The sequence below is a fragment of the Pedobacter terrae genome (genome assembly GCF_900100705.1).
Taxonomy (GTDB): Bacteria; Bacteroidota; Bacteroidia; order Sphingobacteriales; family Sphingobacteriaceae; genus Pedobacter; species Pedobacter terrae.
Window position 1 is genome coordinate 113,961 of the sequence record NZ_FNCH01000011.1, and the last position, 57,671, is coordinate 171,631.

At 39.3% G+C, this 57,671-nt stretch carries 48 protein-coding genes and 1 pseudogene (2 of these 49 cut by a window edge); 24 read left to right on the forward strand and 25 right to left on the reverse strand.

Annotated features, from left to right (window positions below; genetic code table 11):
• Nucleotides 1-669, reverse strand: the 5' portion of a protein-coding gene (locus tag BLR60_RS14925; protein ID WP_090501198.1) for an asparagine synthetase B. 513 nt of this gene lie to the left of the window's left edge; only the first 669 of its 1,182 coding nucleotides appear in the window; it begins with the start codon at nt 667-669; the stop codon falls past the left edge of the window.
• Nucleotides 670-904: 235 nt separating this feature from the next.
• Here BLR60_RS14925 and BLR60_RS14930 point away from each other — a divergent pair, with 235 nt between their 5' ends.
• Together BLR60_RS14930 and BLR60_RS14935 are read left to right on the forward strand one after the other, a co-directional pair.
• Nucleotides 905-1,366: a peptidylprolyl isomerase gene (locus tag BLR60_RS14930; protein ID WP_090501202.1), complete on the forward strand. Its 462-nt coding sequence runs from the start codon at nt 905-907 to the stop codon at nt 1,364-1,366.
• Nucleotides 1,367-1,517: 151 nt separating this feature from the next.
• Entirely contained in the window at nt 1,518-2,057 is a 540-nt protein-coding gene (locus tag BLR60_RS14935; RefSeq protein ID WP_090501205.1) for a DUF5606 family protein, read from the forward strand.
• A 53-nt stretch (nt 2,058-2,110) separates the two neighbouring features.
• Here the strand turns inward: BLR60_RS14935 and BLR60_RS25335 are convergent, their stop codons facing one another.
• Both BLR60_RS25335 and rlmH read right to left on the reverse strand, forming a co-directional pair.
• On the reverse strand, nt 2,111-2,236 hold the full coding sequence (locus tag BLR60_RS25335; protein WP_262502298.1) for a hypothetical protein: 126 nt from the start codon (nt 2,234-2,236) through the stop codon (nt 2,111-2,113).
• 85 nt (nt 2,237-2,321) lie between these two features.
• Nucleotides 2,322-2,795, reverse strand: a complete 474-nt coding sequence (rlmH, locus tag BLR60_RS14940; protein ID WP_090501206.1) for a 23S rRNA (pseudouridine(1915)-N(3))-methyltransferase RlmH — start codon at nt 2,793-2,795, stop codon at nt 2,322-2,324.
• A 108-nt stretch (nt 2,796-2,903) separates the two neighbouring features.
• Here rlmH and BLR60_RS14945 point away from each other — a divergent pair, with 108 nt between their 5' ends.
• From BLR60_RS14945 to BLR60_RS14955, 3 genes are all read left to right on the forward strand, one after another.
• Nucleotides 2,904-4,721, forward strand: coding sequence for a MutS-related protein (locus BLR60_RS14945; RefSeq protein ID WP_090501208.1), 1,818 nt, complete (start codon nt 2,904-2,906; stop codon nt 4,719-4,721).
• A gap of 78 nt (nt 4,722-4,799) precedes the next feature.
• The gene (locus BLR60_RS14950; RefSeq protein ID WP_090501211.1) at nt 4,800-6,137 is read left to right on the forward strand and encodes a GH1 family beta-glucosidase; all 1,338 of its coding nucleotides are present in this window, start codon (nt 4,800-4,802) and stop codon (nt 6,135-6,137) included.
• A gap of 54 nt (nt 6,138-6,191) precedes the next feature.
• Nucleotides 6,192-6,629, forward strand: a complete 438-nt coding sequence (locus BLR60_RS14955) for a putative signal transducing protein (RefSeq protein WP_090501213.1) — start codon at nt 6,192-6,194, stop codon at nt 6,627-6,629.
• Nucleotides 6,630-6,888: 259 nt separating this feature from the next.
• Here BLR60_RS14955 and BLR60_RS14960 read toward each other — a convergent pair whose 3' ends face one another.
• The 3 genes from BLR60_RS14960 to BLR60_RS14970 form a co-directional block, all read right to left on the reverse strand.
• A complete protein-coding gene (locus tag BLR60_RS14960) occupies nt 6,889-9,168 on the reverse strand; it encodes an aconitate hydratase (RefSeq protein ID WP_090501215.1) in 2,280 nt (759 codons plus the stop codon).
• 190 nt (nt 9,169-9,358) lie between these two features.
• Complete coding sequence (locus tag BLR60_RS14965) at nt 9,359-12,124, reverse strand: bifunctional aconitate hydratase 2/2-methylisocitrate dehydratase (protein ID WP_090501217.1); 2,766 nt, start codon at nt 12,122-12,124, stop codon at nt 9,359-9,361.
• Nucleotides 12,125-12,496: 372 nt separating this feature from the next.
• Nucleotides 12,497-13,165 (reverse strand): polysaccharide deacetylase family protein, encoded by a 669-nt coding sequence (locus BLR60_RS14970; RefSeq protein ID WP_090501219.1) that lies wholly within the window; start codon nt 13,163-13,165, stop codon nt 12,497-12,499.
• A 19-nt stretch (nt 13,166-13,184) separates the two neighbouring features.
• On the opposite strand from BLR60_RS14970, the gene BLR60_RS14975 reads away from it, so the two are divergent.
• The 4 genes from BLR60_RS14975 to BLR60_RS14990 all read left to right on the forward strand — a co-directional run bounded on the left by BLR60_RS14975 (nt 13,185) and on the right by BLR60_RS14990 (nt 18,305).
• Nucleotides 13,185-14,585 carry a TolC family protein gene (locus BLR60_RS14975; RefSeq protein WP_244155670.1) on the forward strand — a complete coding sequence of 467 codons (1,401 nt, stop codon included), beginning with the start codon at nt 13,185-13,187 and terminating at the stop codon, nt 14,583-14,585.
• Nucleotides 14,586-14,691: 106 nt separating this feature from the next.
• On the forward strand, nt 14,692-16,029 hold the full coding sequence (locus BLR60_RS14980; protein WP_090501221.1) for an efflux RND transporter periplasmic adaptor subunit: 1,338 nt from the start codon (nt 14,692-14,694) through the stop codon (nt 16,027-16,029).
• Between the two features lie 216 nt (nt 16,030-16,245).
• Nucleotides 16,246-17,244: an NAD(P)H-dependent glycerol-3-phosphate dehydrogenase gene (locus BLR60_RS14985; RefSeq protein ID WP_244155671.1), complete on the forward strand. Its 999-nt coding sequence runs from the start codon at nt 16,246-16,248 to the stop codon at nt 17,242-17,244.
• A gap of 719 nt (nt 17,245-17,963) precedes the next feature.
• On the forward strand, nt 17,964-18,305 hold the full coding sequence (locus BLR60_RS14990) for a hypothetical protein (RefSeq protein ID WP_090501223.1): 342 nt from the start codon (nt 17,964-17,966) through the stop codon (nt 18,303-18,305).
• Between the two features lie 171 nt (nt 18,306-18,476).
• On the opposite strand, the gene rimO is transcribed toward BLR60_RS14990, so the two are convergent.
• The 6 genes and pseudogenes from rimO to rpmB form a co-directional block, all read right to left on the reverse strand.
• Nucleotides 18,477-19,805 (reverse strand): 30S ribosomal protein S12 methylthiotransferase RimO, encoded by a 1,329-nt coding sequence (rimO, locus tag BLR60_RS14995; protein WP_090501225.1) that lies wholly within the window; start codon nt 19,803-19,805, stop codon nt 18,477-18,479.
• A gap of 65 nt (nt 19,806-19,870) precedes the next feature.
• A pseudogene (locus tag BLR60_RS25455) lies at nt 19,871-20,245 on the reverse strand (GxxExxY protein).
• Between the two features lie 59 nt (nt 20,246-20,304).
• Nucleotides 20,305-21,267: a signal recognition particle-docking protein FtsY gene (gene ftsY, locus BLR60_RS15010; RefSeq protein ID WP_090501231.1), complete on the reverse strand. Its 963-nt coding sequence runs from the start codon at nt 21,265-21,267 to the stop codon at nt 20,305-20,307.
• A 357-nt stretch (nt 21,268-21,624) separates the two neighbouring features.
• Nucleotides 21,625-21,780: a DUF4295 domain-containing protein gene (locus BLR60_RS15015; RefSeq protein WP_010599808.1), complete on the reverse strand. Its 156-nt coding sequence runs from the start codon at nt 21,778-21,780 to the stop codon at nt 21,625-21,627.
• 85 nt (nt 21,781-21,865) lie between these two features.
• On the reverse strand, nt 21,866-22,048 hold the full coding sequence (gene rpmG, locus BLR60_RS15020) for a 50S ribosomal protein L33 (RefSeq protein ID WP_010599807.1): 183 nt from the start codon (nt 22,046-22,048) through the stop codon (nt 21,866-21,868).
• 44 nt (nt 22,049-22,092) lie between these two features.
• On the reverse strand, nt 22,093-22,326 hold the full coding sequence (gene rpmB / locus BLR60_RS15025; protein ID WP_025145121.1) for a 50S ribosomal protein L28: 234 nt from the start codon (nt 22,324-22,326) through the stop codon (nt 22,093-22,095).
• Nucleotides 22,327-22,619: 293 nt separating this feature from the next.
• Between rpmB and acs the strand changes: the two genes are divergently transcribed.
• The gene (acs, locus tag BLR60_RS15030; RefSeq protein WP_090501232.1) at nt 22,620-24,515 is read left to right on the forward strand and encodes an acetate--CoA ligase; all 1,896 of its coding nucleotides are present in this window, start codon (nt 22,620-22,622) and stop codon (nt 24,513-24,515) included.
• Between the two features lie 70 nt (nt 24,516-24,585).
• On the opposite strand, the gene BLR60_RS15035 is transcribed toward acs, so the two are convergent.
• Both BLR60_RS15035 and BLR60_RS15040 read right to left on the reverse strand, forming a co-directional pair.
• Nucleotides 24,586-25,953 (reverse strand): RagB/SusD family nutrient uptake outer membrane protein, encoded by a 1,368-nt coding sequence (locus BLR60_RS15035; RefSeq protein WP_090501234.1) that lies wholly within the window; start codon nt 25,951-25,953, stop codon nt 24,586-24,588.
• Nucleotides 25,954-25,965: 12 nt separating this feature from the next.
• Nucleotides 25,966-28,974 (reverse strand): SusC/RagA family TonB-linked outer membrane protein, encoded by a 3,009-nt coding sequence (locus BLR60_RS15040; RefSeq protein WP_090501236.1) that lies wholly within the window; start codon nt 28,972-28,974, stop codon nt 25,966-25,968.
• A 199-nt stretch (nt 28,975-29,173) separates the two neighbouring features.
• Between BLR60_RS15040 and BLR60_RS15045 the strand changes: the two genes are divergently transcribed.
• Both BLR60_RS15045 and BLR60_RS15050 read left to right on the forward strand, forming a co-directional pair.
• Complete coding sequence (locus BLR60_RS15045; RefSeq protein WP_090501239.1) at nt 29,174-29,359, forward strand: CsbD family protein; 186 nt, start codon at nt 29,174-29,176, stop codon at nt 29,357-29,359.
• Between the two features lie 65 nt (nt 29,360-29,424).
• Nucleotides 29,425-30,474, forward strand: coding sequence for a glycoside hydrolase family 130 protein (locus BLR60_RS15050; protein WP_090501241.1), 1,050 nt, complete (start codon nt 29,425-29,427; stop codon nt 30,472-30,474).
• Nucleotides 30,475-30,494: 20 nt separating this feature from the next.
• Here the strand turns inward: BLR60_RS15050 and BLR60_RS15055 are convergent, their stop codons facing one another.
• Complete coding sequence (locus tag BLR60_RS15055; RefSeq protein WP_090501242.1) at nt 30,495-30,677, reverse strand: hypothetical protein; 183 nt, start codon at nt 30,675-30,677, stop codon at nt 30,495-30,497.
• 616 nt (nt 30,678-31,293) lie between these two features.
• Here BLR60_RS15055 and BLR60_RS15060 point away from each other — a divergent pair.
• From BLR60_RS15060 to BLR60_RS15070, 3 genes are read left to right on the forward strand one after another with little or no spacing between them, the layout of a single operon-like run.
• Nucleotides 31,294-32,274, forward strand: a complete 981-nt coding sequence (locus BLR60_RS15060; RefSeq protein WP_090501244.1) for an NmrA family NAD(P)-binding protein — start codon at nt 31,294-31,296, stop codon at nt 32,272-32,274.
• 41 nt (nt 32,275-32,315) lie between these two features.
• Nucleotides 32,316-32,723, forward strand: coding sequence for a DUF2147 domain-containing protein (locus BLR60_RS15065; RefSeq protein ID WP_167354747.1), 408 nt, complete (start codon nt 32,316-32,318; stop codon nt 32,721-32,723).
• A gap of 31 nt (nt 32,724-32,754) precedes the next feature.
• Nucleotides 32,755-33,675 (forward strand): helix-turn-helix domain-containing protein, encoded by a 921-nt coding sequence (locus BLR60_RS15070; protein WP_090501353.1) that lies wholly within the window; start codon nt 32,755-32,757, stop codon nt 33,673-33,675.
• Between the two features lie 431 nt (nt 33,676-34,106).
• On the opposite strand, the gene BLR60_RS15075 is transcribed toward BLR60_RS15070, so the two are convergent.
• From BLR60_RS15075 to BLR60_RS15090, 4 genes are all read right to left on the reverse strand, one after another.
• Entirely contained in the window at nt 34,107-35,018 is a 912-nt protein-coding gene (locus BLR60_RS15075; RefSeq protein WP_090501248.1) for a helix-turn-helix domain-containing protein, read from the reverse strand.
• A gap of 69 nt (nt 35,019-35,087) precedes the next feature.
• Nucleotides 35,088-35,543: an ester cyclase gene (locus BLR60_RS15080; RefSeq protein ID WP_167354748.1), complete on the reverse strand. Its 456-nt coding sequence runs from the start codon at nt 35,541-35,543 to the stop codon at nt 35,088-35,090.
• Between the two features lie 7 nt (nt 35,544-35,550).
• A complete protein-coding gene (locus BLR60_RS15085) occupies nt 35,551-36,315 on the reverse strand; it encodes an SDR family NAD(P)-dependent oxidoreductase (protein ID WP_090501251.1) in 765 nt (254 codons plus the stop codon).
• Between the two features lie 547 nt (nt 36,316-36,862).
• Nucleotides 36,863-38,296 carry a DNA/RNA non-specific endonuclease gene (locus BLR60_RS15090; protein WP_090501253.1) on the reverse strand — a complete coding sequence of 478 codons (1,434 nt, stop codon included), beginning with the start codon at nt 38,294-38,296 and terminating at the stop codon, nt 36,863-36,865.
• 210 nt (nt 38,297-38,506) lie between these two features.
• Here BLR60_RS15090 and BLR60_RS15095 point away from each other — a divergent pair, with 210 nt between their 5' ends.
• Both BLR60_RS15095 and BLR60_RS15100 read left to right on the forward strand, forming a co-directional pair.
• On the forward strand, nt 38,507-40,510 hold the full coding sequence (locus BLR60_RS15095; RefSeq protein WP_090501254.1) for a tetratricopeptide repeat-containing sensor histidine kinase: 2,004 nt from the start codon (nt 38,507-38,509) through the stop codon (nt 40,508-40,510).
• A 660-nt stretch (nt 40,511-41,170) separates the two neighbouring features.
• On the forward strand, nt 41,171-41,824 hold the full coding sequence (locus BLR60_RS15100; RefSeq protein ID WP_090501256.1) for a CPBP family intramembrane glutamic endopeptidase: 654 nt from the start codon (nt 41,171-41,173) through the stop codon (nt 41,822-41,824).
• Between the two features lie 62 nt (nt 41,825-41,886).
• On the opposite strand, the gene gwsS is transcribed toward BLR60_RS15100, so the two are convergent.
• The 3 genes from gwsS to BLR60_RS15120 all read right to left on the reverse strand — a co-directional run bounded on the left by gwsS (nt 41,887) and on the right by BLR60_RS15120 (nt 44,363).
• Entirely contained in the window at nt 41,887-42,966 is a 1,080-nt protein-coding gene (gene gwsS / locus BLR60_RS15105) for a grasp-with-spasm system SPASM domain peptide maturase (protein WP_090501258.1), read from the reverse strand.
• A gap of 188 nt (nt 42,967-43,154) precedes the next feature.
• On the reverse strand, nt 43,155-44,060 hold the full coding sequence (gene gwsG / locus BLR60_RS15115) for a grasp-with-spasm system ATP-grasp peptide maturase (RefSeq protein WP_090501261.1): 906 nt from the start codon (nt 44,058-44,060) through the stop codon (nt 43,155-43,157).
• A 75-nt stretch (nt 44,061-44,135) separates the two neighbouring features.
• Nucleotides 44,136-44,363 carry a hypothetical protein gene (locus BLR60_RS15120; RefSeq protein ID WP_090501263.1) on the reverse strand — a complete coding sequence of 76 codons (228 nt, stop codon included), beginning with the start codon at nt 44,361-44,363 and terminating at the stop codon, nt 44,136-44,138.
• 187 nt (nt 44,364-44,550) lie between these two features.
• Here BLR60_RS15120 and BLR60_RS15125 point away from each other — a divergent pair, with 187 nt between their 5' ends.
• On the forward strand, nt 44,551-44,946 hold the full coding sequence (locus BLR60_RS15125; RefSeq protein ID WP_090501264.1) for a helix-turn-helix domain-containing protein: 396 nt from the start codon (nt 44,551-44,553) through the stop codon (nt 44,944-44,946).
• A gap of 719 nt (nt 44,947-45,665) precedes the next feature.
• Here BLR60_RS15125 and BLR60_RS15130 read toward each other — a convergent pair.
• Nucleotides 45,666-46,757: a cadherin repeat domain-containing protein gene (locus BLR60_RS15130; protein ID WP_090501265.1), complete on the reverse strand. Its 1,092-nt coding sequence runs from the start codon at nt 46,755-46,757 to the stop codon at nt 45,666-45,668.
• 134 nt (nt 46,758-46,891) lie between these two features.
• Between BLR60_RS15130 and BLR60_RS15135 the strand changes: the two genes are divergently transcribed.
• A complete protein-coding gene (locus BLR60_RS15135) occupies nt 46,892-49,291 on the forward strand; it encodes a TonB-dependent receptor domain-containing protein (protein WP_244155672.1) in 2,400 nt (799 codons plus the stop codon).
• A 344-nt stretch (nt 49,292-49,635) separates the two neighbouring features.
• On the opposite strand, the gene BLR60_RS15140 is transcribed toward BLR60_RS15135, so the two are convergent.
• On the reverse strand, nt 49,636-49,899 hold the full coding sequence (locus BLR60_RS15140) for a RebB family R body protein (RefSeq protein ID WP_090501270.1): 264 nt from the start codon (nt 49,897-49,899) through the stop codon (nt 49,636-49,638).
• Between the two features lie 464 nt (nt 49,900-50,363).
• On the opposite strand from BLR60_RS15140, the gene BLR60_RS15145 reads away from it, so the two are divergent.
• Complete coding sequence (locus BLR60_RS15145; RefSeq protein ID WP_143009091.1) at nt 50,364-50,564, forward strand: hypothetical protein; 201 nt, start codon at nt 50,364-50,366, stop codon at nt 50,562-50,564.
• A 30-nt stretch (nt 50,565-50,594) separates the two neighbouring features.
• On the opposite strand, the gene BLR60_RS15150 is transcribed toward BLR60_RS15145, so the two are convergent.
• On the reverse strand, nt 50,595-51,797 hold the full coding sequence (locus BLR60_RS15150; RefSeq protein ID WP_090501272.1) for a glycoside hydrolase family 76 protein: 1,203 nt from the start codon (nt 51,795-51,797) through the stop codon (nt 50,595-50,597).
• Nucleotides 51,798-52,318: 521 nt separating this feature from the next.
• Between BLR60_RS15150 and BLR60_RS24685 the strand changes: the two genes are divergently transcribed.
• From BLR60_RS24685 to BLR60_RS15165, 4 genes are all read left to right on the forward strand, one after another.
• Nucleotides 52,319-52,477, forward strand: coding sequence for a DUF3606 domain-containing protein (locus BLR60_RS24685; RefSeq protein WP_143009092.1), 159 nt, complete (start codon nt 52,319-52,321; stop codon nt 52,475-52,477).
• A gap of 15 nt (nt 52,478-52,492) precedes the next feature.
• Entirely contained in the window at nt 52,493-55,396 is a 2,904-nt protein-coding gene (gene ligD, locus BLR60_RS15155; protein WP_244155673.1) for a DNA ligase D, read from the forward strand.
• A 47-nt stretch (nt 55,397-55,443) separates the two neighbouring features.
• Nucleotides 55,444-56,067: a hypothetical protein gene (locus tag BLR60_RS15160; protein WP_090501274.1), complete on the forward strand. Its 624-nt coding sequence runs from the start codon at nt 55,444-55,446 to the stop codon at nt 56,065-56,067.
• 1,238 nt (nt 56,068-57,305) lie between these two features.
• Nucleotides 57,306-57,671: the 5' portion of a hypothetical protein gene (locus BLR60_RS15165; protein ID WP_090501275.1), read on the forward strand. 228 nt of this gene lie beyond the right edge of the window; only the first 366 of its 594 coding nucleotides appear in the window; its start codon is at nt 57,306-57,308; its stop codon lies beyond the right edge, outside the window.

Genomic DNA, 57,671 nt, shown 5'->3' on the forward strand with positions numbered 1-57,671 from the left:
AAACATCTGGGCGCAAATATCTACACCATCGGCAGCAAGGGCAATGTCGAAACTATCGGTGCCAGAACACATGGCGAACAGGAAACCTCCACCGGCACAATATTCCTTAATGTGTTTGGCTACGGCTAATTTCATTTCCGAAACCTTTTTATAACCCATTCTTTTGGCGAGTGCTTCCTGGTTTTTAACATCTTCCTGGTACCAGGTAGCGTACCTGAAATTAGCCCAAAAACGGCCGTACTGGCCGGTAAAATCTTCATGGTGCAGGTGCAGCCAATCGTATTTATTCAATTTATCCTGAAGGATATCGTCATCATAAATCACATCGTATGGAATTTCTGCATAGGTTAAAACAAGCGTAACGGCATCATCCCATGGCAGTTTGCTTTTTGGAGAATAAACGGCAATTTTCGGCGTTTTCTCCAGTTTAACCATTTCCATATTCACAGCAGGATCACTGATTTCGTTTAATAGGCTGCTTACCTTTCCATCGGCCATTACTTCATAAGATACGCCGCGGATTTTAAGTTCATCTTCAACTGTTTTATTATATTTAATTAAAAAGCTTCCACCACGATAGTTTAAGAGCCAGTCAACCTCCAATTGTTTACTTATCGTCCAATAGGCAATACCATATGCTTTAAGGTGATTTTTTTGATCTTCATCCATGTAAATTAATAAGGAAGAAGCCCTAAGCCCAAGAGAGCAAAGCAGGCAGATGAGCAGGATATAATATTTCTTTATCAAATCGGTATGCTTAAAACACTAAAATACCGCATTTAAACTGGATAGAAAAATTTAATGATGTTATAAGTTATACAATTTTGTTATTTTTGCCCTCTACTAAAAAAAATATGAAAAATTTTTAGTCGAACAAGATTTAAAAATTAGTACCGATATAGATATGAGTAAAGCAATAATAAAAACAGAAAAAGGCGATATGACCGTAGAATTCTACGAAAATGATGCGCCGAAAGCCGTTGCAAACTTTAAAAAATTAGCTAAAGAAGGCTTTTATGATGGGGTAACTTTTCACCGTGTAATTCCTAACTTTATGGTTCAGGGCGGATGTCCGAATTCAAAAGATCCGGCTAAGGCACATTTAGCAGGTACCGGTGGTCCAGGTTATAAAATTGATTGCGAACTGGACGGGGAAAATCAATATCACGATCGTGGTGTTTTATCTATGGCTCATGCTGGCCGTAACACTGGTGGTTCACAGTTTTTTATCTGCCATAGCAGAGCAAATACTGCTCATTTGGATCGCAACCATACTTGCTTTGGTAAAGTTGTTGAAAATGTAGACCTTGTTGATGATATCCGTCAGGGCGATAAGATTGTAAATATTGAAGTTTTAGAAGATTAAAAATAGATGCGAGATTTGAGACATTAGATTTGAGACTTGATTGCTCTGATTGATGTCCTATTCTCATTTAATAATTGAACAAAGAGTTTTAGTTATTTGATTTGAGTGATTTCTCATATCTCATATCTCGAATCTCATATCTCAAAAAAATATGAATTTAAGAGGAATTGTTGCCGTATCTGGCAGGCCAGGTTTATTTAAATTGGTTGGACAAAATAAAGTAGGTTACATTTTAGAAAGCTTAGATGAGCAAAAAACTAAAATTGTAGCCAACATCACCAATACAAAATTAGCTTCGTTAGAAGATATTACAGTGTATGGTGAAGATGAAGAAATTAAATTAGCTGATATTTTTGCTAAAATTGCAGCTAAAGGAAGCACGCCGGATCTTAAAGGCGATTTACGCCCGTTCTTTCTTGAGGTTGCTCCAGGCCACGATCAGGAAAAAGTTTATGCTTCGGATATGAAAAAAATCATTACCTGGTATAACTTATTAAAAGATCTGCCTTTGTTTACAGAAGAAACTCCTGAAACACCAGGAACAGCTGCAGAAGTTAAATTAGCGGAAGAAAAAGCAGCTGATAAAAAAGTAAAAGCTTCAGGCGCTAAGGCATCTGCCAGTGCAAAAGCAACTACCAAAACTTCGGCTCCGGCCAAAAAAGCAAATATGACCAGTAAAAAAGGCGTTTAAGCTTAGTAGTCAAAGTATAAAAACACCAGGCAATTTGTCTGGTGTTTTTTCGTTTAGCCGAAGTACCAGATCAGGCCGCCAATAATCAATGAAATGATAATACTCACCCATAAGTATTTGTTGCTGCCACGCTGGTTGCTCTTGTATCTGTATTCCCGTTTATATTTATCTAGTATCATGGTTCTTTTATTTAAATGATGATTTTTATTTCCCTTTTCCATATCTAATCCACATAATCCATCTTATCTTGAGTATTTTCCATCTTTAAGCGTGATGATAAGGCTCCCCCTTCAAAATACTAAAACCGCGGTAAAGCTGCTCCACAAAAAACAACCTGATCATCTGGTGAGAAAAAGTCATATCCGAAAGGGAAATTAAGCCATTTGCCCGTTTGTAAATACTTTCATCAAATCCATAAGGGCCGCCAATAATAAAGATTAAATGTTGAACACTGCCAATCATCTGTTTGTTTAAATAATTGGAAAACTCAACAGATGAATATTTTTTACCCTTCTCATCCAGCAAAATCACCATATCGCCATTGTTAATCTGTTTGTGCAACAGTTCAGCTTCTTTTGCTTTTTGTTGTGCTTCACTCAGGTTTTTAACATTTTTTACATCAGGTATGGCCAAAAAACTAAAATTAATATAATGTTTCAGGCGGTTGATGTATTTATCAATTCCCTCAATTAAATACTTATCTTCGGTTTTGCCAATGGCAATCAGGGTAATCTTCATTTAATATTTGCCTATCTTTAGGATTTCGAGATTCAAACTTAGAGAAATTGTAACAAAAAAGACAATCTATCGATCTCATACCTTCGAAAATATATACAGAATAAAATCATGCAGCAACAACAACAAGAAATAATAGCCGGTTACCAGGATAAAATAAATGAGGTTACTTCAGATATAGATCAAACAAAAAAACTGATCGATCAGCTTTCTTTCTTGCGCATAGGTTTGTTTCTGGGCGAAATTTTATTTTTCGTTTTGCTGTTGCGTTCGGCAGATGACAGCCTGAGGATATTGATTCAGATTTGTTTATTGCTGCCCGTAATCGCTTTCGCTGTTGTTGTGCGCAGACAAAGCCGGCTTGATCGCGAAATCGATTATAAAAAACAGCTTTTATGGGTTTATCAGAACGAATGGAATATTTTATATGGCAAGGCTAATGGATACGACGATGGTAAAGCTTTCGAATCCGAACAGCATCCTTACACTTCCGATCTTGATATTTTTGGTGCCGCATCGCTATTTGTCCTCACTAACCGTTGTAGTACCCAAAACGGAAACAGGCTGCTGGCCAAAAGTTTCGCAGAAAAATCAACCCGGGAGAGGATATTACACCGCCAGGAAGCGATAAAAGAACTTACGGATAAAATAGCAGAAACCTATAGTTTTAGGGCTAATCTTCATGGTTACGATCCTGAAAAAATAGAACAGATCAAAATACAGTTAAAAAGTCAATTAGGAGAACAGTTGAGTTTTGTTAAAGGATCTTTTATGCGTTTTTATGTAAAATTGGTACCCTATGTTTCTATTTCCCTAGTATTGGCCGCATTGTTGGTTAGTAGTGTTTTCTGGAAAATATTGATCCTTTTGGTACTGATCCATATCGGGTGGAATATATTACTGGGCGCAAAAATCAATAAGGTGTTTTACAGCTTTGGCGGGAGCTCGAACCTGTTAAATGGTTATGCAAGTGCTATTTTATGGACGGAAAATCAAAATTGGAAAAGCAGTTATACCCTAAGTTTACTCGATTCGAAAATTCCGGTGAGTAAGGAAATTAAAGGTTTAACAAAGATTATCGAAAATTTTGATGCCAGACTAAATATTATCGTAGGTGGCATACTAAATGCCCTTTTACTTTGGGATTTAAAATGCTGCATCAATTTAGATAACTGGTACAAATCATCATCAAAACATGTAATAGTTGCGCTTGATCATCTGGGCGATTTTGAAGAACTGATTTCGCTGGCTACAACAGCTTATAACCAGCCACATTGGGTGTTTCCGGTAATTACCGACCAATTTGAACTATCTACTACGCAGATTGGCCATCCGCTTATTCGTGAACAAGTAAGGATTAATAATGATTTTCGGGTGGAGGCAAAACCAACTGTTGATATTATAACAGGCTCCAATATGGCAGGTAAAAGTACATTTCTGCGCACTTTGGGTATTAATATGGTATTGGCTTATGCAGGTGCGCCGGTTTGTGCAGGGACTATGCAATTATCTGTTTTTTCGATCAATACTTACATGCGGATTAAAGATTCACTGAATGAAAGTACTTCTACCTTTAAGGCAGAGCTCAACCGGTTAAAGATGATCCTGGATAATGTAGTAAAAGATAAAGATACTTTTGTACTGATTGATGAAATGCTTCGGGGTACCAACAGCCGCGATAAATATTTAGGATCAAAGGTTTTTATCCAAAAGCTGATTGCCGAAAAAACACCTGCCCTTTTTGCTACCCACGATCTGCTATTGGCAGATCTGATTGCTGATTATCCCGAAACGGTCCGCAATTTCCATTTCGATATCCAGATTACCAATGGAGAAATGAGATTTGATTATCTGCTGAAACATGGTCCTTGCAAAACTTTCAATGCAGCTATATTGCTTCAGGAAATCGGCTTAAAGCTGGAGGATTGATCAGTGATTCCGAATCATTTTGATTGTTAATGATTTGTTAATATTAAACTCGCAACTTATGGCAAATAATCGATAACAATGATTAAGGCAAGCAATTTCGGTCAGGATTTTTTGTGGGGTGTAGCTACTGCTGCAGCGCAGATAGAAGGAACTGCAACTCAGTACGGTAAGGGCCCCTCTATCTGGGATACTTTTACAGCGAAAAACGGTAAAATAAAGAAGAATCATAAATTAGATCCTGCCTGCGATTTCTATCATCGTTATGCTGAAGATGTTGCACTGGTTAAACACTTAGGGTTTAAGGTATTTAGGTTTTCTATCGCCTGGTCGAGGATTTTGCCCGGCGGAAGGGGAGAAGTAAACCAGGAAGGCATCCGTTTTTACCATAATCTTATTGATGAGTGTTTAATAAATGGGATTATACCTTATGTTACGCTTTATCACTGGGATTTACCACAGGCATTGGAAGATGAGGGCGGCTGGACGAGCTTTAGCATTAATGCGGCCTTTAATGCCTTTGTTAGCATCTGTGCATTAGCGTATGGCGATAAAGTAAAAAACTGGATCGTACTAAATGAGCCTTTTGGTTATACTTCTTTAGGTTATATGCTTGGAATACATGCCCCCGGGAAAACAGGTTTGAGCAATTTTTTTCCGGCGGTTTTGCATACGGCTTTGGCACAGGCAGAGGGTGGTAAAATTTTACGTGCCGAGGTAGCCAATGCGAATATCGGAACTACTTATTCTTGCTCTGAAATAATTCCTTATACCGACAGCGATAATGATGTGTTGGCTGCAAAGCGGATAGATTGTTTAATGAACCGTCTATTTGTAGAGCCCACGTTAGGCATGGGCTTTCCTACGGCAGACTGGGACGTGTTAGAAAAGTTCCAGATTGAATATGGTACCTGGCGATTGCAGGAAAGGATGAAATTCGACTTTGATTTTATCGGCCTTCAAAACTATTTTCCGTTGACGGTGAAATACAATGCCTTTATACCGGTAATCCAGGCTTGGGAAGTGAAAGCCAAAAGCAGAAAAAAACCACATACAGCCATGGGTTGGGAAATTAATGCAGATAGCTTTTACAATATTGTAAAACAGTTTGCCGCCTATCCGGACATCAATAATATCATCATCACCGAAAACGGTGCAGCGTATCATGATAAATTGGATGATAAAAGGGTAGAAGACCCCGAACGGATCGAATACTTTAAACTTTACCTTGCAGCCCTGCTCAAACTCAAAAATGATGGAATTAAGGTTACAGGGTACATGGCCTGGACATTAATGGATAATTTTGAATGGGCAGAAGGTTTTACGGCAAGGTTTGGGCTAGTCTATAATGATTTTAAAACCCAGGAACGTACCATTAAAGATTCGGGTTACTGGTGGAAAGAATTTCTGACAATTTAATTGATAATCAGCTGTTTTCATTTTCATTATTATATAAATTCTTATGTTTGAAATATGAACGATAGAACCGTAGTTTATAGCACCTATTATAACCCCATGGAGGCCAATATCATTAAAGCCAAATTGGGAGATAGTGGATTTGCCTGTTTTCTGGCCGATGAAAATGTGTCTACAATTCAGCCACTTTACAACCAGGCCATTGGTGGTGTTAAACTCATTGTTTTTGAGCGTGATGTGGAAGCCATTAATGCTTTATTGGCCGAAGATAATAGTTTGGCATTTGAATCATCAGATGAAATTATTGATGAAGAAGAATCGGCAGATGGCAAAACGGTTTGTGAGAAATGTGGCTCTACCAATGTAGGTTATGGAATGGCAACCAATAAAAAATACAGTCTTTGGGCTACTATATTAGCTTTTTTAACACTAACTACACCAATTAAGGCCAATAAATGCCATCATTGTTACGATTGTGGCTATGAGTTTGAGTAGATTTTATCTTGTTATCTTTCTTTTATGTGAGAAAGTTTTTAATACATATTCCTAAGGCAATCGTCATGCTGAATTCATTTCAGCATCTTTACTTTAATATAGACCCTGAAATAAATCCGATAGCTATCGGATCAGGGTTGACGTCTCTAATATACTTTTACCAGGGTGATGAGTTTTAGCAAAAAATCCCGTTTTGACTTAACAAAACGGGATTGATATCCTCCATGCGGACTTCAGACCTCCTACACCGGACTTCAGACTATAATGCGGCTTTTGCAGCAGCTTCAGCTCTGATGATATTTAAGGCACCACCAGCTTTAAACCACTCTATTTGTTGCGCATTGTAGCTGTGGTTAACCGCAAACTCCTCTGTTGTGCCATCTGCATGGTGTAATACCAACGTTAACGGTTGGTCAGGAGCAAACTCGGTTAAGCCTAAAATGTCGATCGTATCACCTTCCAAAATTTTATCATAATCGTCTTTATCGGCAAAAGTTAAACCCAGCATACCTTGTTTTTTAAGGTTGGTTTCGTGGATACGGGCAAAAGATTTTACCAATACTGCACGAACGCCCAGGTGACGTGGCTCCATGGCCGCATGCTCACGAGATGAGCCTTCGCCATAGTTTTCGTCGCCCACTACAATTGAACCTAAACCGGCTGCTTTATAATCGCGTTGCGTAGCCGGTACAGGACCGTACTCGCCGGTTAATTCGTTTTTAACCGTATCGGTTTTGTCATTAAAATAGTTTACCGCACCAATTAACATATTGTTGGAAATGTTATCGAGGTGACCACGGAATTTTAACCACGGACCAGCCATCGAAATATGGTCGGTTGTACATTTACCTTTAGCTTTGATTAAGAGTTTTAAGCCTTTAAGGTCTGTGCCTTCCCAAGGTGCAAAGGGGTCTAACAACTGTAAACGATGCGAAGTTGGCGAAACCAAAACCTGTACCTGCGAACCGTCAGCTGCCGGAGCCTGGAAACCTGCATCTTCTACAGCGAAACCTTTGGTTGGCAATTCGTAGCCGGTAGGTGGGTCTAATTTAACCTGTTCGCCTTTATCGTTAGTTAAGGTGTCTGTTAATGGGTTAAAACCTAAATTACCCGAAATAGCAATGGCAGCAACCATCTCTGGCGAAGCTACAAAAGCATAAGTATTTGGATTACCATCGGCACGTTTTGCAAAGTTTCTGTTAAAGGAGTGTACAATGGTATTTTTTTCTGCTTTCTCTGCACCAGTACGGTCCCACATACCAATACACGGTCCGCAGGCGTTGGTAAAGATTGTTGCATTTAAATCTTCGAAAGTTTTTAAATAACCATCTCGGTCTGCCGTATAGCGTACCTGCTCAGAGCCTGGGTTAATCCCAAACTCCGCTCTAGTTACCAAACCTTTTGCAATGGCCTGGTTGGCAATAGAAGCTGCTCTTGATAAATCTTCGTAAGAAGAGTTGGTACAAGAACCGATTAAGCCCCATTCTACTTTTAATGGCCAGCCATTTTTCTCTGCTTCCGTTTTCATTTGCGAAACCGGCGTAGCTAAATCTGGTGTAAAAGGACCATTTAAGTAAGGTTCCAAAGTATCTAAATCGATCTCAATTACCTGATCAAAATAATTTTCAGGATCAGCATAAACTTCAGGGTCGCCGGTTAAATAAGCTGCAATTTTATTCGCCTCATCGGCCACTTCATTTCTGTTCGTCGCACGTAAGTAACGCTCCATACTTTCATCATAACCAAAAGTAGAAGTCGTTGCGCCGATTTCGGCACCCATATTACAGATGGTACCTTTACCGGTACAACTCATGGAAGTAGCACCATCGCCAAAATATTCTACAATGGCACCAGTACCGCCTTTTACGGTTAAAATACCAGCAACTTTTAAAATCACATCTTTGGCAGCCGTCCAGCCGTTTAACTTGCCAGTTAGTTTTACACCAATTAATTTAGGGAATTTTAATTCCCATGGTAATCCGGCCATTACATCACAGGCATCAGCGCCACCAACACCAATAGCCACCATACCTAAACCGCCTGCATTTACAGTGTGGGAGTCGGTACCGATCATCATTCCACCCGGAAAAGCATAATTCTCTAAAACTACCTGGTGGATAATACCAGCTCCTGGTTTCCAGAAACCAATACCATATTTGTTCGATACAGAAGATAAGAAATCAAAAACTTCGGCACTTTCTGTTTTAGCATGGGGTAAATCTATGGCAGCACCTTCTTTAGCCGTAATCAGGTGATCACAGTGAACTGTAGAAGGTACTGCAACCTGTGGACGGCCAGCCTGCATAAACTGCAATAAGGCCATCTGTGCAGTCGCATCCTGCATCGCTACGCGGTCTGGCGCAAAGTCTACATAATCAGAACCACGCTTAAACGCCTTTTTAGGATCTCCATCCCAAAGGTGTGCATACAATATTTTTTCAGATAATGTTAAAGGTCTGCCCACAACTTTACGTGCAGCCTCTACCCGGCTACCGAAGTTTGCATACACCTTTTTAATCAAGTCTATATCAAAAGCCATACTTAAATTTTTATAATTATTATCAATAAGGTACTAACTAAAGTAAACAATTTTAAACAGAATTATTTTTGAGATTTGTCATAATGTCTTATTTAAAACCATTCTATGCAATTTTATGCAAAGAAAAAGGCTACCAGATTTCTCAGATAGCCTTCTCTAATGGTTAACAAATAATATGCTTTTTTGTTTCTTATTGTTTTGTAGAAATGGGGGTAAACTTGGTTAAGTTAATGCCATCTACCGCTAATTTATATTCTTCAAAGCTGGGAATACGACCCAAGATCGCAGAAAGAACAACAACTGGGGTTGAAGCTAGTAGAGACTCCCCTTTTTTGCCATCTTTATCTTCTACCACACGGCCCTGGAATAAACGGGTAGACGTGGCCATTACGGTATCGCCTTTAGCCGCTTTCTCCTGGTTACCCATGCATAAGTTACAACCTGGGCGCTCTAAATACATGATGTTTTCGTACTCGGTACGGGCCACACTTTTAGGCAGCGCATCGCTAAACTCAAATCCAGAGTATTTCTGTAAATATTCCCAGTCGCCTTCAGCTTTCAATTCATCAATGATATTGTAAGTAGGTGCAGCCACTACCAAGGGAGCTTTAAACTCTACTTTGCCGGTTCGGTTCTCTATGTTTTTCAATAGTTGTGAAACGATTTTTAAATCGTCTTTATGTACCATGCAAGAGCCTACGAAACCAAGGTCTACTTTTTTATCCCCACCGTAAAAAGTTAAATCTCTGATGGTATCGTGCGTATAACGTTTAGAAACATCGGCATTGTTTACATCCGGATCGGCAATCATTGGCTCGTTAATAATGTCTAAGTCAATCACTACTTCCGCATAATATTTGGCATTTGTATCAGGCATTAAAGCAGGTTTAATACCGGTTTTAATTTCCTCAATACGTTTGTTTGCCTTATTGATTAATCCCTGAAGCACCTGGTTATGGTTATCCATACCTTTGTCTATCATGATCTGAATCCGGTTTTTAGCAATTTCCAGCGATTGGATCAAAGTATCGTCCTGAGAAATACAGATCGAAGCTTTTGCTTTCATCTCAGCAGTCCAGTCGGTAAAGGTAAAGGCCTGGTCAGCCAATAAGGTACCGATGTGTACCTCGATGATACGGCCCTGGAATACGTTTTCGCCATCAAACTGCTGTAACATCTGCAATTGCGTAGCATGAACTACATCACGGAAATCCATGTGTTCTTTCATTGCGCCTTTGAAAGTTACTTTTACTGATTCAGGAATAGGCATAGAAGCTTCGCCAGTTGCCAAAGCTAAAGCCACTGTACCAGAATCGGCACCAAAAGCTACACCTTTAGACATGCGGGTATGCGAGTCGCCTCCAATGATGATCGCCCACTCATCAATCGTGATATCATTCAATACTTTGTGAATAACATCCGTCATTGAATGATAGGTGCCATTAGGGTCACGGGCAGTAATCACCCCGAACTCATTCATAAATTTCATCAGTTTAGGAATGTTGGCCTGCGCTTTTTTATCCCAAACAGATGCCGTGTGGCAGCCTGACTGGTAAGCCCCATCAACAATCGGCGAAATTACTGTAGCAGCCATGGCCTCCAATTCCTGTGCGGTCATTAAACCGGTAGTATCTTGCGAACCTACAATGTTTACTTCTACGCGCACATCAGAGCCTGCATGTAAAACTTTCCCTGGTACTAAACCTACGGCATTTCTGTTGAATATTTTTTCTACTGCTGTTAAACCCTGGCCTTCAATAGATACTTCTTTAGCCGGAGCAAATACAACCGGCGCTTCGATGCCTAAAGTTTTAGCCGCAAAAGTTTGGATCTTTTTACCGAAAACTATGGCGTAAGAGCTACCCGCTTTGATAAATTCCATTTTTTGAGGCGTTAAAGCCTTTGAAATATCAATCAGCTCCTGGTCTCCGTTATATAATTTTTTAGTTCTGGTATTAATGGTCAGCACCGTTCCGGTTGCGACTGAATATACTTCCTCTAAAACAGGTTCATCGTTTTCATTACGAACCACATTGCCGTACTCATCGGTTTTCTTTACCCAGTTTTTAAGGTCGATACCAATACCACCTGTTACATCAACCGTGGTTAAGAAAATGGGCGAAATGCCATTGGTACCACCAACAATTGGTGCAATGTTTACAAATGGAACATATGGACTTGATCGTTTACCGGTCCAAAGGGCCACGTTGTTTACGCCCGACATGCGCGAAGAGCCTACGCCCATGGTGCCTTTTTCGGCCACCAGCATCACACTTTTATCAGGATGTTGTGCCTGAAGATCTTTAATGGCCTGTTGTGCCTCTGGTGTAATCATGCATTTACCATGCAATTCACGGTCAGAACGCGAGTGCGCCTGGTTGCCCGGAGATAATAAGTCTGTGGAAATATCGCCAATACCGGCAATAAAGGTTACTACTTTAATTTCTTCTGCAACAGGTGGCAATCCGGTAAAAAAATCAGCTTTGGCGTAGCTTTCTAATATTTCTCTGGCAATGGCATTGCCATTGTGGTAAGCCTCTTTCAAACGGTCGGTATCAGCATCGTATAAGAAAACCTGTGTTTTAAGTACGTCTGCTGCTTTTTTGGCTTTATCGCCATTATCAGCTAAAGCAATATCCAATAAAACTTTAATAGAAGAACCGCCCTTCATATGCGATAGCAGTTCGAAAGCAAAATCAGGTGTGATTTCTGGAACTACCACTTCACCTGCAATAATTTCTTTTAAGAACCGGGCTTTAACACCAGCGGCAGCTGTAGTACCGGGTAGGGTATTGTATATGAAAAAATTAACAGCATCTGCTCTGTTAAAATTGTTTATATTTTTAATCTGGTCGATAATCTCGCTCAATAATTCGGCGCCATCAATAGGTTTAGGGTGAAGACCTTGGGTTTTTCGTTCTTCAATCTCCTGGATATAATCGTTATAAATACTCATCTTAGCTATGTTATTCTTTTTTGTGAGGTCTTGTGTAGTAAATACACCTTCTCCAAAGAATACTGTTAATTGTGATTAATTTGTGGTTATAGACAAAAAAAATGGATTTTTTTGATAGAACAAAAATAACAAAAAGCAAGCTTTTAATGGAATTTAAGCAATTGATTGCGTAATTTGGAATTGTTCTAAACAATTAAATTTCTTTAATCAGGACGTTAATATTTGTCATTAAAATAATCAAAAAGCTAACTTTATTTGTCGTTCAGTTCCGTACAGTCTTGTCCGTTTTTGAACAGTTCTAAATTGATGATCAGGCTAAAAACCCTTTGTTAGCTTCACAGATTAAGGATGGCAGTTCCGGCACAGCAATGGCTAAAGGGAAGCGAAAGTGAAACCTTTTTCGGTAAAATAGGCTAAAACCCTGGGTAATGCATATGCTAAACGATCAAATGCTTTTAAACTATCGTGAAAAACGATGATAGAACCGTTTTCGGTATGTTTGATCACATTTTGATAGCATTTTTCGGGCGAAAGATTAACGTCAAAATCGCCACTGAGTACATCCCACATGACGATGTCGAGTTTGGAGTCATGAGTTGTGAGTTGTGGATTGTTTGGCGCATTAGACTCCGAACGCCAAGCTCCAAGCTCTAAACCGCGAATCTGGCTTTTCTTGATTCTCCCGTAAGGTGGGCGGAACAGGTTAGACTGCGTAAGTTCCTGGCATTTTAGCGTGTTTTCGAGATAGGTTTCATTATCGGTTTTCCACCCTTTTAAATGGTTGAAAGTGTGGTTGCCAATGGCATGCCCGTCGGTTTTTACACGTTCAAAAACTTCGGGATGTTTAATGATATTATCGCCAATGCAAAAAAATGTAGCTTTAGCATTAAAGACTTTCAAAGTTTTTAATACAAAATCTGTAACATTGGGTATAGGTCCATCGTCAAAGGTCAGATAAATAACTTTTTCGGTGCGGGATTTATTCCATAACAGTGATGGATAATACCATTTTAGCAGAAGCGGTGATTTGATCAGGTACATTTAACTTCAAAGTTAGTAAATGCCTGAACAGATTGAAATTATTAAAGTTGTTTATATAGATTTGAAACAAATTATGAAGATGTTTACCAATAAAAAGTTAATTACCGGATCTGCATTACTTGTGGCATTAAGTTTTAGTCAGCAAATTAGGGCTCAGGAAGTGATCAGCATTGAAAAAGCGGTCGAAAACACGTTAAAAAATAATTTAAACATCAAACAGGCTGCATTTAATGCTGCAATCAGCGATGAAAATGTGCGCCAGTCTAAAAATGCTTTGTTGCCTGCTGTAAATGGTTCCGCTAATCAATCTATGCAGTGGGGAAGAAGCCAGGTAACATCAGGTTTGTTTCTAAATACCCAAAATTATAGCTTAAGTCCAAATGTTTCTGCTAATATGCAGTTGTTTGGAGGTGGCGCGCTGATTAATCAGATCAGACAGAATAAATTGTTGCTGGCTGTAGATCAAACCAATGTAGAAAAGGTAAAAAATGATCTTATTCTGCAGGTGGTAACGGCTTACCTGCAGGTTTTAAATAACCAGGATCAGGTTAAAGCTACGCAGCAGCAATTAGAAGTAGCCAATGCTACTTTAAAAAGAGAACAGGCCCTTTTAGATGTTGGGAATAAAACTTTAGCCGATATTTCGCAGGCCAAATCGCAGGCGGCAACTGCTGAGCTTAATCTAACCAACGCGCAAAACCAGTTAACCATAGCCTATTTAACTTTAGGCCAGTTAATGGAAATCCAGCCACCAATGACATTTAAAGTACAGCCGCCATTGGTTAGCGAAATGAATAATATCCAGAACACTTATGTACCAAATGATATTTATAATCAGGCTTTAAATAGCTTCCCGGACATTAAATTGGCAAATTTAAATACGAAAGCAGCCGAAAAAGCCATTGACGTGGCCAAAGGGAGTTATTATCCTAAGGTTAGCTTTGGCGGAGGTTTAGGGTCGTTTTATCAATACCAATTTTCTTTACCTGGAAACAGTCCATTTTTTAGTCAATTATCAGATAACTTCGGTAAATCCATCAACATGGGTATTTCAATCCCAATCTTAAATGGTTTTGCCACCCGATCAACCGTTAGAAAAGCTAAAATTGTATTCCAGCAACGCAAAACAGATGAGCAGATTGCCAAAAACAACCTCATCAAGGTAATCAATCAGGCGGTTGCTGATTTAAACGCTGCACAAAGCAGATATTCTTCTACCCAAAATGCTTTTCAGGCACAGAAAGATGCTTTTTATGTTATCGAACAACGTTATGCCGTGGGTTTAGTTAACTCATTAGATTATAGTACAGCACAAACCAATAGAAATAAAGCCGAAATAGATTTTATCCTGGCGAAATACGATTTACTGTTCCGTGCCAAGGTAATTGATTATTATTTGGGCAAACAGATTGTTTTTTAAGACCAAAAACTAAACTGAAAGTGAGGCAAATTTAACATTAAACTTTTCAACCTTACAACTTATAACCTTTCAACATTAATTTAATAAACGAAATACAATACGAATTATGAAACTGAAGCATATTATTATTACCGTAGTTGCTATTGTAGCCCTTCTGGTTGTGCTAAAACTGACCGGAGTGATCGGTGGAAACAAAACCGAAAAAGTAACTACAGAAAAAGCATCAGATAAAACTGTTGTGGAAACAGTTACGGCAAGTGGAAAAATCCAGCCAGAAACCGAGGTTAAATTAAGTTCGGAGGTATCTGGAGAGGTAGTAGAGTTAAAAGTAAAAGAAGGCGATATTGTTAAGGCAGGCCAATTGCTTTGTAAAGTACGTCCGGATGTATTGCAATCGGGTTACGAAAGAACTGTGGCAACTTTTAACGCACAAAAAGCCAGTGTAGCTGGAGCACAACAGCAACTTGCCCAAAACCAGGCAAATTTTATAAATGCAGAAGCTACCTACAAACGTAATGTTGAGCTTTTTAATAAAAAAGTAATTTCAGCTTCAGAATTCGATGCAGCTAAAGCGGCATTTTTAACGGCTAAAGCAAATTTAGCCAGTGCTAAAGAAAATGTAACCGGTGCTAAATTTACTTTGGAGCAAACGGGTGCAAATGTTAAAGAAGCAGGTGCAAACCTGGCTAAAACCACTATTTACGCACCAGTTGATGGTGTAGTATCCAAACTATCAATAGAGCTTGGCGACCGTATTTTAGGAACTTCGCAAATGGCGGGTACTGAAATAATGCGTATTTCTAACCTGTCATCAATGGAGGTGAATGTTGATGTAAATGAGAACGACATTACCCGTGTTAAGGTTGGCGATAAAGCTTCTATAGAAGTAGATGCCTTTTCTGACAAAAAATTTAGAGGCGTGGTTACTGAAATTGCAAGTTCATCAACTGCAGTTGGAACAACCACATCTACTTCTGTTGATCAGGTGACCAACTTTTCGGTAAAAATCCGCATCACTGAAGAGATGGAAGGCAAGCAACAGTCTATTTTCCGTCCGGGTATGTCGGCAACGGTTGATATTGAAGCAGAGTCGTTAACCGGACTGGCTATTCCAATCCAGGCGGTATTTACCGATAATGCAAAATCAGGCGACAACAATAACCAGGGCAACCAGGAAAATACTGATAAACAGAAATCAAAACTTACCGACAAAAAGGTAAAGCAATATGTTTACACTTACGATGCTAAAAGTAAAAAAGTTAAAAAAACAGAGGTAACTACAGGCATCCAGAACGATCAGTTTATTATTGTGAAATCGGGTGTTAAAACTGGTGATGAAGTGGTAACCGGTCCGTATTCTGCTATTCAGAACAAGTTAAAAGATGGTATGGTGGTAGAAAAAACAGCTAAAGACCAATTGTTTAACAAAGACGGAAAGAAGTAGCCTTTTGAGGTATAAGGGTAAAGGTGTGAGGTGTAGGTTTTTACCTGTTCGCCTCACACTTTTATCGTTAATATCTATAAGAAATAGTAAATTGCCGTCTTTAAGGTGTATTCCTGTGGTTAGGTGTAAGGTTTAGGGTTTAAAGCATTTAGATTTTAAACTTTAAGTTTTACACCTTTTACCTTACACCTTTTACCTTAAACCTTTTCTATAATCATGGTACCTAAAATAGCAATGATAGGAGGTGGGAGCTGGGCTACTGCCATCGTTAAAATGCTTGCAGATAATTTATCTGAGAAAGAAATTTTTTGGTGGATGCGTAATGAAACAGCCATTGAACACATTAAAAAATTTAAACATAATCCGCATTACCTTAGTTCTGTAGAGCTAAAGCTTGCCGGAGATCATATCTCGTCTGATATCCATTCGATTATAGAATCAGCTGATTTTGTTATTTTAAATGTGCCGGCTGCATTTTTAAAAGAAACCCTCTCCACCATAACACCCGAAGATTTAAAAGGCAAGAAAATTGTATCGGCCATTAAGGGGATCGTGCCCGAAGATAACCTGATTATCGGTGAGTTTTTGCACGAAAAATACAACATTCCATATCATGACATTCTGGTGGTAAGTGGTCCTTGCCACGCCGAAGAAGTTGCCTTCGAAAAACTTTCTTACCTCACCATTGCTTGTACCGACGTAGAGAAGGCAGCTGTATTTGCCTCTTTTTTAAATACACGCTATATCAAAACCAATGTTTCTGACGATATTTTTGGTACCGAATACGCTGCGGTTTTAAAAAACATTTATGCGGTGGCCAGTGGCATTTGTCATGGCTTAGGTTATGGCGATAACTTTCAGGCCGTACTCATTAGCAATGCCATAAGTGAAATGAAACGCTTTGTAGATGAAGTTCATCCAATTGACCGCGACATTAAAGAATCTGCCTATCTGGGCGATTTGCTGGTTACTGCTTACTCGCAGTTTAGCCGCAACCGTACCTTTGGCAACATGGTGGGCAAGGGTTATACCGTAAAATCGGCACAATTGGAAATGAATATGGTTGCCGAAGGTTATTATGCTGCTAAATGTATGCACATCAAAAATCAGGCGTACAATGTAGACATGCCAATTTGTAAGGCTGTTCACAGCATCATCTACGAGAAACGATCGCCACAGATAGAAATGAAATTATTAGCTGAAAAATTGAGTTAAGACAGACTTCATAGAGCTATTGCCTCTGCAACTTAGAAAAAATAATCTATAAACCTCAATTCGATTAATACTGACTAATTTTAAGCCCTTAAAACTAGTGCGATCGTCATGCTGAATTTATTTCAGCATCTTTTCTGCTAAATAGACCCTGAAATAAATTTACTCGTAGCTTTTCGCTGCGCTACAGGTCAGGGTGATGCTATAAATGAAAAATGTCTGTAATATACCTTTAAAGGAATATTAATAATCGAACTGGGGTTTATAAGTTTTGTAAAGCAGGCTCATCGCTTTTCGGTTGGGGCAGTCCTTCTTTCCGCTATTATCTTTTTGTGAGGGGTTAGCAAAAGCATTTGAGTTTGTGCACCAAAAAGGATAGCCGCTGCAATAAGGTTTATTTAACAGAAGACAGTGTAAGAAACAAGTAACTTTGCCGATTATCAGACTTTTTCTACTTTCTTCTTTGCCGTAACAAGTTTTATAGCCCCAGTTGCAGCAGAGGGATATAGCGTAGCACGGGAACAGGCTTTAATCATGATCACTGCCCTTGCGCTTCAAAAACAAATCTTTATTTTTTTATTGGAAGGCAGGCTCATTGCTTTTTGCAATAATATACCTTGGTTTACCTGAAAAATAATATTTTAAACTTTACTTTATTCATGTAACAGAAATAAAACAAATGTTACCATCAACTGTTATCAGTTAAATAAAATATAACTGTCATGAAAAAGAAATTAGTAATGGGTTTATTAACAATGGCCTTAATTGGCGGTGTAACCCTTAGCGTGAGCGCACAAGAGAAAAAAACTGAGGTAGGTAAAGCATTAGATAAAACTGGAAAAGCAATTGGGAAAGGTGCTAAATCGGTAGGGAATAAAACTGCTGAAGTAGCCGTAAAAGGTGGTTCGAAAGTTGCTGATAAAACATGGAAAGGCAAAATGGCACCGGATGGTTCTGATGTTTATATTAATGCCAAAAATGAGAAATACTATGTAAACGCTAAAGGAGCCAAAATCTGGTTAAAACCTAGTCAGATTAAAAACAGGCCAGCGGCTAAAAATTAGTTAGGGCACAACTCCCTAAATATGGGATTATCATCTGTTGATCAGACCTGTTCAAATGTTTTAGGAGGCGTTTATACAGGCCTGATATGATAGGAGAATAACTAAATAAATAGCCTAAAAACAAAAAGTCCCAAAAGCTTGCTTTTGGGACTTTTTGTTAACTATTTTTATTTAAACAATTGTTCCGTATAAATCGAAATCTTCAGCCCTGTCAACCTTTACATGAACGAAGCTTCCGTTAGCCGCATAACCTGTTGCAGCGTCGATTAACACTTCGTTATCAACCTCTGGTGAATCAAATTCGGTTCTTCCAACAAAGAAATCTCCTTCTTTTTTATCAACCAATACTTTAAAGGTTTTACCCACTTTCTCCTGGTTAATATCAAATGAAATACCTTGCTGTATTTCCATAATTTCATCCACGCGTTCTTGTTTTACTTCTTCAGGCACATCATCGATTAGGGTATGGGCATGTGTTTTTTCTTCATGCGAGTAGGTAAAGCAGCCTAAACGATCAAATTTGGTTTCGGCAACCCATTCCTTCATTTCTTCAAAGTCGCGTTCTGTTTCGCCCGGATAACCGCAGATTAAAGTGGTACGCATGGCAATATTCGGAACTTTATCCCTAATCTGATTAACCAGATCAATGGTTTTCTGTTTGGTGGTACCACGGCGCATCGATTTCAGCATGTTATCGGTAATGTGTTGTAATGGCATATCCAGGTATTTACAAATGTTGTCGCGCTCATTCATCGCATCTAAAATTTCCATCGGGAAACCAGAAGGGTAGGCGTATTGCAAGCGAATCCATTCAATGCCCGGCACATCCGATAAGCGACGCATCAGTTCATCCAGCTTACGCACACCATAAAGATCTAAACCGTAATAGGTAAGATCCTGCGCAATTAAAATCAGTTCTTTGGTGCCGTTTTTGGCGAGTATTTTAGCTTCGTTAACCAATTCTTCCATGGGCTTGCTCATGTGCTTGCCACGCATTAAAGGAATGGCACAGAAAGAGCAGGGACGGTTACAGCCTTCGGCAATTTTAAAATAAGCAAAGTGTGATGGGGTAGTGAGCAAACGTTCGCCAATCAGCTCGTGTTTGTAGTTGGCACCTAGTTCGTGCAGAATATTTTGTAAATCATTGGTGCCAAAAAAAGCGTCTACGTTGGTAATTTCTGCTTCCAGTTCTGGTTTATAACGCTCAGAAAGACAGCCTGTAACCACCACTTTGCCAATTTTACCCGCTTCTTTCAGTTCGCTAAACTGCAGAATGGTATCAATTGATTCTTGTTTGGCATTATCGATAAAACCGCAGGTATTAATTACGACGATATCATCCTTGCCCATTTTATCAGATTCGTGGGTAACGTTTAGGTTGTTGCCGCGCAACTGGCCCATCAATACTTCCGAATCGTATATGTTTTTAGAGCAACCTAAAGTAATTACGTTAATTTTAGGTTGTTTGATTGTTGGTTTTTTTATTGTTTTGGTATTCATGGTATGTGTGATAGCACCGATATAAAATGATTACACCGATTTAGGTAAGTACCGATGATATATTTTTAAACGGACAGTCGTTTTACTTCGCAGCTTGTGTTGCCAAAGTTAATCAATAATCCTGTTTTAATTTTGCTGGCTTTTAAGTATGATATAAGTTGACTTTGAAATAACTTTGGTTGGTACCCTGTTACGGATTTCAATTCTACAATTACCTTATCTTCAACAAAAAGATCGCATCTGAATTTTCCAATAATAATATGCTCAAATATTACATTAAATTCCTTTTCTGCAATGTAGTTTAAACCTGCCTGCTAGAGTTTAATTTTTAGTGCATTCACATAGATTTTCTCTAAGAAGCCTGGGCCTAACTGATTATGAACTTCATAGCAGCAGCCTATAATTTTCTGTGTTAGCGTATCTTTTTCATATTCGATCATACTTAAATCTATATAAAATCTATGAAATCACATAAATCTGTGAAATCATACGCTTGCGCTTACTTAAACAAACTATTCACAAAATCCTTTTTATCAAAGAGTTGCAAATCGTTTATTTTCTCGCCTACACCAATATATTTAACCGGAATTTTAAACTGATCTGAAATACCGATTACCACACCACCTTTCGCTGTTCCATCTAATTTGGTAATGGCCAATGCATTCACATCGGTCGCTTCGGTAAACTGTTTGCACTGCTCAAAGGCATTTTGGCCGGTAGAGGCATCTAATACCAATAAAATTTCGTGCGGTGCACCCGGTACTACTTTTTGCATTACCTGTTTAATTTTACCCAGCTCGTTCATCAAGCCAATTTTGTTGTGCAAACGCCCTGCGGTATCAATAATCACTACGTCCTCATTATTAGCCACGGCCGATTGTAAGGTATCAAAAGCAACTGAAGCCGGATCAGAACCCATGGCCTGTGCCACCACCCTAACGCCTACACGTTCGCCCCAAAGTTTAATCTGGTCAACCGCTGCAGCCCTAAAAGTATCGGCAGCACCTAAAACAACCTTTAAACCCGATTCTTTAAGTTTATGGGCCAGCTTACCAATGGTGGTGGTTTTACCCACGCCATTTACACCAACCACCATAATTACATAGGGTTTATGATCGCCATATTCGAACTGACGGAAATCATTACTGTTGTTCTCTGACAGCAACAATTGGATTTCATCACGCAGGATAAAATTAAGCTCATTGGTATTCAGATATTTATCTTTGGCCACGCGCTCTTCAATGCGTTTGATGATTTTTAAGGTGGTACTTACGCCCACATCAGAAGTAACCAAAACCTCTTCCAGATTATCGAGTACTTCATCATCAACAGAAGATTTTCCTGCTACGGCTTTGGTAATTTTATTAAAGAAACCGTCTTTGGTTTTCTCTAAACCTTTATCCAGCGCTTCCTGAGCTTCAGGTGCAGTTTCTTTCTTTTTGAAAAAATCGAATAAACCCATTAGTTATTTGTATGTTTTTTTAAAATATCAGTAGGTGTTTGAAAGCTACAGCTGGATTAATTTTCCATTAAAATCTTCAGTAAATTTATCGGGGAATTTCTGAAGACCTTTCTTGAGCAATACTTTGTTCCGTTTGAATCAAAATATGACTTCAACTTCTTTGTTTTTTACATCGAATCTTTCAGGAATGACAATAGTTTCATTTTCAGAAACTATTGCTTTAAACTTGTGCGCTTCCATGACTATGCTTTTTGTAAAGATAATCAATTATTTGCTACCGTAAATTTCACTAACAAAAAAAGCCCTTCCGGTTAAAACGGAACGGCCTGTAATATTTTATGTTAAAAAATATTAACCTTATTTAGATGCAATAGCATCTTTTACGTGGTCGTTGTGTACGATAAGTTCTTTAAATGAGTAAGCACCGGTTTTTGGTGATTTTACCATTGTAATTACTTTCGAATATTCTTTACCTGTACCTGTTTTAAGGGTTGCAACTACTTTCTTTGCCATGTTCTTATAAATTTAATGATTGAATGCTAGATGGATAGAATGGGGGGGATGTATACCCTAACCTTCTGCCTTTACACCTTCAACCTTATTTAATCTCTTTGTGTACGGTTACTTTTCTCAATACTGGATTGAATTTTTTCAATTCTAATCTTTCAGTCGTATTTTTACGGTTTTTGGTAGAAATATATCTAGACATACCTGGCATGCCACTTTCTTTATGTTCAGTACATTCTAAAATAACCTGAACTCTGTTACCTTTTTTTGCCATTTTATTATAAATTGAAAACTGTTAATCTCAACAGTTAATGTTTTTTACAAAAATCCTTTTTTTACGAAACGGTTAATTGCTTCGCTAATGCCCACTTTATTGATGGTTTTAATCGCTGAAGTAGAAACTTTCAACGTAATCCAACGGTTTTCTTCAGGAATATAAAATTTCTGAAGTTGTAGGTTTGGGTAAAATTTGCGTTTGGTTTTAACGTTCGAGTGAGAAACGTTGTTACCTACCATTGCTTTTTTTCCTGTTAAATCACAAACTCTTGACATGACTTGTAAATATAGTTGTTAATATCGTCCGCTTAATTTTTTTAAGAGTGTGCAAATATCTGAATAATAATTGTAAACAGCAATAGCCTAGCTAATTATTTTTTATAATTAATATTTATATGCGGTAAAGACCATTTGCAATTTTGTTATCAGGAATGTTTAAATCTCCAGATGCGGAAAATAAATGTTTCTCCTTAACATTTGGTCTTCATTTTGATATGATAAGACTATTTTTCATTGGCATTATTTATTTAAATTAGCTGCCACGAAATCCAAAATAATAAAAACGAGCGATGCAAATTACATCTTTTAAGCAATACGAAGAAGATTATAAGAAAAGCGTAGAAAACCCTGAGCAGTTTTGGGGCGAAGTAGCGCAAAACTTTCAATGGCGCAAACCTTGGTTTAAGGTACTCTCCTGGAACTTTAATGAGCCTAATATCAAGTGGTTTGAGGGGGCAAAACTTAACATCACCGAAAATTGCTTAGATCGGCACCTCGCTACCAATGGCGATAAACCAGCTATAGTTTGGGAACCGAATAACCCGGAAGAAGAAAGCGTTACATATACTTATAAAATGTTGCATGAGCGTGTTTGCCGTTTTGCCAATGTGTTGAAACGCAATGGGGCCAAAAAAGGCGACCGGATCTGCATTTATATGCCCATGGTGCCAGAACTTGCCATAGCGGTTTTAGCCTGTGCGCGCATCGGTGCTGTACACTCGGTTATTTTTGGTGGCTTTTCTGCTAAATCAATCGCCGATCGGATTAACGATTCGCAGTGTAAAGTGGTAATTACGGCTGATGGTGCTTACCGCGGCAACAAACAGATTCCGTTAAAAGATGTAATTGACGATGCATTGATCGGTTGTCCAACCGTAGAGAAATGTATCGTGCTAACGCATGTGCGTACGCCTGTATCGATGTTAAAGGGGCGTGATGTATGGTGGGAAGATGAAGTTAAACACGTAAACGATGTATGCGAAGCAGAAGAAATGGATGCAGAGGATATGCTCTTCATTTTATATACTTCTGGTTCTACCGGCAAACCCAAAGGTGTAGTGCATACCTGTGGTGGTTACATGGTTTATGCCGGCTATACCTTCGCCAATGTATTTAATTATCAGCCTGGCGAGGTTTATTTCTGTACGGCCGATATTGGCTGGATTACCGGGCACTCGTATATTGTTTACGGACCGCTTTCGCAAGGTGCAACATCCGTATTGTTTGAAGGTATTCCAACTTACCCAACTCCCTCGCGTTTTTGGGATATTGTAGAAAAACATCACGTAAATACTTTGTACACCGCACCTACAGCTATCCGTTCTTTGATGAGTTATGGCGATGATCCGCTTAATGGCAAAGATTTAAGCTCCATCCGTGTTTTAGGCTCGGTAGGAGAGCCGATTAACGAAGAGGCCTGGCATTGGTTCGATGAGAAAATCGGACACGGTAAAGCGCCTATTGTGGATACCTGGTGGCAAACCGAAACGGGAGGTATTATGATTTCGCCTATTGCAACGGTAACCCCAACCAAACCTAGTTTCGCTACACTTCCGTTACCTGGCATCCAGCCGGTTTTGGTAGATGAAAATGGCAATGAAATTGAAGGAAACGGTGTGATGGGAAATCTTTGCATTAAATTCCCATGGCCGGGTATGCTGCGTACCACTTATGGCGACCATGAACGTTGCAAGCAGACTTATTTCTCTACTTACGAGAATTTATACTTTACCGGCGATGGCTGTTTACGCGATGAGGATGGTTATTACCGGATTACCGGCCGGGTTGATGATGTATTAAACGTTTCGGGCCATAGAATAGGTACTGCTGAGGTCGAAAATGCCATTAACATGCATGCCGGTGTGGTAGAAAGTGCAGTGGTAGGTTACCCGCATGATGTAAAAGGGCAGGGCATTTATGCTTTTGTTATTTACCCCGAAATGCATAGCGAAGCCGAATTATCTAAAAAAGATATTTTACAAACGGTTACCCGGGTAATTGGTGCCATCGCTAAGCCAGATAAAATATTGTTTGTTTCTGGTTTGCCCAAAACACGTTCGGGCAAAATTATGCGCCGGATTTTGCGCAAAATTGCCGAAGGCGATACCTCCAATTTAGGTGATACTTCTACCTTACTTGATCCGGGTGTGGTAGAAGAAATTATTGAAGCTGCGAAGAAATTGTAGGATAAATATATTTAACAATAAAGCCTCCAGATTGTGAATCGGGAGGCTTTGTTGTTAAGATAAAACTTTGTTAATAACCTGGGTTTTGTTTTAAAGCTTTATTCACATTTATTTCACGATCCGGAATCGGGAAAACCAATTTAGGGTCGTCATATGCAAAAGCGCCTATAGATCGTTTGGTGCGTTTGTAATCATGAAGCCTGAAACCTTCGTAATCCAATTCCTTTTCGCGTTCGTTTAAAATAATATCAAGGGTAGGTATCACGTCTCCTAATCCAGCCCTGGTCCTTAATGTATTAATATCATCAGCCGGGGTAGCCCCAACGCTAGTGCCTAATCTAAAATTACATTCTGCCCGGATCAGGTATTGTTCGGTAATTCTACAAACGGGTATGTTATCATAAAAGCTATACCATTTTTTTGTAAAAAAGCCTGTTCTAGCGCCTGTACCTTCGTAAATCATCTCAGTTTGCCTTTTGTCGCCCGTTTCAAACGAATTGTAAAATGTAGTATTGACTAATGCATCAGCCCGTCCAACATTTCCACCTGTGGCATTTTGGTAGCTGGCATAAAAAGTTGCTAACCCGTCATTAGAGGTACCAGCATTGCTTTGTTCGTTCTGTTTAATTTCAAAAATACCCTCACTCGAGTTTTTAGTTCTGAAAGGTGCTTCAAGTGAATTGGTAATTAATTGGTATGGGCTGTTGGTAATAATATCATTCGCAATATCTCTTGCCAAAGCATATTTTCCTTCCTGTAGATAAACCCTGGCCAAAAAAGCTTTAGCAGCATACTGATCATTAACTGAAGCCAATTTCGTTATAGCCGATTTTAGGTCGTTTTCTACTGCAACATAAACTTCGGCAACCGTGCTTCTTGCTACCGAATTGGTCACATTATCTACGGTTTTTACCGCCGTGGTCATAATAGGAACGCCGAGATTTGTATTAGTACCGCTGGCCTCATAAGGTAAACCGAAAAGTCTTACCAGTTCAAAGTGCATAATAGCCCGAATAAACAGCGCTTTGCCTTCTATTACACTTTTCGTATTGGCATCACCTACTACATTTAATTCAGAAAGCACAATGTTAGCGGTATTAATTGTACTGTAAGCTGTTATCCAGGTCCTCCTAACATCTGCATTATCCGCTACAATGACCTTGCTTGCAATATTGCGGTAGGTGGTAAAAGTGCCACGCCAGGTGAGGTAATTATCACTTGCATAAAGATCTGGTATAAATACAAGGTTATTCCCGTACAAATCGCCAGTAGCCATAAAAGTGTAAGCACCTATTAAGGCATTCTGAACATCTGCAGTTGTATTGAGCGCCGCATTGGCATCAATATTCTGTTTAGGGTCTATTTCTAATTGCTTTTTACAGCTGGATATACTTAATAAAAGGAAAAATCCAGCCAATATATTTTTATAATTTTTCATATACTAAATGTTTTATAAACCAATGTTTACGCCGAATGTAATAGTTCTTGCTTGTGGCGGAGTGTAAAAATCATGGCCCAGTTGTATGTTATCAGACTGGAGATTACCTCCACTAGGGGTATTTACTTCAGGATCATAACCTTTATAGCCGGTTATGGTAAACAGATTAAGGGCCGAGGCAAATAATTTTACGTTCTGCAATTTATATTTACTGGCAAATGTTTTAGGGATATTATAGCTAAAAACCACACTTTTTATCCTGAGGTAAGAGCCATCCTGTATCCATCGTGATGATGGGCTTGTTCCGTTCCCTTCACCAAACCTTGGTTGTGGTATATTAGTGATGGTATTTGTCGGTGTCCAGTAATTTAACTGATCAATGGTCTGATTGTCAAAATAATCGCCATTGGCTGATTGGAAAACACCTGCCATATTATAAATGTCATTACCAGAAACAAACTGCGCCTGAACGTCGAGATCGAAGTTTTTGAAAGAAAAATGGTTTCCAAAACCACCAAAGAATTTAGGGTTTGGGTCGCCAAGCTTTTGGTTCTGTGCAATAGAATAATCATTTGTTGTTGCTGTTCTCGAGGCGTCAATATAATAAAGTGCATCGCCATTGGCAGGATCTACGCCAGCATAAGCTTTCCCATAAAAGTATCCTAAAGGTTCTCCAACAGCTACCCTGCCTAAAAATCTTCCACCGGGATAAATCGGTTGATCATCCACTAAACGCAAAACTTTGTTCCTGTTTAAAGAGATGTTGAAAGAGGTAGACCATTTAAAGTCTCCTATAAAATTACGGGTATTGATCGAGAATTCGAACCCTCGGTTCTGCATATCGCCAATATTCTGCGTAATGGATGAAAAACCATTTGTTGCCGCTATTGGTGCATTCAACAATAAATCGGTTGTTTTCTTTTTATAATATTCAACAGTACCCGAAATCCGGTCAGAAAATAGACCGAAATCTAAACCAATATTATAATTTGTGGTATTTTCCCAACTTAAATTTGGATCTCCCAATTGGCTGGGGCGAGTACCGCCAACTCCCGCATAATTAACACCGCGATATAAATTTCTTGATGCAAAATCACCAATTTCGGCGTTACCGGTTAAACCATAACTGCCCCTTAATTTTAATAGACTTAGCCAAGTGCTTGTTTGTAAAAAATCTTCCTGGTTAATAATCCAGCCTGCCGAAACTGCAGGGAAAGTCCCATATCTGTTGTTTACACCAAATCGTGATGAACCATCCGTTCTTATCGATGCACTTAACAGGTATTTATCTTCATATTTGTAGTTTAACCTGGCCAGGTAAGAAACAAAAGTATGCCTCGTTTCTGAAGATTCTCCTGCAGAAATTACCGCCGCACTCGCAATCTTGGTAAAATTGTCTGATGGTAAGGTCGTTCCCGTTACAGATGAATACCTGAATTTCGTATCCTGGAAGGCGAAACCAGCCAGTACGTTCAGATTATGCTTTTCGTTAAAAGTTTTGGTATAATTAAGGGTATTGTTGGTGTTAAAATTAATGGATTTAGCCATGTAATCAGTTGAAGAGCCTCCTGTACTACCACCGTCTTGCGTTTTCGATCCTAAAAATTGCTCCTCTTCCAAATTGTTGAAATCAAAGCCATACTCGCTTCTGAAAACTAAGTCTGGAGTAATTTTTAAACTTGCATAAGCATTAGCAAAGGTTCTGTAAGTGGTTGATAGGTTTTTGCCATTATCATAATCGATTAAGCTATTGTAATAAACGGTAGAGCCATTTAATTGACCAGATGCATCACGTACCGGTTGAAGTGGAGGTAAAGCGTTTAGCTGTAAAGGATTAGAGAAGGCATTATCCGTAGGGATACGATAGTTGTCTACCTTCGAAACGTTTATGGATCCGCCAACGTCTAAAATTTTAGAAACGGTGTGGTCTACACTTAAGCGCCCACCTGTACGTACGTAACGGTTGCTCACGATAATTCCATCATTGTTATTGAAGTTTCCTGATAACATGAACCGGGTTTTTGCATCACCGCCATTAATGTTCAGGTTATATTGTTGTGTATGCCCCCTTCTAAAAGCTTCATTAACCCAACTGGTATTGTTATTGCTTGTCCAGTCATCTGTACCGGTATAATCTTTCCACATTTCTGCAGCATTTGCATAGTCGCCATTATCATAATTGTTATATTTAAAAGATGCATCCAGCAACTGTCGATATTGGTCGGCATTTAAAAACTGCCCTTTTTTTGTAGGGTCACTAAATCCGGCATAATAGCCAAAATCGATGTTGGTTCTGCCCTGCTTCCCCTTTTTTGTGGTAATGAGTACCACTCCATTCGATCCCCTCGCTCCATAAATAGCTGCAGAAGCCGCATCTTTTAATACTTCCATCGATTCGATGTCATCAGGGCTAATAGCTGCAAGCGGGTTATCAGCTTCGGTATAGGTACCCAAGGCTTCAGTCACAATAGGAACACCATCAATTACAAACAAAGGTTGGTTACTTGCCGAAATGGAAGATATACCCCTTACCCTAATCTGAAGTGCCTGGCCCAGTTTACCACTGCCCGAGTTGATAAAAACACCTGGTGCTTTACCCTGTAGCGCCCCTTCAATTGTAGGCACTGGTCTGTCCTTAAAATCTGCAGCGGTAACTTTTGCAATTGATCCTGTTACATCTCGTTTGTTCTGCGTACCATAGCCTACCACCACCACGTCTGATAAGGTGTTGTTCTCTTCTTCAAGGTTTACATTGAGGGTCGGCCCGGTAATGGGTACTTCTTTGGCTTTGTAACCGATGAAACTAAAAACCAGCGTTTTGGCATCGTCTGCAACGCTTAGTTTAAACGCCCCGGTCGCATCACTCTGTGTGCCGTTAGCTGGCGAGCCTTTTACAAATACGCTAACCCCGGGAATTGGTCCTGAGGCCGACGTCACCTTCCCGGTAATCACCTTGCCCTGCGCGAAAGCAAACGAAATTACACTGAGAGATAAAATCATACTAAAGAGTAGTTTTTTCATCAAATTGTTAGTTTAGTTAGTAATGTTTAGAATGGTTAAGAATAATAATCTTAATATAATTAAAAACATGTATAAAACCTGCAGGAATAAGATAAATAAGTTGAAAATTGAGGTAGCGGGATAAAAAAGCGAAACAAACTCAGGCTTAAGGTTGTTTCTACTTAATAGAACACATTATTCAACATAAAAAATAACCCCTATGGATAAGTTAGAATTAAAAGGAAAGTGGAACGAAATAAAAGGAAAAGTTAAACAAGCTTATGCTGATTTGACCGACGACGATTTAAAACACGAAGAAGGGCAGGATGATGAGTTGTTGGGCAGACTGCAACAAAAAACAGGTAAAGGAAGAGACGAACTGGTAAAGTGGATAAACTCTTTATAATATCTATTTAATAGTAAAACAGGCGATCAAAAAAATGGTCGCCTGTTTGTTTTAAAACATTTTTTATGGCCGATATTGCCCAACGTTTTCCGCAAAACCCCATACTCGCACCTCGAAATCTGCCACCCAGCAGAGATGGACTAGAGATTGCCTGCCTTTTAAACCCCGGTGTTTTTACCTTTGAGGGAAAAATATGGTTACTCATCCGGGTAGCCGAAAGGCCTAAACAAACAGCGGGTATTATCTCTTTCCCTATTTTAACGCAAGCTGGTATAGAAATTCTGGCTGTTGAAGAAAACGATCCGCATGTAAATGCCACTGACCCCAGGGTAATTAACTACAAAGGGGCTGATTATTTAACGACCCTGTCGCATTTAAGATTGGTTTGCAGTGATGATGGTATTCATTTTTATGAACCCGAAGGTTACCCTTTGTTACAGGGCGAAGGCAAAGACGAAACCTTTGGCATTGAAGATTGCCGCGTAGCCTTAATTGGCCAAACCTATTATTTAACTTATACGGCTGTTTCGGCGCATGGCGTGGGGGTAGGGCTGCGGACCACTACAGACTGGAAAAACTTCGGGCACCATGGTATGATCATCCCGCCACACAATAAAGACTGTGCAATATTTGAAGAACCGATTAATGGTAAATTTTACGCCCTGCACCGCCCCAGCAGTGTGGCTTTAGGAGGTAACTACATCTGGCTGGCCGAATCACCTGATGGGATCCATTGGGGCAAACACCAGTGTATCATCAAAACCAGGGCCAGCCTTTGGGATAGTGTGCGTGTAGGTGCCGGTGCAGCACCCATTAAAACCACAGCCGGCTGGCTCGAAATTTACCACGGCGCCAACGAAAAACACCAGTATGGTTTGGGAGCTTTTTTAATGGATTTGAATGATCCGTCTAAAGTACTGGCGAGAACAGAAGATCCGATTATGTTTCCTCAGGAAGAATATGAATTACATGGTTTTTTTGGTGAGGTGGTATTTACCAATGGCCATTTGGTTAAGGGTGATGAATTGACCATTTATTATGGCGCAGCGGATGAGTTTGTGTGCGGGGCGAAGTTTTCGATAGCGGAGATTTTGGGAGAATTGATCTATTTTTAATACTGTTTGTTTTTTAAATTTCAGGGATAAAACCTGACAAGATTGTCCATTGCCTTTGCGCTAATGCCTCCATATAAAGTGTGATAGCTACCGAACACGGCTATGGTGTGCTTTTTAATTTCTTCCCTGATTTTAAAGAATGGTGAACCCATTGCAATACCACAAGCCTTAGCCTCATTGCCATGGGCAATTACACACATCATTATTGTTCAGTACAATAACTGGAACGCCATCGTATTCTGGTTTAAATAACCGCTGGCAGCTTGCGTAGAAATTATTATAGTTTGCCAGTGCAAACATGATTTTGCTTTGAATGCGGTTTGCAAGTCTAGGTAACTTCCCTAAATACAGTAATGCTTCTACCAGTTATATTTAAGCAAGCATCTAAACTATTATGAGGCATAAATAGGTGCAATCTTATTTAATAAACAGCTTCCTGGTGAGCCATTCTCTCTCTGCCGGGCAAACAATTAGCATTCCCGAAGTTACCTGAACTGATTTATCTACTACTGGGATACTGCCTTTCATAATTCCAAAATACCGCATGTGGTCATCACAACCATTTTTAATTGCCTCACTGATAAAGTAGTCACATCGTTATTGACCATTTTTAGGTAGCTAATAATTTAAAAACACTCATCGATTACGATCTTCATAAGCTAATTCAGATGATTCGGGCATTCAGTACAATTTGCCTGCATGGAAATATTTCTTTACCAAGTGTATTAGCGTGTTTTTGAACACAAGAAAAGTAGATTCGAACACTTGGGTAGAATTCGATTAACTGAAATTTGCATCAGAAATCAATGATAAGTAAATATGAAAATAGTTGTGACAGGTTCATTAGGAAATATCAGTAAGCCGCTTGTGTTGCTATTGATTGAACAAGGACATCAGGTTACTGTAATCAGCAGCTCGGGCGCTAGGAAAGCAGCAATAGAGCAGTTAGGTGCAAAGGCTGCGATTGGGGACTTAGAGGATCGCATTTTTTTAACCAAAACTTTTGAGGGGCATGATGCTGCATACTGTATGATTCCGCCCTTCAATTTTTTTGGGGATCAGACACTTGATTATCAGAAACAGGCATTAAACATCAGCACAAATTATGTTCAGGCGATTCAGAACGCGGGAATAAAAAAAGTAATACAGCTGAGCAGTGTTGGTGCCGAAAAGCCCACTGGGGCAGGGGTCTTGGTTTTTCACCACATTGCAGAAAACGTTTTTAAACAACTTCCTCAAGACGTCACTGTTACCCATCTTCGCCCGGGATCCTTCGATTATAATTTATATGCCTTTGTGGACATGGTTAAGGGAAAAGGTTTTTTGGAAGGTATTATCGGTAAATTACTTTACTTGAGGCATTATGGCCTGAAAGGACTTTTTAAAGGATATTCAGGAATTATATTATCGAATTACGGTGAAACCGACAAAATTGCCTGGGTATCGCCCTTAGACATTGCATCCGCCATTGCCGAGGAAATTAATGCTCAGCAAGGCGGAAAGAAAGTAAGATATGTTGCCAGTGAAGAACTCACCTGCCAGGAAATAGCCACTGTTTTGGGAAACGCCATCGGCAAGCCATACTTAAAATGGGTGCTTATCAGTGATAAGCAAATGAGTGATGCATTTATGGAAATAGGGGCATCAGCCAAAATCGCCAATGAATTTACTGAAATGAATGCGGCGATGCATAATGGTAGCCTGTTTGAGGATTACTTCAAAAACAGGCCAGCTATTTTGGGTAAAATAAAAATGAATGATTTTGCGAAAGAATTCGCATTGAAATATAAAGCGCAATGAGACATCTATTTCTGACAATTCTATTTCTAAATTTTTCTACAATGTTGTTTTCACAAACAAAAGCCGATGATATTGTTGGTGTATGGTACAGTCCGGTAAAAGAGGGTAATGTACAGATATTTAAGAGCGGCAAAAGTTATTATGGCAAACTAACCTATTTAAAACATGCTGTTGATAATGATGGAAAACTTGTTTTAGACGTCAATAATCCAGACAAAGAAAAACGGAAACTGCCCTTGGTAGGAATTTTCTTGTTAAAAGAAATTACATTCAATGATAAAAAGAATAACTGGAAGGGAAAGCTATATGATTATGATGGGAAGGGAAATACCTACGATTCTTATCTTGCCATTACCAAAAACGGCAGCCTCAATATCAAAGGCTTTTGGGGCCTTTCTTTCTTCGGATTAAATCCGGGATTGACTTTGGAAAGAGTTGATAAAGAATAATCTTATATTTAGAACTTGTAAGCTAACCGGAATGATTTTGCAGCAGCCATACAGAATAAAAACAATTAAAGAATACCATAAAATATTAGGTATAGCCCCCCCTGAGCATCCTATGGTTAGTGTTATAAATCTAGCTGAAATAACACCTTATAGGAGTGAAGAAAGTATTAAGGTGGTGTTCGACTTTTATATGATCTCACTCAAAAAGGTAGAGGCTGGAGATGTAGTGTATGGCTATGGACAGCAAAAATATGATTTCGACGACGGCATATTGTTTTTCATGTCCCCTAATCAGATATTTTCATTCAAAGCAGATGATAGCTTCAAGAGTACAGGGAGTATGCTGCTCATTCATCCTGACTTCCTGTGGGGAAATCCGTTAGCCAAAACCATTAAAAGATATGAGTTTTTCAACTATGCAATAAATGAAGCGCTATTTGTTTCTGAAAAAGAAGAAATTGTATTAAAAAGTTTTATCAGTAATATTGAGCGGGAATATCATTCACACATCGATAAATTCAGTGAGTCGATCATTATCTCTCAGATTGAATCGTTGCTCAGTTATTCCAATCGGTTTTATATGCGCCAGTTTCTTACCCGTAAAATATCTGGAAATCAAATCCTGGATAAACTGGAAAAAATTCTTGACGACTATTTCAATAATGAAGACATCATCAATAAAGGATTGCCTACCGTAGCCTACATTGCGGCACTTCTCCATTGTTCTCCAAATTATCTGAGTGGAATTTTGAAGGCCCTTACCGGTCAGAATACACAACAGCACATTCACGAAAAGATTATTGAAAAAGCAAAAGAAAAACTTTCCACTACTACACTTACAATTGGAGAAATTGCTTTTGCGCTAGGATTCGACTATCCCCAATCGTTTAGCAAATTATTTAAAAGTAAAACAGATCTAACTCCTGTTGAGTTCCGTGCGTCTTTCAATTAATTTTTAATTATTGCTCACTTTATGCGCAATGCAATTTTAAAATCAGATGCTTTACTTACTAGGGCAGTGGCCACAGCGGCTATAACTGCCACCTTATATACAGGCTAGATTGGTATCCTGTTTGTTAAGATCATTTTACACTTCCTGGTTATTATCTCAGGACTATTCGATCAGGATTTTTTTTATTTTTTATATTTGCTTTGGTAGGCTACAGGAAGCTTTTCAGTCATTAAACAATTTCCAGAAGAAAGTATCGCGAAATGGCTGTCCGTAACTGCGGTTTTAATATCTGCGTAATAAACTACTTTTTCCCCTTGTCTAAAATGAAATAAGGTGCTGTGGAAGGAATATTTTGCTTTTGGTTTCTGTTTGGCCGGAAGTGTAGGTGTGAATTTGGAACATATCTGTTTTGAGCTGCTCAGTAACCATTTTTAATTGAATGATTTCCTAAACTCCAGTGGCGAAGAGTTAGTCTTCATTTTAAAAAATTTACTGAAAGACTGAGGATGCTCAAAACCAAGCTCATAGGCAATCTCACTCACTGAAAGACTGGTTACGGATAATTTGGCCTTAGCCTTTTCAATAAGTTTATGATGTATGTGTTCCTGAATATTTTTACCGGTGAGCTGTTTTAACATACTGCTTAAATAGTCGGATGAAACATTCATGGCATCTGCAACGGTTTTCACCGACAGTAAACCAGCTTCCTGATATTTTTCAGAAGAGAAATAACCATTTAGAAAATTCTCCACCTTGGTGAGCATTTGGTGGCTGCTGATTTTTCTGGTAATAAACTGCCGGTTGTAAAATCGTTCGCAGTATTTCAGCAATAGTTCAATTTGCGATATGATCAAACCTTGCGAAAAGACATCGATATTATCATGGTATTCCTGCTTAATACTTTCAAAAATATTAAGTATACTGGTTTCTTCCTTACTGGAGAGAAAAAGCGCTTCATGAATGGAATAATCAAAAAAAGAATATTTTTTTATATCGTGCGCAAGGGTAGATCCCCATAAAAAATCAGGGTGAATCTGCAACAGGAACCCGGATCCGCCGGTTGGCGAACCCGGATCTCTTTCTATCCGTAAAACCTGGCCTGGCGCAATGAAAGACATCAGCCCTTCATCAAAATCATAAATTTGCTGTCCGTAGTGCAGTTTTGCGCCGATATCACGCTTTAAAGCAATCGAATAAAAATCCATAACAATATTTACCGTCTTTGCATCATCCGGAAATTGCAACAGGGAATAATCAACAAGACTGATTAAAGGATGTTCAGGTTTAGGAAGTCCTCTGAAACGGTGGTATGTTGTAATCGAGTTTATGGTAACGATTTCCATAGATGCAAATTAAGCTTTATTTACCTATTGTATATCAAACAGTTTGAAAATATAACCTGATTCGTAAAACTATTCAGTTATGTTCAAAGATTGGCTGCTGGTCAAAAGTCCGAACCAATCCTCCAGATGCCAGGTATGGGTAAGCTTGCCATCCTTTAAATGATGAAATTCGTGCAACGACACCGATACTTTTTGCTGAGTGGGCGGAATCCCCATAAGTTCGTTAACGTGCGTAAAATTCATAGATGCCCTTACGGCAGCCCGTTCGTGGGTTCCGAAAATTTCGTGAATCACCACCTCAATATCAGGACAGGCTTCAAAAAGATAGGTCATCATATCCTGAAGACCTTTCGGACCATCGGCCTGGCCGGGAGCCAGCGGAATGTCTTTCCAGTCTGGCATACAGATTTCATCGAGTATGGCCGTATCCTTCATATTGAAGGCACCGTAAAATTTCCTGATCGTATCTATCTCTGATTTTGTTAAGGCTTTTACCAAATCACTTTCCTTATTTTTCAATTTCATACCCCTATTAAAGATTAGAACCTCCTGAAATTTCTATTCTCTGGGCATTAATCCAACCCGCGGCATCACTGCATAAAAAAGCAACTACTCCTCCAATATCTTCAGGAAGACCGACTCTGCCCAAAGCAGTTTGTGATGCCAGATATCTGTTCATTTCTGCATTGTCGCGAACAGCACCGCCCATAATGTCGGTTTCAATCGCTCCAGGTGCTATCACATTCACTCTGATATTTTTCTTCCCCAATTCCTGAGCCTGATATTTTGTTAATGTTTCCATAGCACCTTTTAATGCGGCATAAGCTGCAAAACCAGGTGTAGCAAAGCGTGTAAGACCCGAAGAAACATTTACAATGCCACCGAATGGATTCATTTTTGGTAAAAGCTTTTGTGTCAGGAAAAATGGCCCCCTAAGATGTACATTTTCCATTTCCGCAAACTGCTCTTCGGTTAAGTTTTCAAATGTTGCATAATGGATAAAACCAGCATTATTGATTAGAAAATCAAATCCGTCTGCGTTTAATTGAGACTGTAATGCTGATATGAAAGTTTTTGTGAAGTCATCAAAACCTGAAGGATCTGAAACATCAAGCTTCAAAGCAATTCCCCTTTGTCCAAGTTTTTCAATTTGTTTTACTACTTCTTCTGCAGCTTCTTTCTGGCTGTTGTAGGTTAAAACGATATCCAATCCATTTTTAGCTAGATTAAGGACCATATCTTTACCTAAACCACGGCTTCCACCTGTAACTACTGCAATTTTGTTTTGAGCTAACATACTTTTGTTTTTATGATTAATATGAAACAAAGGTATGCTGACAATTAAACGGGAAAGTAGCCATAACCTATCTGTTCGTAGCCGAAACCTACCACATTAACTATTTTGTTTTTTTAAAAATATTTTTGACTGGCCGGCAAGGAGCGGTTTTAAACAGGCCACTAAAAATCTGTGAATGAAAATGCACTTTATCCTGGTTAATGTTATTTACAATATAAGATAAATGCTAAACCTTATTATTTAGAAAAAAGTACCGTTAGGGAGACCTGAAAGATGTGTTGGATAGCGTTTAGTAACAAGGTGGAAAGTTGGAGATCTGTCTGGATGTATATGAGCAGATCAGGAAATAGCTTTTTAAAACTTTTGCCAACCTAAGCCCGATAACCATCTTTTGCAGCAGATAAACCTGTCAAAGTAATCTTCGGTTCTTGGTAATTTAGCAAAACAACTGGCTCTATTACGGCACCAAAATAACAACAGCCATATCATTTTTAATGATACGGCTGTTATGGTATTAAATGCGCTTATGCTCGGGTGTTTATTTAAATTAGTTACCAGGATCTTTCACTTTCTCTACCACATCCTGAATGTTTTGTGGCAGGTTAGAAAGCAGGTTATATCCGGTCGCGCTTTCAATATCCCTTACCGTTACAATATAATCTTTCCAATTGGCACCGATGGTATTCACGTTAGGGGTATTAATGGCAATTACTCTTGTGGAAGAAGTTACACGGCTTAAATCGTTATCGCCTGTTTTCAATAGTACGGCTACTTTCCATACATTAGATGGAACGGTTACTTTACCATTGTTGATGGTATTGATTACCGATGCACTTGCTGAACCAATTCCGCCGGTGCCATAGCTACCCATAATTACATAAACCTCATAACCATTTAAGGCCTGCGCACGGAGGTAACTTTCGAACGATTCCCAGGTTTTCTGGTTATTGTTTGGCGCCTGTGGAATCATGTTGGTCATCAGAAATGTGGCTGAGTTAGCACCGCCAGAGCTGGTACGATCGCCGCTCGGGCAATTATGGCCCCTGTCAAAACCCGAACCCGAATAGCTATTGCTTTGTACCTGGTACCAGTTGGGCGGCAGGCCCGTGAAAGAAGCGAAATCGTCTTTTCTGGTTGCTGCTCCAGTGAAATTATTTGGATCAAGGTGCCAGCTTACCCAATTTGGTATACCACGTGTCATACTATAGCTCTCTACATAGTATTTTTGATCAATCAGGTAATTTTCTGCTGATACAATAGTGGACTGTGCAGCTGAAGGATTGCCAAATAACAGGTTAGAATTGTCGCCTCCGGCTGGTGGTGCGTCTGCACCGGCTTCAGGCGTACCTCTTCCCGGTGCAGCAGTTCCGGTATTGCCATTATCTGTTGGGTCGGTATCTGGCGCACCTACCGTTATACCAGGATCACCTGTACCTTTAAAAATAATATCATCGATATTAATTCTGGTGGTACCTGCCTTTTTAATCTGAAAACGGATTTTTCCGGTAGTACTCACTTTAAAAGAGTCTGTTACCAGTGTGGTACTGGTTTCGGCAATATCGGTACCCAGCTGGGCATAGGTTTTTCCACCATCAGTAGAAGCTAAAAGCTGCCAGGTAGAATTGGCATCTGTGCCGTATTTGGCGTGCGATACATAAAGCATTTTAGCACCCGCTACATCAAAGTTCATCGATAAATAACCGCTTCTTAAGCGGATAGATTTTGCACCATTCTTCGCATCCGCGGCAAGGTTGCCCAAAAGAGCGTCGCTCAATGTCCATTTACCGGTTAATAACTGTACACTGTCTAATGCATAACTCGTTTTGGTTCCAGATTCAAAGCTTTCCGTAATGGCGTAGGCAGTAGGGGCTTTTGGTGGGGTTACTGGAGTTTCTCCTTCAACGGCTATTTTTTTTGAACAGGCTGACAGGGACAGGACTCCAATAAAGCCTGAATAGATAAGGATGTTTTTAAATTTCATTGTTTTTTAAATGTCTAACGAGATGGCGCCAATCAGATCATTTTAAAATGTGGGGGCGAAGGTATCAATAAAAAATAGCTGTATTGTTAAATTAATATTAACAAAACCTTCGAAAGGTTAAAATCCTTTTCAGATGCTTTAAGATAAAATTTGCATGAATAAAATGGTTTGATTTTTCTAATTGAATAAACCTATCTTTAACATTGTTTTATGAGATATTTAAATACTTTTTGGATTTCTTTTATATTTTTGGGCTATTGTCACGCTGGCGTTAAAGACCTGAAAAAGCGCATAAGCCCTACCGATACGGCGCGTATCATGAACGCTTTTAGAAAAAGCAAAGCCTATACACAGAGCGCCCCATCTTTATCTTACCAGGTTGCCAGAACTGCACTGGTAGATGCAAGGCAAAGCGGTTTCAGGATCGGAGAGGCAAGGCTGCTCAGACAGATCGCTTCACTAAATGAACAGTTTCACAGCATCCATCAAGCTAGATTTTATCAGCAGCAATCAGTTGGAATTCTTGAAAAGATCGCAGCTAACGGTGCAGAGCTTGCCTCGGGATATCTCTATTTAGGGACACTTGAAGTTCAAATTAAAAATAATCGCACTGCGTTAAAAGACCTGGAAAATGCGCATGCAATTTATATAAAGCTAAATAACCGAAAAGGGATTTTTTCATATTACAGCGCACTTGGACATCTTTATGAGCGATTGGGTGATGAAAAATCAGCTTTACATCATTACCTTAAAGCTAAGGAAATTGGAAAATCCGATCCCGCCACCCCAGATTACCTCATGCTCCTGGAGCATTTAGGAGGTATTTACTTTAAGATGGACAGCAGCAATAAAGCGCTCCTTATCTTTCAGGAAGGCATTGATAAAAGTCAGGCTGATACCGTCCACCTGCTCCATCACCTGAACTTCCTGAGAGAGAGTGGTAAGGTGTACCATATAATGGGAAATACCCAAAAAGCCGTAGCATACCATAAGCAGGCCTTAAGCATTGCCAGTTCACAGGGAAAGTTACATGAGCAGGCACGTTCGTTAATTGAACTTGCCAATACACTGAAATCCACCAATAGTGATCAAAGCCTGCTACATCTGAACAGGGCCTTATCCATTGCCCGCCAGATTGGTAATCAAAAGCTGGCTGCTGAAATATACCGTACCCTTAGTGAGATATATAGCCAGCAAAATCGGTTTAAAAACGCCTTACTAGCCCTAGAGGCCCATCATGAATTACTGGATAGCCTAATGTTTATCAATAAAGTACACGAGGCGGCGATTATAAAAGGTAATTATGAACTACAAAGTTCTAAAATAGCCATACAGCAACTGGAACTGGTTAATGAACGCAAAACAATCGAGCGTAACGCGGGCGGAGTCGTCATTGTGTTAACTTTATTTTCACTTTTATTTATGGGATACCAGTTTTACCTGACCAGGAAACTTAACAGAAAACTTTATGTATCAAATCGTGTGAAAGATAAATTGTTTTCAGTGATTGGACATGATTTGAGAAACCCGATCGGAGGAATTACAACAATGTTGGCATTGATGGAGCATAAGCCACTTGATGCAAAAATCTTAAAAAATATTTCAGCCATGAAAAAGCAAGGTGAAACTGCTTTGGAAATACTTTCTTCGCTGTTGAAATGGGGACATAGCCAACTGCAGGGCATTAAAGTCAACAAGACGAGCTTTTTAGTCGCATCCGTGCTTTCAAAAAACACTAACCTGCTTGCCGTTCAGGCGCAGGCAAAAGGGATAACTTTTCACAACAATCTTCCCGCAGACCTTATCCTATATGCCGATGAGGACCATTTAGATTTTGTCATTAGAAACCTTTTAAGCAACGCCATAAAATTTAGCTTCCCTTCCAGTAGTATTGAGATAGATTTTAAACGGGCGGAAAACGGCCACATTGTTATTGTGGTAAAAGATGCCGGCATAGGCATGAGCCAGGAACAAATCAGGCAATTTAATAACGGAAGCCTGGAAAGTAGCTACGGTACCAATGGCGAAAAGGGTACAGGGATCGGATTGATGCTTTCCAGGGAATATGTTAAAGCAAATGGCGGAAAACTTTGGGTTGAAAGTGAAATTGAAAATGGTGCTGCTTTTTATGTTTCGCTTTCCGGCAATGGCGCTTCTCAATGGACTGTAGGAAATCATTCATCTGCCCGACATCAGTCTGAAAGTAACAATTAATGAAACCTGGTAACATAGATAGGTACAAACATGATGGAAGTTGTTGATTAAAATAGCGATCCTATCGCTTATTCATTATCTGGTTTTGATAGATAGAGGAAAATGTATGATTCAGCTGGTAAGGAAATGATGTTTGATGCACCAGGAGCAAAGGGCGAATTGCCGGCAGTTATTCACTTTAGATAGTAGTTATGAGAATATATTTTAGAAAAGTTCAATCAGAGCCCTTCGGCAAACTTCATACGGATAGTTCGCTTAATCCAATACCTTTTACCTTAAAACATAAAATGTCTGATTTTTTACCTATCGGTAATCTCATGCTATTTATATAATTACATCTAGTCCTGGCGTAGCAAAATAGATCAGCTGATCGCAGTTACCGGGGAGAGCATGAAAATGGATGGCTATACTGAATTAAGCGCTTATAGTTGCCCATCCTGAACATACAGGAAAAGGTTATGCAAAACAGTTGATTGTCGAGGCAAGCAATAAGATATTCTAAGAATTTAAAATTCCTTACCTGCACGTTGCAGGTACTTATTTTAATGCCATTCGGCTATCTGAGAAATTGGGTTTTGTGATAAGAAAGAAAATAAGTTTCCGGAAGTTTTAAGGCCGGTGCGTTTGCATTATTTTATATTTGCACAAATTATTTCCCCAATGAAATTAGAACTTCGGAATAAATGGATATCGCTCTTTCTGCTTTCGATCGCTTTTTTACTGATCTACAATCCATTAACCAGGTTCCCCTATACTTTCTGTGTGATCATTGTATTTGTTTTGCTTGCAACCTATCTACAGAATAGAGATCTTCAATCCCTCAATTTTAAGAATCTCCGTTTCAGAGAGGTAAAAATAATTCTGATCTCTTATGTAATTTTAGAATTGGGTGTAGATTTTATTGTTCAGCCATTGGTTAATTGGGTTTGCCATGAGCCGCCTGACTATTCTTCGTTTGAGCATATTAAAGGTGACACTGCCCAGTATTTTAAGTGGTTATACCGCATGTGGATCAGTGCAGCGATAGGAGAGGAGATGTTGTTCCGGGCATTTGCTTTTGCGCAGCTAAAAAATGTTTTTGGAAATAAGAAGGTGCTTATCGCTATCCTTTCAGCATTGATGTTCTGTCTTCCACATTTGTATCAGGGCGTTGCCGGGTTGATAATGACTTTTGTTTTCGGGATCGCTTTTGCACTGCTGTATATGAAATTCCAGAATATCTGGATTAATATTATCGTTCATGGTTTGATAGATACCCTTTTCCTTACTTTAAGCTACTTAGGATATATTAAATTTTATCAATTCATATGGTAAAAAAGTTTAGTGCTAAAAGAGGAACTTGGTTATAGGATGTTTCAAATGAAGATGCTTATAATCTATTGTTTGATTTTGAAATCATAGTATCTCATTGCTTTTTCTTTTAGGGGATTTGTACTCCATTCACTCCATTCTCCGGTATAAGGATCATATCCACATTTCAAAGGTTTAGAGGTATCTAAACCTTCTTTGTTTTGATGCGTTTTTTCTGTAAAAGCCCTGCAGTCTGTACATATATACCGAAATTCACAATCTTTGCATATCTCTATATGATCTTTGGTGAGATTCCAATATTTTTTAAATCCAGCCATTTCTAATACTTTTTCTAAGCTAGTATTACGGATGTTTCCAAAATGATCTGGCATTAGCGGACAATTCTTTATATTTCCATCTATATCAATACCAATTTTTTTAAATAAGCAGGAATTATAATTTTTACTCTCAAATATTTTGCTGTTGTTTGTATTAAAGTACTTTAAATCAACAATTCCACAGTTTTTTATAGTGATATAATCCTTGGTATATTCTAAACTAAATTTGAGGTTTTCATTTGTAGAAAATGTAATTGTATCACAGTTATAAAGTACCAATTTATAAATCCGCTTGCTGGTATCACTAAGGTATGACAGAAAAGCGTCATTAATCTGATCATAATAAGGGCAATATATTTCGATTCCCTCTAACGGGGTATTTTCGAAAATAAAATCAAGCTCTCCCAACTCTTCTTTCGATAACTGGCGAATGCTATATATCACTAAATATCGGATATCTATCGTATCCATTGCGGATCTGATTTTATGCAATACGGAAAAATTATCCAGTTCTAAAAATAGATTACTTATTACATCAGAACTGTCATAGTTAAAAGAAAGCTGATTAAAGCTATTGTCCCAATTGTTGTGGGATATAAATCCATATTCATTCTCTAATAAAAAGGCAATATATTCGTTAATAATTTCTCCGGAATCACGATCGTATTCTTTAATAACGTCTTCAATGGAGTTTAATTTAAGATCCTCAGTTAAGTTATAGAGATCAAGCGACTGTAATTCTGATACATTTCTTTCTAAATCAGAAATTAATATTCTGCTAGCTCCTTTTGTTAATAATACGCTGCTAAATAAATTAAAATATCTCATAACATTCTGGTAAAAGCCTTAAAAGGAGTTACTCTGGTCAAAAAATCAGTTTGGAATTTGTCGCATTTGACATAGCATATTTTTTTATTTAATTCTTTTGATTTTTTTGAGCCTAATTTATTGAGATATTTAAAATTAAGAGGAAGCTTATTCTTTTCTTCAGATCGTATTCTATTTTCCATATTTTATTACAGATAATCAGCTATTTCTTTTTCCAGTGCATAATTACATATATCGGATATTCCCAAGAATTGCCCTACAGGATTGACTTCTAAAAAATAGAATTTTCCATCAATTGATTTTATAAAGTCAATTGAACCACAATTATAATCCAGCTCAGTCATTAAAATACAAATTTTATGGTGTATTTCGGGGGGTAGGGTATATCTCACATTTCTATTGGGCTTTCCATAATTATAGATTCTGTTATCTATTTTGGTCTGTTCATCATTTTGAGAAAATATTGCACAAGACCAAACTTTTCCATTCAAATAGAAACACCTGATTTCAAATTCTTTCTCAATTTTTTCTTGAAAAAATGTTGGAAAAAATACTTCGTCTTCGTGCTTATCTATTATGGAAGTATATAGGATCCCATCAAAATCATCAAATGCAGACTTAACCATTATATTTTCAGAAATAGATTTGGTAATTGTTTTTCCCAGATTTATATGATCAGTATTGTCAGCCAGAAAATAAGTTGGTACATCTAATCCTACCGCTACAGCCTTTTCTAAAATTAATAATTTATTGGTGCGGTTATTACTTTGTTTATTGATATGTCTTTTTGATTCTAATTTTTTTATAACATAATCTTCCAGGCAAAACTGCGTTTCATCCATAATCTTATTAACAGATTCATTTTGAAACTGTAACCGATTAAATTTTATCCCCCCTCTTCTAAACCAAACACTATTGATATCATCAATGTAAAATGAGTTCCTTTGGCTTTCAAGTAAAATTTTTTTATCAATTACTTTAATTTCAAATAATTCAAATTCATGAACCCTGATATACTTTTTATCAAAAATATGAAGCCATTTAATCACTTCATTTGTTGTAAAATCTTTATTTGCAGATAATATCAATATCATATAGTGAATAGGGGAAATAAAAAAACCGTTTCAAAAAGATGAAAACGGTTTAAATTTTTTTGAAAAATAATTGATTTAATTCACGTCGAAGCTACCTTCGGGAACGCCTACCATCAATGTTCTTCTTCCTAAGTATTGTCCGGTTCCATTAGCCCCAGAATATACATCCCACTCTGCACATCCATCACCACAATCAACATTAGATCTAACAACAGATTTACCACCCTGAACGGATTGAAGGTCTTTTAATTTTTTGTTTTCAAGAGCAGAAATCGTCTTTGTAAAAGAATTTAAATTTTTCATAATTGATTTGCTTTAAGTATTAAAATATAAAATTTGAATTAGATAAAAGGCATCTGTAGCTAATAACAACTATTTGTAATATTTAATTTACCTTGTATACAACGAATATATACAATTAGATTTAATAGTTTTATAACACGTTTTTCTAATTTTTAGAAAAAAAATTCTAAATTATTCTTCTTTCAATATGGTAATAGGTGCAAAGCTTAAACAAGCAAGAGAAAATAAAAGAGTGAGCCAGGAAGAACTGGCGCTTATTTTGAAAACCACGCAGAAAACGGTTTCCAACTGGGAAAGTGACAAGGGGCTTCCCTCATTGGATTATTTAGCCAAAATAGAAACTGTTTTGGGAGTAGATATTTTGTCCTGGTTAGCAGAAAACGGTATTGTTTTTAATCACCATAACGAGAAAGGAGAGCATGCTGCAATTAACAATAAAAATTTTTCTGAAGAACTGAAGGAGCAATATGAAAAAAGGCTGGAGGATAAAGACAAGAACATAGAAGAACTTAAAAAAGAGATTCATTTTTTACGGAAAATGCTGAATACAAAGCAAATTGTTATAAAAAAAGAGACATTTTAATGCTCCTGGCTTTTATACCATTAACGAGGGTGATATTTTAATTTATCCGCGCTGATCTTTCTGTGAATGAGTGTGGTTTATGCATTGTTGTTTGGTGATTAATTTTTTCCAATATAAAAGATGCATCCATTACAAATTAGATGGGGAATAGTAAGGACCGGGCGAATTACGGCAAAAAACATAGTTTGATTAGTGCCTGTGGCTGCTAAATCTGGTGTTAAATTTTTAACAACATTTATTCTCCATCCCATACAAATTTGGAGCCAGCGTGCCAACGGAAAGTAGCAACTCTGCAATTGAACTGACATTTGTTTTTTGGTTATTCAACATTTCAATACACTTTTGCGGATGTCTGCAGGCAATATTTAATGGATAATATCATCATGTCTTCGTTTATGGAGACAGAGCGGCTTATTTCCCCGATGTTAAATGTCTATAGTTGAATCTTACCTACTGCAACCCATTCCGTAAAATCCGTTACGCTTCGCCCTCATAAAAATGGCCACATCGCGTAAGCGTCAAACATCACTTTAAGTCAAAAGCGGCGTCTTTAGCTCGAACGAAGGGCCATTTAAAATATAATATATAAGCTAAAAACCTGGAAGCTGTAATGTAATATTGTTCATATCATATACCAATTTATGATAAGTGCCATTATGAAATAATAGCTGTTAGACCAGATTAAATGCCAGGAAATTAAAAATAATATTGCATAAGGGTTATCCTTGCTCCATATTCAGTGTCAGCGTAGTTGAAAATTCAAGTCCCGTGGTTGTTTTTGCGCTTACCGTAAATTTATAGGAACCTTGCGTTAGGGTTGTATTCTTTTTAACGGTCACCGATCCTGTTTTTTCATCAATGCCAAATATGCCGTCCTTATTGTCAATGGCAACCCCATTTTTTTCAATTGAAGTGATGCTGAAAGTGGATTTATACTGTTCAGGGTATAGCGTTGGCGAGGCTGACAGGTAACCATTAGATAAAGCAATATAAACGCTATTGGTGAGGATAGTTAAATTCAGATCAGCATAATACGTTCCATAAAAAAATTTAATCTGCGGAATGAAAGTTACTTTGAAGGCTCTTGATGCAATGGTAAAACCATCTTTTTGTAGTACCGGAATAAGGTCATAAGCCTTTTCTGCCTTTTTCGCCGGATCACCGGCATTGGTGCCAAAACTCAATTTGTTTGAAACGAATGATATAGCTGTTCCAAGTGTCGCTTTATTTTCCAATGTCCACGTGCTATTTGTTAACCATGCAGCAGGAGCTTCCATTTCGAAGGCAGCTGCGTCTCCGTAAAGAACATAAGCGGAGGGAACAGCGCTCTGGTTATCTAATCCTTTGATGGTCAGTTCTGCGGGGCTAATCTTTAAATCAAAAGTCTGCTTGGCCTCAATGCCCTGCGATTTAGAACTAACCTGTACCGTAACCTTATAACTTTCGGGTATTTTATTTCCACTTGTGGATGATACGCTGTTATTTGGGTAAAGCAGCATACTGTTTACATGCAGTTTTCCTGTAGTTTTATCAAAAACAATGGCACGCGAAAGCTGGTCGCGAAGTTTTACGGAAGTATTAACCTGTATATTCTCTACCTGGCTAAAATCCAGACTAATACCGGCATCAGTAGCATTCTGTACACTAGCTGGCAGGCTGATGTCTTGTTCCTGTCCATAAACCAACGATACGGTGGATGGCAAGCCCAAATCAATTGTATTAAGTTCCAGCTGTTTATCTTTTTTACAGGCCGATACCGACAGGAATAATCCTGCAATTAATAGTACTCTTGGGTAATTCTTTAAAATCATATTTATTTTTTTTTGCAAAAGTATATCTTAAATTTTAATAACGCAACATAATTGCATTAATAATGCAATTATGTTGCGTTTGTTTATTGGGCTTACTATATTTGCCGCTTTTAAGAATAAACCATACAAATTTGATGATGAACCTGCGGTACTTTGCGAGATGTGTTTCCATTTTTATTTTACTTATTCCGGGCCTTGATGGTTATGCGCAGGTAAAAACAACAAAAGATTCTGCCACGATACATCAATTGGCCGATGTAGAGGTTAGTGCCGCCATTCCAGATCCACTGCCTGCTACCAAAAAGATTTCACGAAAAACACTGGATTTTGTTCAATCTAATACGTTGGGAGAAACTTTAAGCCATATACCTGGCATCCAGAATGCAGGTTTTGGGCCAAACTCAGGCAGCCCGATGATCAGGAGCCTGAGTGGAAACAGGGTTAAAATTCTTCAAAATGGTCTGGCAGTAAGTGATTTGTCAGGAATCAGCCCTAATCTAAATGTTATTTCCGATATGGATAATTTATTGGGCATCGATATTTATCAGGCCGAAGCCAGCGTACGCTATGGAGGGAAAGCGATAGGCGGGGCAATAGATCTTCGTGACAATACCATTCCCAGGCAGCTGAGTAAGCAGCGTTTAACCGGAAGCCTCATTAATATGGGTGGAAGTAACTCAGGTTTTAAGCAGGCAATTGACCTTAACGGTAAGCTGGGCGGTAAGTGGAGCTGGCACGTGGGCGGGATGAACCGCTGGAATTACGACTTGAGAATTCCCGGCAATACCAAAGCGCCAATAGCCTATGATCCGGCTATTGATAACCTGACTGCAAGCATGGCGCAGGTAGATGTGGATAAAGTGACAACGCGGAACTTAACTTTATATCCATACATCAGCCAATTTGCTCTCGATTACCTGAACGATCCGCAATGGGGGCTTAGTGAGGCCGATTTATATACCTTTCAGGAAAAATCGTCAATAGGAGGTATGCTGGTCGCCAATCCGAAAAACCCGGTTTACATTTCTGGGCAACCCGCCGGTACGCCTTTCTCCACTACTACGGTAAGAAGCATTACTGATTATGCACCGGTACAAAGGGGAATTATGCCAAATAGCCACTCCAATAGTTATGCTTTCAATGCTGGTACTGCTTATCTGGGAAAAGATTTAGATATAGGTATAGGCTTTCGCCGGTCTTACGGTTATTATGGAATTCCCGGCTTTTCTTTGCGTAAAATGCCCGGACATACGCATGAGGATGGGTCAGCGCATTACAACCAGGTTTATCTTCCTATCAATACCCGTTCTGAACATAATAATGTACTAATGGAGTCTGCTTTTCGGCCGAAGGGTGTTGGCCTGCACGAAATCAGGCTTAACTATTCGACGGGATTTGGTCAGGATAGCGAACTTACCGGAAGCTATCTCGCTAATCGTTTTCAAAGTCTTCAGCATAACCTTCGCCTGGAAATTGCGCAGGATGAAATTGAACACCTTACTGGCCTGAGTGGCTTCGATGCATCTTATCTGCGCATGAAGGGAGCGGGTGAAGAACGCTATCTGCCTGATAACAGCAGCAGGGAATATGGGTTCTTTACCCAACAGAAAATAAGCTTTTCACCCCTCGAGGTCAATTTAGGCTATCGCCGGGATCAGGTGAGCAGGAGGGCCGAACTTACCAAAGGTTATACCCCAAGCAGGGGCCTGGGTGGAGGTAAATTAGCTGCGCGTACCTTCGGACTCGATCAGTACAATGCTTCACTGTTGCTTAAAGTGATTGATATTGCCTTTTTAAAGGCCTCTTATAATCAGGCAGAGCGAGCACCCGATGTGAATGAACTTTATGCCGGTAACGACCATTATGCCATTATGATTGAAGAAAATGGCGACGACAGGTTAAATAAGGAAAGGGCGGGGACGGCTGAGTTTGGAGTTGGCCTGAAATACAAGGATATTAGTTTCTCGCTCAGTCATTATCAAACCAGCTTTCAAAATTATCTTTATCTGGCGCATACCGGCATTTCCAGGTCGGGCGGTTTTTTGGTTAAGGAATGGCGCCAGGCAGATACTAAAATTACCGTATGGGAGGCGGAAATGGCCATGCTAAAAAGTTTCGGTAGTTTTAAAATTAATATGGGTGGTTACTTCGATCTGGTGAGAAATATGAATGTTTCGCACCAAAGCCTTAGAGATTGGGCAGAAGGAGATTACATGCCAAATATGCCAACCAGCCGTTTTGGTTTTTCAGGATCGGTTTCGCGCAAACGAATAGAACTCAACGTTCTTTTTGACCGGTATCTTAAACAGCGCTTTTTGGGAAAAAATATTAACCCCGAACCCCCAATGCCCGCCTATTCATTACTCAGCGTCAGGTGCTCATTTAAATCAATGCTTCATAAATTCAGTTTAAACTATTTCCTGGAAGGCAGTAATTTGCTTAATGTGGAAGCGCGACCTCAAAACTCGTTACTGAAATACCTTGCGCCGCTGCCTGGTCTTAATATCTCGATGGGTATAAAAATCGGTGTATAAAGGAGAAAATGTATGTGCCTGAAATTCAATACCCCAAAAACGATAATGAAATTGAAAAGCCTGGCTGGATAACCGAGTGAACTAAGAAAGGTAATGGTACAATCTCTGGAGATCCAAATAGCGCACATCATTCAATTAAAGAAATACCAGGAAATCCTAATCGTATCCATCCAGCCCAGCACAAACCTTATGTTATTTTTAGGAAAGACGGGGTAAGCTCCAATGCATTGGGTTAGACCTGTACAAAGTAAACCTGCAGTTTTAAAAACTGGTCTTAGCGCTAAAGCCTCAATAGCAGTTCAGTTCGGGTTTACGGTTTTAAAATTTTTGCAGTAGCAAAGGCATCATTCCGTATCAATATTGTAAACCTGTGTAACGTCTTGATTTGTGACAGCCTGCCCGAGAATATTCTGCTGTTGCTGGGCGTTCACAGCATTTTGAAACATAATACCCGTAGAATGTGCTGCAGTTTGATAAACATTTCCCAATGCGACTGGCGGTGCTTCCGCTACAACTTTTACATTGGACTGCGTAACAGCGTCTGTAACTTGTTCATTGATGGATGCTGATCGGGTCTCTGCTGCTGATTGGTTTTCTTCTGGATCCATGATGTTGTTTTAGTTTTGATATAAAGTTAACAAATAGCAGGATAAAAAGCTGCTTTTTAAAATTCAATCCCGTTTTCGTTTTCTGGTTATTTCGAAATGTACGTGGGTGGAGATATGCTGATCAGGGAGCGGCTTATTAAAACATTCGGCAAAGCCTGACCAGTCTGTAAATATAGCAATGATGTCTTAAAACGTTTCAATTTAAGAGAGAGGTCCGTGCCCTTCAACCACCTTGTCGGGTGGTTGAAGGATTTTCCTTTAATTTAAGCTTGCGCCATTTTCGTTCATATCTCGTTAACAGGAATTTACAGCTGATTGTAGCATCGTTAATCCACTCATTTAATCTGAAATACCTGGTCAGATAAATCATTTTAAAACCATAAACCTACCCCTGAAAAACATCTATTCTAATTCCGCTACCTTAATTATTTTATTTATTGTTTCCATACTGATCATTGCAGGGGGTGCAAAAAAGATCAAACCTGGTAAATGAAGTAAAAAAGTATTTTCAGGTTGACCATACGACAGCTAATGCTTACGATGGTGGTTTCGCTTTAACTTACAGCCAGATGGCTATGCAGAAATTCTTTCATTTGGCTACATCCGCTATCGGGAGGCCCATATCATATCCGGAAGCTCAATGGCCAAAACATCAAAATACTTAAAGTTAAATTTTATTTATTACGCTCTAATAATTAACGATAATAGTAAATACCGTTAACCATCGCAACGCCGCAGGTAGTTTCAAAAGCATTACGTATGCTTTCTGGCGTGCGGGTTCCCCATATATTCCACATAAGTCCCTGGCTATTGCGAATAGACCATGCCTGTGCTGCATTGGCATCAAGCCAAGGCCCGTAATTACTTGCTGTACCGGTATTTTTTACAAAAAGGCAGGCCCAGCGTGCAAAAATACTTTTCATGCCCTGTGTATCAGCAATGCCATTCTCATCTTTTAAAATTCCTCCTGGCGAGTTACAAAGGCTATTGCGTGCATAATCCATCGCTTTGGTACCCATTAACAGGTAGTTTATGGCAGGAAAATCAGCACGTAATAAATCACATGCGCCAATAAAAGTTCCCTGCGTATAAGAAAGTGCACCCTCGGTAATGGTACCGGCCTTGTTAATTGCCCCTTTAACTTCACCGCTTGATGAATCGTAAAGTCTGTTCACCATCCAATCCATAATAAGCTTAGCCTTGTTTTTATAACTTACATCACCTGTTGCCTGGTATAACAGCATCGCACATATAACTGCCGGCGCGTTTACACAGGTATTTTTAGTTTGATTATCGGTAGTCCACCATAAGCCACCACCTAACGATTGCGTATCCCAGGCGCGGTTCCACATCATGTTAAAATTATTTTTTGCCATATCCAACATGCCGCCATCATTGGTTATTTTAAAAGCCCTTACACACATTAGTGCTCCCCAAACAATATCATCATTAAATTTATTGTTAGACCACAGTAAACCATAACCATCCCTTACCCCATTGTATAAATAAGAAATCTTGTTTTTTAAATCGGTGCCGGGATTTATATTATAGGCATCTATCAGCATTTCAATCGCTTCCTGCTGGGTCCAGAAATCCATTCTACCGGTGTGGTTATCATCTTTCCAGTAATATGCCTTATAGGAAGGACCATATGTGCCGTATTGATTATAAAAATGATTGTTATAAACCTGCATGGCCAATAAGGCCTCACTTTTAGTAGGTATTGAAAGGGCTGCCACCGTATTGGATTTTGCATTCGAGGCACTTTTTTCAGGTGATAAAAGTGCGATATCTGATTGGTCTTTTTTACAGGCAGTAAACAAACAGCCTAAAGCAAAGATGGTTGCTAAAAGTATTTTTTGTTGCATAATTTCAGTCCATAGGAAGGTAACCCCCATGGCTTAATGGTAATTTTCTTGTTCATAGTTAAAACTGATTTTTATAGATAGGATGTTTTGGTTAGCGGTGTAACGATAAAATTTTCGGTTAGTTGAATATACACACTTGTAATGAATAACATACAATAATGGTTCGCGCAACGAATATTTTACAAAAGCGCACTTAGGAATGACGATGAAACATCGAATTGCTGGTTTCGGTGGAATAAACTATAAACTTATCAATAAAAAAATAGAACAGCTTGTAAGCCCTAACTATAATATGGCTCGGGAAACGATAGTTTCAATAGTAGGTTGAGCCGGGTAAACGCTTACAAAGTACGCTGATCGATACGCGGAGTTTCGCCCACAATGCCGTAGCTACCCATCATGATATAAACCGCATAACCGTTCAAGGCCTGCGCACGTACGTAACTTTCGAACGATTCTCTTAACGGTGTCTAATCAAACAGATGCAAGCCCAAATTCAAAACCAATCCACGGATAACAATGTTATATAGCTAAACTTAAAAATTACGATTATGGCAAGAGGAACAAAAGTGGAGCGCAATTCGGTTTCCAACCAGGAGCACGAGATCAAATACGAAGCGAATAAACTGGATGTAAAACCAGGCAAAATAAAAGATGCCAAGGAAAGCACCGGTAATCAGCGAAAAGCAATTGAAAAAAAGGTGAAATAAAACTGCGAGCCCCACATGGGGCTTTTTTTAGCGCTGATGAAAATCGCATCCTACAACATCAATGGCGTAAACGGCCGATTGGAAAATCTGCTGCGCTGGTTAAAAGAGGCGGCACCAGATGTGGTATGCTTACAGGAACTCAAATGTGAAGATAAAAGTTTTCCTGTGTCTAAGATTAACCAGGCCGGCTACCATGCGGTATGGCAGGGAGAAAAAAGCTGGAATGGAGTAGCAATACTCTCTAAAAACGAAATCAGGGAACTGCGCAGGGATCTTCCCGGTAAGGATGATGAATTTACCCATAGCCGTTACCTGGAGGTTTTTACCTTCGGTATAGTTATCGGGTGTATCTATCTTCCCAACGGCAATCCTTATCCGGGTCCAAAATTCGAATATAAAAAGCGATGGTTTTCGAGGCTTCTCGAACATTCGAAAACTTTGCGGGTTACCGGGCTGCCGGTTATCCTGGCTGGCGACTATAACGTGATGCCAACGGAACTTGATACCTATAAGCCCGAAAAATACAGGGACAATGCCCTTTTCCAAAGGGAAATCAGAGAAGATTTTGCTACGCTGGTAGATCAGGGTTGGACAGATGCCATCCGCACGTTGTATCCTGAAAAACGCATTTATACTTTTTGGGATTACCTCAGAAAAGCCTATGAACGTGATGCAGGCCTGCGCCTTGACCATTTTTTATTAACCGCAGATTTGGCTGAAAAACTTTCTGGCGCCCGGGTAGACAAAGAGGTAAGGGGCTGGAAAGGTTCAAGCGACCATGCCCCCGTTTGGATTGAGCTTTCGGAAAAACCGGTACGAAAAAATACAGCCCCAACCAAAAAGAGCGGGGTTAAAAAAATGCCAGCCTTAACCAATGGGCTCCATGAGCTATTAAAGCAGGCCGATAAAACCCAAATGCCCACCGGCATTAAACCCATGAAGGCAACACTGGTAAACGAGCCCTTTAACCAGCCTGGCTGGATCTATGAGGTGAAATGGGACGGTTACCGCGCCATCGCCTATGGTGAGCAATCAGGTACCAGGCTTTTTTCGCGTAACAACCTGGAATTTTCCCAGTTTACCACCATCACGGCTGCGCTAGGAGAGTTAAAGTTAAATGCCATTTTGGATGGCGAAATTGTTGCGCTAAAAGATGATGGCAGCGCAGATTTTGGTGCCCTGCAGAACTGGAAGAATACCCAACGTGCTGAACTGATCTACTATGTTTTCGATATCCTCTGGTTTGAGGGCTATTCACTATTATCGCTAACCTTGAACCAAAGAAGGAAAATTCTCGAAGCAGTTATGCCCACGGAACATCCCAACATCAAGATCAGCCAAACCTATCATACCAGTGGACTGGATTTTTTTGAGGCTGCAAAAAAAATGAAACTCGAAGGCATTATTGCCAAACGTGCCGACAGCTTTTATTCTTCCGATAGCCGTTCAATGGAATGGTTGAAAATAAAGGTCAAACGCAGGCAGGAAGTGGTTATTGGCGGCTATACCAAAAACGAAGGAACGGAGAAATATTTCAGTGCACTTACCCTCGGTGTCTACGGCCCTAAGGGTACACTGCATTATATCGGGAAAGTAGGCACTGGCTTTAACCAGCAATCGCAAAAGGAGCTGATGTCGGTATTCGAAAATCTCACTACCACCATATGCCCATTCGAAACAGAACCCGATGTGGATGAGCCCTCGCAGTTCAGGCCCAGGCGTATGGGCGCAAAGCCAACCTGGTTAAAGCCAGAACTGATAGGTGAAATAGAATTTGCAGAACTCACTTCAGATGGGAAACTGCGCCAGGCTTCCTTTAAAGGGCTGCGCACAGATAAAAGCCTAAAGGAAGTAATATTTGAACATGAAAAAGATACCGGATCCATTACCCGGGAGGTAGCGCTGGAACACGAGCTTGCAAAACAGCCCGGTAAACCATCTGCTAAATCTACCCAACCCCCAAGAAGAAAAACCTTAAAGGACAAGGCACTACTACTTACCGGCAGCTCAGAAACCGAGGAGAAGAAAGTGGATGGACATATTTTAAAGTTTACCCATCTCTCCAAACTCTACTGGCCTGAGGAGAAGGTATCCAAGCGAGACATGTTTAACTATTATGACCAGGTTGCCCCGCTAATGCTGCCCTACCTGTTGGATAGGCCCCTGTCGCTGAACCGCTTTCTGGGAGGCATACACGCAGCAAGCTTTTATCAGAAAAATGTGAAGGAAACCGCACCCTCCTGGGCACATACCATGCCCCATACCAATGAAAAGGGCGAAGAAAAAAGCTATCTGTTGGGTAAAGATAGGGCTACCCTTTTATGGATGGCAAGCCTTGGCTGTATCGAAATGAACCCCTGGTTCAGCCGCGCGGCCGAACCAGACTACCCTGATTATTGTGTTATCGATCTGGATCCTGATAAGAATACTTTTGAACAGGTAATTAAAGCCGCACAAGTAACAAAATCTATTTTAGACAGCATTGGCGTTCCCGGCTTTCCAAAAACATCAGGTTCTACCGGTATGCACATCTATATCCCGCTTGGGGCTAACTATACCTACGAGCAGTCACAGCTTTTCGCCAACATTATTGTACGCCAGGTAAACCGCGAGCTTCCTAAATTTACCACACTCGAACGCACTATATCCAAACGTGGAGGGAAGATGTACCTTGATTTTCTGCAGAACAGACCTGGCGCTACTATAGCCGGAGTGTATTCCCTGCGTCCAAAGCCTGGTGCTACGGTATCCATGCCATTATCGTGGGATGAGGTGAAGCCAGGGCTTAAGATGAGGGACTTTACCATCTTTAACGCAGTTGACAGGCTAAAAGAAACCGGCGACCTGTTTTCTGGCGTACTGGGCAAGGGGATAGATATGGCACAGGTGCTCGCTACCGCGCAACATCTTTTTAGCTGATCTGTGTAAGGCCATGCCCGGCAGTTAAAACTTAATTTCCACAAACAATGTTAATCAAGAAAAAACTGATGCGAAATTTAATGGAAAAACAGATCAGCACTGGCGCCAAAGCGCTGGTCCTTGGCACAATTGCAGGCTTTGCGCTGGCCACCTTCTACTTTTTGCGCAAACGCAACGGCGCACAAGGCCCGGCAGGTAACCCACAGCATCCCGGTATAAAAGATTTAAATATGGAAAGATATGTATTTGACATTGCTGCCGGTGAACGCAGCGTTACAACTATAGTGGAACAGACAGGTGATTGCTACAGCGTTCAGCTCGATGGCAAGTATATAGGAACCATGTGGCAGGATGAGGAGAAGGACAAGCAATGGCAGACCGGAGACCAGGAACTTGAGCCTTACCTATCCGAAATTGCGCTGCATTTATCTGAAGCATTTTCGAGAAAAGGTTTTGCCAGTTTACTCATGGGCACTTACCCGGAAATAGTATCTACCGTTTGGAAGACTACTGAAACGCTCGAAGTTAACGTTAAAACAGATACTGATATGGAAGTTTTTACCACTTTTTTGAAGGACGAGATATTAAACCTGGTCACCTTTGAAGAACATCTCGATCTTATGGTGAAAAAAGAAAACGATCCTTACTTTGTTATCGTTGGCATAAACTAAGCTATTTAAAGTTCTTCCCGCCATGGAATATGGTTTTGTAGATTTCAAACTTTTCAAAAACCACCAGATTGGAATACCCCGTTTCATTCCCGTTCATGCCAGCCTGCATAGGATTTGCAGATAGAAAGGCTTAGGAACAGTAATAATATTTCAAGCGCCTTTTTGTTATGTTAACAGTAAGTTGTTTAATAAAAAAGCTACAATGAGGATTGCCATTATAACTAACTTGTTAACGGTAATCAATTATTCACAACTTTGAACCATACTGTTTAAACGAATATTGATTAGGAACCCACAACATAAGCTGGTATTTTCGGATAAGTATAAAGCTATACAGAAAGATAAAAATGCTGTAAAGATTTTGCTGATATTAAAATTGCAGATGATAGCTTTGTGGGAAATAAGGCTGTGAGATATGAAATTTAGAAAAACCATTTATTTTTGTGTTATTGCGTATGTACTCTGTTTTCTGCAATGTTACCTTAGTATGCACACCTATGCAAAAGAGCTATCTGCAATGTGCCTAAATTGTATTTTTTATAGGGAAATATTGATAACCAGTTTATTAATTATATATATATATCCTGTAGTGTGGTTGCTCAACATGTTTAAGTTGAGTATTAAAATAAGATATGTCATTAGTTCGATATCCTTTTTTATACTATCTTATTTGGTCAATATCAGTATCTTCGACTCCAGGGTAGCTTCATGGAGCTCATATTCACACAAAGATGTTTTAATCAGCGTTTTTTTTCTTGCTTATCCTTATTTATCAGTTTCTGTACTATCGTTTTGGTTAGCCACCAAAAAGTTAAACTTACTCCAGTAATCTGCCAAATAGCCCTGCTTCATTATTTTTAAACGAATTCTGACTTTCGAGAAAGGTTTTCTAAACGGAGTGATAACAAAATCACTGCTTTTATTGAGGACACAATTAAATTTTTCTCATGCAAAGATTAATGTTTCAACTGATAAGTTAACGGCTGAATTTTATATGTACTTTTTTGAACCCCCGAACTAAAATTATATAAGCGTTATTCCAAACAAAAGATATACCCGAAAGGTTATAAGGTGACTAAAAGCCAAGATATAATGCCATCCAATCTCCCGGGCATCCATAAACATGCCGCTACCTACAATATCCTTTTATTTCCAGGTGATATGAACAGTATTGTAGCAACCCACTTACCAGGGCAGAAGGCTTGCTCACTGCTTATAACAAACTCAATTTTTAACAAATGAAACATTTTACTTTTTGCCTGGCCTGTTTGCTGGCAGTAGCTGGATTTGTGGCCAACGCACAGGCCCCCAAAGAAGAGATCAAAGTCCCGGCTTCGCTGAAGCAGTTCATTCCCCATGGTTATAAGGTGCTTGACCTTACCAAAGGCAACCTGAACAGGGACAGTTATCCGGATGCAGTAATGGTACTCTACAAGGTTGGTGAAGAGAAAACCTCCGATGTAGCCGATCATCCCGAAAAACGCCCTTTGCTGCTTCTTGCCGGTCAGAAAGACAACTCGTACAGGCTTGTGGCACGGAGTGACAATGCCGTTTACTGCGTGGATTGCGGTGGCCAGATGGGCGATCCCTTTACCGGTATTACC

Excerpts from the sequence above, each read along its gene's own strand:
- BLR60_RS14935 (WP_090501205.1), top strand. The coding sequence starts at position 1,518 with ATGAATTTAAGAGGAATTGTTGCCGTATCTGGCAGGCCAGGTTTATTT.
- BLR60_RS15090 (WP_090501253.1), bottom strand. The coding sequence starts at position 38,296 with ATGAAATTTAAAAACATCCTTATCTATTCAGGCTTTATTGGAGTCCTG.
- BLR60_RS14930 (WP_090501202.1), top strand. The coding sequence starts at position 905 with ATGAGTAAAGCAATAATAAAAACAGAAAAAGGCGATATGACCGTAGAA.
- BLR60_RS15040 (WP_090501236.1), bottom strand. The coding sequence starts at position 28,974 with ATGAAAAAACTACTCTTTAGTATGATTTTATCTCTCAGTGTAATTTCG.
- BLR60_RS15055 (WP_090501242.1), bottom strand. The coding sequence starts at position 30,677 with ATGATGTGTGTAATTGCCCATGGCAATGAGGCTAAGGCTTGTGGTATT.
- rpmG (WP_010599807.1), bottom strand. The coding sequence starts at position 22,048 with ATGGCAAAAAAAGGTAACAGAGTTCAGGTTATTTTAGAATGTACTGAA.
- BLR60_RS15035 (WP_090501234.1), bottom strand. The coding sequence starts at position 25,953 with ATGAAAAATTATAAAAATATATTGGCTGGATTTTTCCTTTTATTAAGT.
- ftsY (WP_090501231.1), bottom strand. The coding sequence starts at position 21,267 with ATGGGTTTATTCGATTTTTTCAAAAAGAAAGAAACTGCACCTGAAGCT.
- BLR60_RS15085 (WP_090501251.1), bottom strand. The coding sequence starts at position 36,315 with ATGTTAGCTCAAAACAAAATTGCAGTAGTTACAGGTGGAAGCCGTGGT.
- BLR60_RS14990 (WP_090501223.1), top strand. The coding sequence starts at position 17,964 with ATGAAAAAGAAATTAGTAATGGGTTTATTAACAATGGCCTTAATTGGC.
- ligD (WP_244155673.1), top strand. The coding sequence starts at position 52,493 with ATGGGGCTTTTTTTAGCGCTGATGAAAATCGCATCCTACAACATCAAT.
- acs (WP_090501232.1), top strand. The coding sequence starts at position 22,620 with ATGCAAATTACATCTTTTAAGCAATACGAAGAAGATTATAAGAAAAGC.
- BLR60_RS15100 (WP_090501256.1), top strand. The coding sequence starts at position 41,171 with ATGAAATTAGAACTTCGGAATAAATGGATATCGCTCTTTCTGCTTTCG.
- BLR60_RS14970 (WP_090501219.1), bottom strand. The coding sequence starts at position 13,165 with ATGTACCTGATCAAATCACCGCTTCTGCTAAAATGGTATTATCCATCA.
- BLR60_RS15075 (WP_090501248.1), bottom strand. The coding sequence starts at position 35,018 with ATGGAAATCGTTACCATAAACTCGATTACAACATACCACCGTTTCAGA.
- gwsG (WP_090501261.1), bottom strand. The coding sequence starts at position 44,060 with ATGATATTGATATTATCTGCAAATAAAGATTTTACAACAAATGAAGTG.
- BLR60_RS14955 (WP_090501213.1), top strand. The coding sequence starts at position 6,192 with ATGAACGATAGAACCGTAGTTTATAGCACCTATTATAACCCCATGGAG.
- BLR60_RS15135 (WP_244155672.1), top strand. The coding sequence starts at position 46,892 with ATGATGAACCTGCGGTACTTTGCGAGATGTGTTTCCATTTTTATTTTA.
- BLR60_RS25335 (WP_262502298.1), bottom strand. The coding sequence starts at position 2,236 with ATGATACTAGATAAATATAAACGGGAATACAGATACAAGAGCAACCAG.
- BLR60_RS15080 (WP_167354748.1), bottom strand. The coding sequence starts at position 35,543 with ATGAAATTGAAAAATAAGGAAAGTGATTTGGTAAAAGCCTTAACAAAA.
- rpmB (WP_025145121.1), bottom strand. The coding sequence starts at position 22,326 with ATGTCAAGAGTTTGTGATTTAACAGGAAAAAAAGCAATGGTAGGTAAC.
- BLR60_RS15050 (WP_090501241.1), top strand. The coding sequence starts at position 29,425 with ATGGCCGATATTGCCCAACGTTTTCCGCAAAACCCCATACTCGCACCT.
- BLR60_RS15045 (WP_090501239.1), top strand. The coding sequence starts at position 29,174 with ATGGATAAGTTAGAATTAAAAGGAAAGTGGAACGAAATAAAAGGAAAA.
- BLR60_RS14950 (WP_090501211.1), top strand. The coding sequence starts at position 4,800 with ATGATTAAGGCAAGCAATTTCGGTCAGGATTTTTTGTGGGGTGTAGCT.
- BLR60_RS15095 (WP_090501254.1), top strand. The coding sequence starts at position 38,507 with ATGAGATATTTAAATACTTTTTGGATTTCTTTTATATTTTTGGGCTAT.
- BLR60_RS14945 (WP_090501208.1), top strand. The coding sequence starts at position 2,904 with ATGCAGCAACAACAACAAGAAATAATAGCCGGTTACCAGGATAAAATA.
- gwsS (WP_090501258.1), bottom strand. The coding sequence starts at position 42,966 with ATGAGATATTTTAATTTATTTAGCAGCGTATTATTAACAAAAGGAGCT.
- BLR60_RS15150 (WP_090501272.1), bottom strand. The coding sequence starts at position 51,797 with ATGGGGGTTACCTTCCTATGGACTGAAATTATGCAACAAAAAATACTT.
- BLR60_RS15130 (WP_090501265.1), bottom strand. The coding sequence starts at position 46,757 with ATGATTTTAAAGAATTACCCAAGAGTACTATTAATTGCAGGATTATTC.
- BLR60_RS15140 (WP_090501270.1), bottom strand. The coding sequence starts at position 49,899 with ATGGATCCAGAAGAAAACCAATCAGCAGCAGAGACCCGATCAGCATCC.
- BLR60_RS14975 (WP_244155670.1), top strand. The coding sequence starts at position 13,185 with ATGCCTGAACAGATTGAAATTATTAAAGTTGTTTATATAGATTTGAAA.
- BLR60_RS15070 (WP_090501353.1), top strand. The coding sequence starts at position 32,755 with ATGATTTTGCAGCAGCCATACAGAATAAAAACAATTAAAGAATACCAT.
- BLR60_RS14985 (WP_244155671.1), top strand. The coding sequence starts at position 16,246 with ATGGTACCTAAAATAGCAATGATAGGAGGTGGGAGCTGGGCTACTGCC.
- rlmH (WP_090501206.1), bottom strand. The coding sequence starts at position 2,795 with ATGAAGATTACCCTGATTGCCATTGGCAAAACCGAAGATAAGTATTTA.
- BLR60_RS15120 (WP_090501263.1), bottom strand. The coding sequence starts at position 44,363 with ATGAAAAATTTAAATTCTTTTACAAAGACGATTTCTGCTCTTGAAAAC.
- BLR60_RS15125 (WP_090501264.1), top strand. The coding sequence starts at position 44,551 with ATGGTAATAGGTGCAAAGCTTAAACAAGCAAGAGAAAATAAAAGAGTG.
- BLR60_RS15060 (WP_090501244.1), top strand. The coding sequence starts at position 31,294 with ATGAAAATAGTTGTGACAGGTTCATTAGGAAATATCAGTAAGCCGCTT.
- BLR60_RS24685 (WP_143009092.1), top strand. The coding sequence starts at position 52,319 with ATGGCAAGAGGAACAAAAGTGGAGCGCAATTCGGTTTCCAACCAGGAG.
- BLR60_RS15065 (WP_167354747.1), top strand. The coding sequence starts at position 32,316 with ATGTTGTTTTCACAAACAAAAGCCGATGATATTGTTGGTGTATGGTAC.
- rimO (WP_090501225.1), bottom strand. The coding sequence starts at position 19,805 with ATGAATACCAAAACAATAAAAAAACCAACAATCAAACAACCTAAAATT.
- BLR60_RS14960 (WP_090501215.1), bottom strand. The coding sequence starts at position 9,168 with ATGGCTTTTGATATAGACTTGATTAAAAAGGTGTATGCAAACTTCGGT.
- BLR60_RS14965 (WP_090501217.1), bottom strand. The coding sequence starts at position 12,124 with ATGAGTATTTATAACGATTATATCCAGGAGATTGAAGAACGAAAAACC.
- BLR60_RS15160 (WP_090501274.1), top strand. The coding sequence starts at position 55,444 with ATGTTAATCAAGAAAAAACTGATGCGAAATTTAATGGAAAAACAGATC.
- BLR60_RS15015 (WP_010599808.1), bottom strand. The coding sequence starts at position 21,780 with ATGGCAAAGAAAGTAGTTGCAACCCTTAAAACAGGTACAGGTAAAGAA.
- BLR60_RS14980 (WP_090501221.1), top strand. The coding sequence starts at position 14,692 with ATGAAACTGAAGCATATTATTATTACCGTAGTTGCTATTGTAGCCCTT.